Here is a 56,142-nt window from a genome sequence, read left to right on the forward strand (position 1 = left end):
CGACCTGACCGAGGGCGCAGATATGGTCATGATCAAGCCAGGGATGCCCTATTTGGATATTTGCCGCCGGGTAAAAGACAGCTTTGGCGCGCCGACCTACGCGTATCAGGTCTCGGGCGAATACGCGATGATACAGGCAGCAGCCCAAAACGGTTGGATCGACGGCGAAAAGGTGATGCTTGAAAGCCTGCTGGCTTTCAAACGCGCGGGATGTGATGGCATTCTGACGTATTTTGCGCCAGAGGCCGCGCGCATTTTGAACGGCTAACGCCTCAGATTGTCGCGACTTTTCGCCGATCTGCCGCGCATGCAGCGCAGCTTTCCCGTGACAGGCGGGCGCAATCGGCGTATTCTTGCAAACAAGATCGGGAAGACCCGACAAATCAGGCACATACACAGAGACAGAGAAACATGAGCAGCTCAAACTCCCTCCGACTAAGCCGTCGCGGCTTTGCATTTGGCATGGCCGGACTGACGCTAACAGCCGCCTGCGGCAATGGCGTCGGGAATTCCAATGCGGTGGCGCTTGATGCCCGTGTTGATGCGACGCTAAACGAAATGTACAGCAAGTACCCTAATACCGTTGATATCGCCAACAAGGCTAACGGGATGCTGGTCATGCCATTGATCACCGACGCTGGGTTAATCTTCTTCGGTGGTGCCTATGGTCAGGGTGCGCTGCGCATTCAGGGTGCTACGGTTGACTACTATTCGGCCATTTCCGGCACGGCGGGCCTACAGATCGGCGCACAACAATATGCACATGTTCTATTCTTCATGACCGAGGACGCGCTGAATGACTTCCGCCGATCCAGCGGTTGGACCGCAGGCGCCGATATCGGGTATGTCGTTGACGCAACCGGTGAGTCGCTTTCGACAGATACCAATCAATTGGGCAAACCCGTGCTAGCAGCGGTCTTTGGGCAGGCGGGTCTGAAATTCGGTGCAACCATAGAAGGCACCAAATACACGCGCATCATTCCCTGATTCACGAGCCCCCTTCCCCCTCAGAAAAGCCCTGCTACATCTTGTGGCAGGGCTTTTAGATTTTATGGATTTCACACATATTCCTGTGGCATTCCTCTTTCGGTCCGGATGGGCTTCCAGTAACCTCTGCGCAAACGAATATACAGAATTCTTGGGGGACAGATGGGTCTGGTCTTTCGCTGGCTGGTGAGAATTACGACGGGCCTGATCCTGCTTTTGGTCGCAGCAATCGGGCTGATCTATTTTCTGGCCAGCCAATCCCTGCCCGAATATGATCAAACTCTTGAAGTTGAAGGGATTACCGCCCCCGTCGAGATCGTCCGCGACACCGCGAACGTACCACATGTCATGGGCCAGTCCGACCCGGATGTATTCTTTGGCCTTGGATATGCCCATGCGCAGGACCGGCTTTGGCAAATGACCGTTCTGCGCCGGACCGTACAGGGCCGATTGTCCGAAATATTCGGCCAGCGAACAGTCCATATCGACAAGCTCTTGCGACGACTGGACCTTTATGGCCTTGCCCATCGATCTGTCGACGTACAAGACGATTACACGCTTGCCGCATTGCGCGCCTATTCTGCTGGAATTAACGCCCGGCTAACCGAAATAAACGATCAGGCGCTAGGTCGTGGCGCGCCCGAGATGTTCTTGTTCAACGCGCCTGTCCCGCCATGGCAGCCCGGCGACAGTCTGGCCATCATGAAACTGATGAGTTTGCAATTGTCCGGCCACCTTGCGGATGAGGTTCTGCGTGCCCGAACTTCTCTGATATTGGACGACCCAGCACGTTTGGCTGACATTCTGCCCGATGTCCCTGGCCCCGGGATCGCGGCGCTACCTGAATATGCCGCTCTGTTTCCGAACCTTCCGCGGTATGCGCAGGGAGCTTCGATGCCTGACACGCCGCTTTCACCTTTTCCCCAGCGCGGATTGGCAGGGGCGTCAAATGCCTGGACCGCCGCGCCGTCTCGTTCGGCCAGCGGTGGCACCTTATTGGCCAACGACCCCCATCTGGGCTTCACCGCACCCGGCATCTGGTATCTAGCCCGGCTGGAGCTTGCCAAAGGCGGAGTGATTGGCGCGACGATCCCCGGTATTCCTGCGATTTCAGCCGGGCGGAGCGAGCGCTTGGGCTGGGGTCTGACCTCATCTTATCTGGACGATCAGGACGTCCATATCGAACAGTTGAACCCAGACAACCCAGAAGAATACCTGACCCCAGACGGATATAAGCGCTTCCAAACCCGGCCTTCGATCATCGAGATCAAGGACGCGGCCCCGATCACTTTGACCCTGCGTTGGACCGAGAACGGCCCCGTTCTGCCGGGCACGCATTACGATCTGGAAACCATTACGCCTCCGGGGCATGTGGCCTCCCTGTCATGGAGTTCGCTCAGCCCCCGCGACACCTCCATGAGTGCATCTTTGGCACTGATGAATGCCGATACCGTTCGGCAGGCCATCAATATAGCTGAAGATTACATCGCGCCGTCACAGAACCTGTCATTGGTCGATCGAAACACGATCGGTTTGAAACTGATCGGTGCCATGCCCCGGCGAGACCTTAACAACCAAAGTCGTGGCCGTATTCCAACCCCCGGTTGGCTGGAACGAAACCGCTGGCAGGGCCGGTTGCCTTATGCGGACAACCCGGAATTTGTTTCCCCAGCGGGCGGTATACTGGGCAATACAAATAACAAGATCATTGATCGCCCCTTCCCAGATCATGTCTCATATGAGTGGGGTGACACCCAGCGCGTTCACCGTTGGGAACGCCTGATGCAATCGCGCGAAGTGCATACCCGCGATAGCTTTATCGAGGCGCAGCTGGATACCGTCAGCTTTACGGCTCGATCCTTGTTGCCGCTGATCGGTGCTGATCTCTGGTTCACCGGAGAGTCCGCGCCTGATGGCACACCGGAACGTCAGCGGCAAATCGCGCTGGATTTACTGGCCAACTGGAACGGTGAGATGAATGAGCATCTGCCCGAGCCATTGATTTACGCTGCCTGGCTGCGGGCACTGCAAATCCGTCTGATTTCGGATGAGCTTGGCCCCTTGGCGGTGGAATACAAACATGTCGAACCATTGTTCATCGAGCGTGTTTACCGTGACATCGATGGCGCTTCGGTCTGGTGCGACGTGCGTCAGAGCGCCCCGGCTGAGACTTGCACAGACATGGCTCGGCTGGCGCTGGATGACGCAATCATCTGGATTTCAGAACGATATGGCTCAGCGCTGGAATCTTTGCGTTGGGGTGATGCCCATCAGGCCACCCACGACCACCCCGTGCTGGGCGAAGTGCCGGTGTTGCGTTTCTTCGTAAACATCCGCCAGTCGACCAGCGGCGGCGACAATACCTTGTTGCGCGGCCGCACTTCGGGCGAAGGTTCAGATCCATTCCAGAATGTGCACGGTGCAGGATATCGTGGCGTATATGATTTCGCCGATCCGGACAGTTCAGTATTCATAACGGCCACTGGTCAGTCTGGCCATTTTTTGTCGCGCTACTACGATGATCAGGCCCAGTTGTGGCGCAGAGGAGAATACATTCCCATGTCGTTGGATATCGGTCTTGCCCGCGCCGCGGCAGTTGGTGTGACCGTGCTCAACCCACGCTGACAGTATCGGCAATTCCCCGCCCCTTTTTGCGCGCCGCGTGGACGTGGTTGATTGAATTCGCCTAAAATCAACGAGCCGTCGCATCGCACCAAAGGGGGAAATGCATGGGCAGCCTTCGCGATATTTTGAATAATCTGGCGCGCGACTATGCCGTTGCGTGGAGTTCAGGCGACCCAGACGCGGTTGCCAGCTTCTTTTCGCCGGATGGTCAAATCAGCATCAATCGTGGCGAACCTCTGCAAGGACATGCCGCAATCGCGGAAATGGCGCGTCGTCTTTATGCGGATTTTCCCGATCTGGAAGTACGTTGCGACATGATGCGGTGGGCTGGACCACATGCCCTGTTCGTCAGAACGCTCGAAGGGCATCATCACGCCACTGGTAACCGCGTTGTCACGCGTGGATGGGAGCAGTGGGAACTGACATCGGACAACAAGATCAAAACTTCGCTGGAATGGTTCGATGCACAAGAGCGGCAAAGCCAGATTGATGGTGTCTGAAACGCGTCCGCACGCCTTACTCTGAAGTCACAATGTATTCACGGGGAATGCCTTGCGTGATCCGATACCAGTCCGAGTTTATCGTCCTGTCCTGGTGCGCCTCAAAGGCCGCCCTGTTTGCAAACACCTCGGACACTTCAAACCGACCGGGCTGGTTGGCATCTTCGCAGACTTCGAATGAGATACACCCCGCCTCTGCACGGGTCAGTGAAATATGAGCAGGCAGCGCTTGTCGCACCTGTTCCAACCGGTCGTGAGGCACCGTTATATGACCACGCAAATGAACCTTCTTTTCAGCCTTTGTCATCGACAACCCTTTTTATTGAGTGGGTCCAAAGTTCAAAGCGCGGCAAAGCGGGCCGCTTGTTTGTCAGTCCAAAATACAGTGATTTCGAAACCATCCTCGGTCTGCTCTTCGGATCTCACGACTTCCTGACGGAACAACCATGCCCGCTTTTGACCTTCAGCGAACGTCAAAGAGAGTGTTGATTCATGCCGGGCGCCCTGCAGGATCGTGGCAATTTCAGACAAAAGAGGCGCAATCCCCTCGCCTGTTACCGCCGAAATCGCAAATATTGCCGGATCACGCTCGGCTCGAGCCAGCGTGGCGTGGCGATCCTCGGGGCTGAGAAGATCAATTTTGTTCCAGACTTCCAGCCGGGGCCGGTCATCCTCGACCCCAAGAGAGGTCAAAATCGTCTCGACATCCTGTGCCTGTGCTTCGGTTTCTTCGTGACTGATATCTCGAACATGAACCACAAGATCGGCACCCAACACCTCTTCCAGCGTGGCGCGGAATGCAGCGACCAGTTCTGTCGGCAGGTTCGAAATGAAACCCACGGTGTCCGAAAGGATCACTTCGGGACCATCCGGCAGTTCGACCCGCCGCATTGTGGGATCAAGTGTGGCAAAGAGCATATCTTTTGCCATTACCTTGGCGCCAGTCAGGCCATTGAATAGCGTGGACTTTCCGGCGTTGGTGTAGCCGACCAATGCAACGATTGGGTACGGAACCTTGGCCCGTGCGGCGCGGTGCAACGTGCGGGTCTTGACTACTTTCTGCAGCTGCCGCCGTAGACGCACCAATTGTTCATCGATCGCACGCCGGTCCGCTTCGATCTGGGTTTCACCCGGCCCGCCGACAAATCCCAATCCGCCACGCTGCCGTTCAAGGTGGGTCCAGGCCCGCACCAATCGCGTTCGTTGATAGCTGAGTGCCGCCATCTCGACTTGTAGCACCCCTTCGCGGGTACGCGCACGATCACTGAAAATCTCCAGGATCAGCCCGGTTCGATCGAGGATTTTGACCTTCCAGGCCTTTTCAAGATTTCGTTGCTGAACAGGCGTGACTGGCCCGTCGATCAGAACCAGTTCCACTTCGTTTTCATGGAAACGCTCACCCAACTCTTCGATCTTGCCGCTGCCGAACAGCAATCCCGCCTGAGCCCGCGGTAAACGCACAACTTCGGACCCGGCCACATCCAGATCGGGCAAAGCGGCAGCCAATGCCACCGCCTCTTCCAGCGCCGGTTCTGAAACGCGGCGCTGTTCATCTGATTTGATTTCCGGATGCAGCACCCAAGCGCGGGTGCGCGTCCTATCATGTTCCATCAAGAGGCGTCTTCGCCCTCATACAGGCTGATCGGCTGTGACGGCATGATGGTCGAAATCGCGTGTTTGTAGACCAGCTGCGACTGTCCGTCGCGGCGCAACAACACACAAAAATTATCGAACCAGGTGATTACACCCTGCAATTTCACGCCATTGATCAGGAATATCGTGACCGGGACTTTTGCTTTCCGTACATTATTCAGGAACGCGTCCTGCAGATTCTGTCTGTCCGAAGCCATATTGTTTTAATCTCGCCATTGTTCTTGCTACGCGCTGCGGACCAACGCGCTCCCTCCGGCGGAGTATGGAGTGGTGCGCGCAGATATTCCAGATGAAAAATCATGCAGTAACAGCAGACGCCTGCCGTAGGGTCAATCGCGCCACAGGGTTGGTGTAATCAGTGCGACGATCGCCAGGGTTTCCAAACGGCCAATAACCATTGCGGCGCAAACTGTCAGTTTGGCTGCACCTGACAGATCTATAAGTCGAATGGGGACATCAGTTGCCAATTCAATCAGCGGCCCCGTTGTGCTCAGCGCCGCAACGCTCAGCACCATCGCCTGCTCAAACCCGACCCCCATGGCGGCCAGCAGCAAATCGAACAGAGCCAACGTCAAAGCAAACATCATCAGGAAGATCCAGGCGATGAAGGCCCCGTCGCTTTGGATACGTCGGTTGCCTCCGCCTTCGCCGCTGACAGAAGACGGATAGATCAGTCGGTCAATTTCGCGCTTACCATTCAGATAAAGTGCAAAAACGCGCAGCAGTTTGACCCCTCCTGCGGTTGTTGCAACACCGCCGCCAATCAACGCCAAACCCATCAGGATCAAACCAGGTGTCCCGAGGCCCGATAGTTGCTGCGCATCGTTCCAATTCGCGCTTTCAAATCCGGCTGTTGTCAGGAAAGACATCCCAGTGAACACCATACCCCAAGCCACGTGCAACGCCTGCACAATCTCGATCTGAATACCAAGCTCGGCCGTTCCCGCCAGAACTCGGATAAACAACAATACCGCAACCGCCAGCACGATAAAGATACCGATCCGAAACTCAGGGTCTTTGTCCAGCCGCGAATAGCCCGAGGTCGCTGTATCGGTCGAAAAGGTCAGCCGCGACAACGCGAAGAAAAGGAACAGGAACATGATAGCTTCGCCGGTTATACCTGCTGTTGATCCTTCCAGCCCGCCCACAGGCGAAATACCCGAGGTCGCCATCACCGACATCGCGTGGCACACTGCGGTTAAGCCTTGTTCGCCTGCGATCAGCAAAAGAACCCAGATCACCGCTGTCAATCCGGCATAAATCGAAGCCAAAGCGCGCGACACGCGGATCAGATGGCCTCTTGGATCGGTCTTTTCGCTTTGGGCAACGCCCGAGACCGGTCGACCAGGTTGCCCTTTTGCAGTTACCTCGAATCCACCCAACGACAAAGGCGCGAGGATCGCCGCTGCAGAAATCCACATCAACAGCCCCCCCATCCATCCAACCAAAGCGCGCCACAAATGCAGCGGTGCAGACAGACGCTGGGGATCCGGGAACAGGTCAGCGCCGGTTGTGGTCAACGCACTGACCATATCAAAATAAGCATTTAGAAAACTGGTTGTTCCCAGCGCATCATGAAACGGTATGGCCAGAAAGATCGGCAACAAGGTGAACGCGGCAAGTAGAACCGCCAATTGGCCAAGCGTCCCGCGCCGGGGTTTTCGGTTCGACATCGCAAGCGCAATGATCAAGACAGCGAACACACCTAACAGCCCGGAATAAAAGAAAGATCGTGAGGTATCGTGATCATCCAGTGCCAGCGCGTAAGCAGCGGGAATCCACATCGACAGCGCGACAATTCCCCAGATCATCAGCAACAGCGGTAGTCGCCGCAATACTCCGATCCGTTGCTGTCCACGTGCCTGCAACATCAGAAGAAATCGATCGAGACCTGCATCAGACGTTCAACCTCGGGCACGTCTTTGGCCATAGCAAAGATTGCAACGACATCCTTCTCGTCAATGCGGAGGCTTCCAGTTGGGCGCAGCACCTCGTCGCCTTTGCGGACGGCACCGACCAATACGCCCTCGGGGAAATCAATATCACGCAGCTTTTGCCCCGCCATCGGAGAAGTCGACAGGACTTCGGCCTCAATAACTTCGGCTTCGGCGTCGCCAATAGAATAAACCTGACGCACCCGACCGTGACGGATGTGGCGCAGGATCGAACTTACTGTTGTCGCACGCGGATTGATATAAGCGTCGATTCCCAGCGGCCCCATCAGGGCGACCATACTGGGGTCATTGATCAAAGCGATGGCCAGCGGGCAGCCCTCGCCCTTGGCACGCACCGCAGCCAACATGTTGGTGCGATCGTCGTCTGTGACTGCCAGCATCGCATCGGCGCGTTCAATACCTGCCTCGCTCAGCAAAGACGAATCCAGACCGTCGCCATTCAATACGATGGTGCGCTCCAGCCCCTCGGCAGCGATTTCCGCGCATCGACGGTCACGCTCGATGATCTTGGCGCGGACGCGGCTTTCACGTTCTTCCAGCGTGCGCGCAACTTCCAACCCGACATTTCCGCCACCCACGATGACGACTCGATCTTGCTGACGTTGGGCTTTGCCGAACACCTCCATCGTGCGGTCCACATCCTTGACGCTGGTAAAGACATAGCATTCGTCGCCAACAAACAGCTGATCCTCGGATTCAGGCGCGAACAACGTCCCTTCACGACGAACACCAACAACGATTGAACTCAGCGTCGAGAACAAATCAGTCAGCTGGCGCAGCGGAGTGTTGACGATTGGACAGTCTTCTTCAACCCGAATACCCAGCAGCTGCGCCTTACCGTCCATGAAAATCTCGGTATCGAAAGCCGACGGAGCCGATAGACGGCGCATTGCAGCGGCAGCGACCTCGCGTTCAGGGCTGATTACCACGTCGATGGGCAGATGATCGCGGCGATAAAGATCGGAGTGAATCGCTTCGAGATAGGATTTAGACCTCAGACGTGCGATCTTGCGCTGGATCGAAAAAACCGAGTGCGCCATCTGGCAGGTGACCATGTTCACCTCGTCCGAATGAGTCGCAGCAATGATCATATCTGCGTCGCGGGCCCCTGCCCGATCCAGTACATCCGGATAACTTGCGAATCCAGCGATCCCCTGCACGTCCAGCGTCTCAGTCGCGCGACGCACCAGATCAGGGTTGTTGTCGACCACCGTTACATCGTTCAGTTCGCCCGAAAGGTGACGCGCAATCTGCCAGCCCACTTGGCCGGCACCGCATATGATGACCTTCATACTCTTGGCCTTTCTGCCTGAAATCTTTGAATGACAGATGCCCCCAAAGCGGTCAATTGAATTGTCATGGATGACAAGCTGAGCCAAAGTAACTGTATGAAATCAATTCTGCCCACTCTGATTTGCTTGCTGACACTATCTGCCTGTGGTCCGCTTTCGCTGTATTACCGCGAGGGCGAAAGCGTTGCGCGCATGCAGACCGAAACCACGAACTGTCAGGTGAAAGCTCTTAAAGACGCCCCTGTCGCCAATCAGGTCCGTCAGAGCCCACCGGTATACTGGCCCGGGCGCACCTATTGTGATGGCCGTGGGCGTTGCTATCGCAACCCTGGATGGTGGGAACCCGGACGAATCTATACCGTTGACGTGAATCAGGGGCTAAGAAACAAGGTCGAGGCACAGTGTATGGCACAGAAAGGGTACCGCCCGGTCAGCCTGCCGCCTTGCAAACAAGGTGTCAAATCGCGGGTTGCACCCGCACGTACCACAACTCTTCCACCGCTGAACACTGAGTCGTGTTTCGTGAAATTTGAAGACGGGTCATTTCAAATCATCACCCCGGGACAAGCCGGCTGATTTGCGACGCTTGGCCAGCGCGAGATGAACAAATATGGCAATGCCATAGAATGCAGCCACGGCCAAAAACATACCGACCTCTTTCGCGCCCAAAAGAATGGCCAGTAAAACTGGCGTCCCTAGCAGATTTCCAGCATTCCCCATCTGCGCCATTGCGCCGTAGCTTAACGCTTGGGTCTCGGCAGTGTCGTTCAACTCGGGCACAGCAGCGAAACTACCGCCCTGAACAAGCCCAAGAACCGCAAACAGTGCGATGCATCCGAATGCAATCGGAGCCCCAAGAAACAGCGAAATGATCGTCAGAATGCCCATGGCGAATCCCAGATTCACGACACTGACACAGGACAGCACGGACAAAAGCAGCGGGACCAGCAACCATGACAACACGATCCCCGCCAGTGGCATAAGTGCCGCAATCGAAGCACCCTGCCCTTCGGGCAAACGCCCCGGCAGAATTGCCAGAAGCGAGACGAAAGTCAGCGTGTAGAAGAACCATCCGATCGCCGGGGCCGAGATGAATGGCGAGCGATAGGTCCTTAAGTGCACACCAAGCAAAGAAGATAAACTCCACCTCGTGCTGGCTGGCTGATCTATGTCGATCTTCAATTTGCTGAACGCTATCAGCGCGGCAATCACCAACATCAATCCGCCATGCAGGGCAAAATACGCCGGCAATCCATAGCGGTCGACAATTGGCAACCCGAGCCAGGCATTCAACGCAAAGGCTACGCCGAAAAACGTACTCCATAGCACCATAGAGTTGTACCTAGCGCGACCGGTTGTGATCTGTGCAATCAAGGTCGGTGCCGCGACAACAATCGCAAGATGGGATAGCCCTTCGACCACCCGACTGAGCAACATCAATTGGAATCCTGGCAGACTTGCTTGAAATAGTGACAATGCACCCCCAAGAACCAAACCCGACAAAAGCAGACGGTTTGGCCCGATCTGCGCCGCAATCGCACCCGACATCGCACCCAGCGCTGCTCCCATCAGGCTGATAATCGATAGCAGCCAGCCAATCACCGCCGCATGATCGGGATAAAGCAATCCAATGTCAGCAAACGGAACTGCGATCTTGGCAAACTGGGTCGCAGCCCCGAGGCCTGCGAACCAAATCAGCATTACTTGCAGAAATGTGCGGAAAGAGTCGCTCATGAACTCGGTCTATCGCGACCTACACACCAGCGGAACGCATAAATTATGCGGCACCCGCTCGCCGACCGCTGACCAGACGAACCGGGGTGCCATCCGAAAGATACAATCGCTCCCAAACGATCCGTCCAGCGCTGATTCTGATTTGGTCATGCACGGCTTCCGAGGTCAGAAACGCCTTGGGCGCAGGCGAGTGCAAATCCCACCAACCATCGAGTTGCAGTTCCGCCTCGGCCTGTCGGATCTCATCCGTCGCAAATTGCCAGAGTGATACACCCAGCAACGCGTGCTGAGAGGTTTTCCAATCTCGTGCACGACTGGCCGAATAGGCAAGGCAAGTGTGTGTGGCTTCTTCAACAAGGTGTAGGCACTCGGACGAGTTTACCACCAGACGTTTAAGCGCGGAATCTTGTGCCTTTGCCGGACCAAGCGCCGCAAAAACAACCTGTTGAACATGGGCCGAAGGGGTTTGGCCACCATTTTCCCACCGAGAAATCGTGGCCTGATCAACCTCGATCAGATCAGCAAGGGCAGATTGCTTCAGGCCAACCACGCGACGCAGCCGTTTCAGCCGCTTTCCAAAGGCTGGAAAACCAATGGAAACGGCTGTGGTCTTCGAGCAATCTGCGGTCATTGAAGCAAATCACTCTGCGGGTTCGGGCTCATCAATCTGCGCCACCCGCGCACCTGACTTGTTTGAGGTCACGACCCCCAAGGACTTGAGTTTGCGGTGCAAGGCGCTGCGCTCCATGCCGACGAAGCTGGCAGTGCGGCTGATGTTACCACCAAACCGATTGATCTGAGTCAGCAGATACTCACGCTCGAATGCTTCGCGGGCCTCGCGAAGCGGCAGCGTTGCCAGAGCACCGGACAGGACCACCCGTCCGGTTTCATCTGCCTTCTCTTCTTCATTGGGCAGTTCGCGTGCCTCAATCGGGCCGGTACTATCCCCAAGGATCAGTACCCGTTCGATCAGGTTCTTGAGCTGACGCACATTGCCTGGCCATGTCATCGTTTGAAGCAGCGCGACGGCCTCATCGGAAAGTTCACGCACTGGCAGCCCCTGCGTGTCGTTGCACATCTCGATAAAATGCTGCGCCAAAACCGGAATGTCTTCGCGGCGCTCTTCCAGAGATGGAACTGAGATCGGTACAACGTTCAGACGATGATACAGTTCTTCGCGGAAACGCTCTGCTGCAATTTCCTGTTCCAGATCGCGGTTGGTCGAAGAGATGACGCGCAGATCAACCCTCACTTTGTCTGACCCGCCGACGCGCTGGAACTGCTGATCGACCAGCACACGCAAGATCTTGGACTGCGTTCCCAGCGGCATATCAGCGACTTCGTCGAAATAGACGACGCCGCCATGGGCCTCTTCCAGCAGGCCTGACTCGACACCACGCTCCGAGGATTCACGGCCGAACAGAACCTCTTCGACCCTCTCAGGCTCGATCCCGGCGCAGTTTACCGTGACGAATGGTGCATTGGCGCGATTGGAATGGGCATGGATATAACGTGCTGCGATCTCTTTGCCCGCGCCCGCCGGACCGCTGAGCATGACCCGACCATTGGACTTGGTCACCTTATCCAACTGCCCCTGCATCGCCCGGAACGAAGCCGATTTGCCGATCATATCGGAACAGCTGACTTCCTGCCGTTTCAACGAAGCATTCTCGCGGCGCAGGCGCGAAGTTTCCATCGCTCGGCGTATAACCACCATCAACTGATCAATATTAAAAGGCTTTTCGATAAAATCGTATGCCCCCTGTTTGATCGCCGCGACCGCAATCTCGATATTGCCGTGCCCGGAAATGATCACTACCGGCACATCCGGGTTGTCGCGTTTCACCGCCTTCAGGATGTCGATCCCATCCATACGACTATCTTTCAGCCAGATATCCAGGATCAACAGTCCGGGAGGTTCGGCATTGATCGACGACATGCACTCATCCGAGTTTGCCGCTAGCCGTGTGGAATAGCCTTCGTCCTCTAGAATATCGGACACCAATTCGCGAATATCGCGTTCGTCATCTACGATCAGAATGTCGCTCATCTTTGGCCTGCTTTCAGTTTGTTTGTTTTAATCGCCTGTTTTTCCGGCGCATCTGTCGGGCCGCCTGAGGCCCCGGGAAGACGAATGACAGCCATCGCGCCGTAATGGTCCTGTCCGTCAAATGTGGGCGCATCTTCTAATGTCAGCGCTCCGCCATGTTCTTCGATTATCTTTTTGACGATAGGCAGGCCCAAGCCCGTGCCTTCGTCACGCGTGGTTACATAAGGTTCAAACAGCCGCGCCCGATCTTCTGGCAGGCCGATGCCGTTATCGGCAATGGTGATCTGCGTTCCCGCATCGTCATTGCTGACCGCCACCTTAATCTGAGGTTCAAGATTGTCCGGGGCGCCTTTTTCTTTCAGCGTTTCAATAGCCTCGCCCGCGTTCTTGATCAGGTTCGTCAAGGCCTGGCTCAACATGGTCGAATCCACATCCGCCAGAATAGGCTGTTCGGGCAGATCCGCGTCGATCTGAACATCGGGTTGGCCCGCCTGCTGCAACAACACCGCCTCACGCACCAGCGTCACAATGTTCTCTTCGCGCCGCTCCGGCTCGGGCATCCGCGCGAACTTCGAGAACTCATCGACGATCCGTCGCAGATCATTGGTCTGACGCACGATCACATCTGTCATCGATTCAAGGCTACTGCAGTCTTCTTCATCCAGCTTGCGCGAAAACTTACGTTTGATCCGCTCGGCGCTCAGCTGGATCGGGGTCAGAGGATTCTTGATCTCATGCGCAATGCGACGGGCCACATCGCCCCAAGCCGCCATGCGCTGTGCGCTGACCAAATCGGTCACATCGTCAAAGGCCACAACGTAGCCTTCCAAGCCGCCATCTTCACCACGACGCGTCGCCATGCGTACCAGCAAGTTCTCTAACTGACCCTTTCGAGTCACTTTCACTTCGCCCTGAACAGCCTCTTGCCCGCTGTCCTTGAGCGTCTCGAACAATGGCAGGAATTCGGGCACGGCTATGCCTATCGCAAGATGATGCTCACCGCCCGACCAACCCAACAGTCGCTCTGCGGACCGGTTCACAAAAGTTACGCACCCTTCGGAATCAACGCCCACTACCCCCGACGTCACCGAACTGAGCACCGAGTCGAACAACCTTCGGCGGCGTTCGATCTGGCGTGTATTCTCCAGCAAGGTATCGCGCTGCCCCTTCAACTGGCGGGTCATTTGATTGAAGTATCGGCCCAGCATCGCGATTTCATCATCGCTAGCCTCTTCGATGACTTGTACGCTCAGATCACCTGCACCGACCCGTTGCGCAGCCGTTGTCAACCGCCCTACGGGACGTGAAAGGCGCTCGGCAAACCACATGCCCAGCGACATAGCCGCCAAAATCAGGATCACCGCGAAACCCAGATACAGAAGACCGAACTCGAACAGTACCCGACCACGCTCACTTTCGAGCTGACTGTAAAACTGCGCGGTTTCTTTGGTCTCATCCAGTAGAGTCAAAAGCTGTCCGTCAACCTCGCGGCTGACATATAAGTATCGGTCCAGATAGGCCTTCAATGGTACAAGAGCGCGGAACTCGCTGTTCTCCCAATCTGCGATAATCGCCACACCCTGATCATTGGCCTCAATCATCTCTTCGGGCGTCGGTGCCTCGTAGTCGAACAAGTAGGACCGATCACCACGCGACCGAATTTCAGCGCTGCCATCAATCACATAGGCCTCACGCAAACCGCGTTGAATCTGGGACTGCCCCTGCGCCAGAACCTCACGCAATTCGGCATCTGAGATGTAGTAATCTAGTGATCGAGCGTTATCGAGAAATCGCGCCAGAACGATCGCGTCCTGCGTCAGCCCTTCGCGGTGCTCTTGTTCGTAGGCTTCGGCGGCCGTAAGAGATGACCCAACAACCTGCCTAACCCGATCCGAGAACCAGCCTTCAAGGCCGATATTCACCGTAAGCCCTGCAAAAATAGCAACCGTAACGGTAGGAACCAGAGCCAGCAGCGTAAACGCGCCGATCAAGCGCAGGTGAAGCCGTGAACCCGCTGATTTCGCACGTCGGGCAGCGATCAAACTGAACAACTGCCCCAGCACCAACGCTGCGACGACCAGCACATAAACCAGATCGGCCAGCAGAATCAGCCTAAGCGTCGGCGCAGCCGCACCTAGATCAAAGGGACCAATGACCAGATAAGTTGCCAGCGCCAGAATGGGGCCCAACACGACCAGACCCAAGGTACTGAAATTGCGCATCCTCCGGGACTTGCGCCACCGGTTGATCGATAGGATCGGCCCGTTCTGTGCCCGGGTTGCCACCGTCTGCCCTCATTCTGATGTGCCGCTTGCACGGCTTACCGCCATATGTCGTGGTCGTTCCCGGGGCCGAACCCGAATGCCACGGTTTGTGTGGCGATATTACATCAGTTTGCGGCGGCGTGTCACCTGAATATCGAGGTCGGTAATCTTTTTCCGCAACGTATTTCGGTTAATCCCCAGAAGATCAGCACATTTTGCTTGATTTCCACCGGTCGCATCCAGCGCAATTTCGATCAGAGGCGCTTCGACTTCACGCAAAATACGCTGATAGAGCCCGGGCGGTGGTAGGATATTCCCGTGCAAATCGAAGTAACGCCGCAGGTGGCGCCCCACCGAAGCAGACAGTTTTTCACGCTCGCCATCCCCCAGAACCGGCTCAGCCTCGGGCTGACTGCCCAAAACCATCTCAACTTCGGTGCGCGAGATTTCTTCTGCACGGCTTGTCAGGCTGAGACGACGGATGGCATTTTCCAGCTGCCGGACATTCCCAGGCCAGGAATATCGGCGCACAAGTTCCACAGCTTCAGGGCTGAGGCGGCGTTTCGTTCCGCTTTCGCGCTCTTCCCTCGCAAGAAAATGGTCGGTGAGCAGTGTGATATCATCAACGCGTTCTCGCAGAGCAGGAACATGTACTGTCGCACCGCAGAGACGATAATAAAGGTCCTGCCGCACGCGACCGCTTTCCATTGCGTCAGTCAGGTCAGATTGGCTGGTGGCCATGAAACGCGGCACATGATCGCCCGGAGTGTCCATCATGCGCACGATACGGGCCTGAATCTCGTCATCGATATCGGCGATCTCATCGATCAACAGCGTGCCGCCCCGCACGCGCGCCATGACTCGTGCCGGGCCTTCCAGATCACTTAGATCAGCGGCAGTCGCGGTGACAAAAGGCAGAGTTCGACGGTCTGAAAAATCGTGAATAGCGCGCGCAATCAAAGATTTACCTGTACCACTTTCACCCGATATCATCACTGACAGATCTGTGTTCATCACCCGCGCCACGAGACGATAGAGCGCTTGCATAACTGGGGTTCGCCCAACAAGCGGCAACTCGTCCGGACGATCTTCGCTGGCTTCGACAGGCTCAACCTGAGCATGCTGTTTCTGATCAAGCGCCCGTGCGGTCCGCTTCATCAGATCAGGCAAATCGAAGGGCTTGGGCAGATAATCATAGGCATCCGCCTCGGCAGCCTGAATGGCCGTCATGATGGTGTTCTGGGCCGAGATCACGATGACCGGCAATCCAGGTCGATCCTGTGCGATCTTTGGCAACATCTCGAGCCCGTTTCCATCCGGCATCACTACATCCGAGATCACCACGTCGCCCTTGCCTTCGGCCACCCAGCGCATCAGCGTGGTCAGCGAAGATGTGGCATGCACCTTGCACCCCGCCCGCGTGAGGGCCTGTGTCAGAACCGTGCGGATCGTGCGGTCGTCATCGGCAACCAGAACTGTGCCATCCATCAGATGCTCTCCTTTTCATATGTGCCCTGCGGTGCGCGTCGCAGGGACAGACGGAATACTGTGCGCCCAGGCACCGATTCCGCTGATATCCATCCGTCGTGGTCGGATATGATCTTGCTGACCAGCGCCAGCCCCAGGCCGGTTCCGTTTTCTTTACCCGAAACAAACGGATCGAAAATCTCGCCCTGAATTTTCTCCGGCAATCCGGGACCGTCATCGATGATCTCGATTTGCAAAGGCAGCGAGTGACCGGAACCATCACTGCGACGCAGCCGGAAAGAATGTTCGAAATAGGTGCGAAGCCGGATTATGCCACTGCCATCAGCAGCCTCAGAGGCGTTCTTGAGCAAATTCAAAATCACCTGCAAAAACTGGTCCGGGTCTCCGTACGCCATTGGCAAAGATGGATCGTAATCCTCAACGATGGTCATATGAGCGCCAAACCCAAGCAGCGCCGATCTGCGCGCGCGGTCCAAAACGTCGTGTATATTGACTGGCTTGAAATCAGGCTGAGACAGGTTTCCGAACTGTTCCACCTGTTCCAGTAGCTTCACAATACGACGGCTTTCCTCGACAATAAGATCTGTTAATTCAAGATCTTGTTGTGAGATATTCATGCTGAGCAACTGTGCCGCACCGGTGATCCCGGCCAGAGGGTTTTTGATTTCATGCGCCAGCATCTCGGCCATGCCAATGGCCGATTGCGCCGCCGACTTCACGGTATTGCCTCGGGTCATCCGCCCAGACAATTCACGTGGTGAGATGATCATAATCATGGAACCGGGATGCCCCATTAATGGCGCGATCTGCAGGGCACATTGCAGCGGTGCACGATTACCCGAGCCCACATCCACATCATTCACAAACAGGGGCGTGCTCTGCTGACGGGCGCGAATGAAAGCCTCTTCCAAGGGCGCATCGACTGCGATCTGATCCCAGACTGGATGCCCGATTACAGCTTTGCGCGAAGCGTTCAGGAACCCCTCACCCGAAGAATTGACATCCGATATGCGGTCGTCAGGATCGATGATAAAGGCCGGAACCGGCAGCGAGGTCCAGATGCTCTGATCCGAGGTCATGCCGCCACCTCTGCTGAGCTGTTCAAAGCATCGCCCAGTAGTTGCAGAACTTCATCCGTATCGCGTGATGTAAGTACTGCGCGCCGTAAGGTGGCAGGCGTCCGGGCCTCATCCATGTACCATCCCAAATGCTTGCGTGCGACGCGCAAGCCCAGCTCAGTACCGTAGAATGAGAGCATCGCCTGATAGTGGGCGCGCACCATCTCGATCAGGTCGGCTCCCACCGGAATGTCCGGAGCTGCAGCTCCATATAGATCGTGACAGATCTGCGCCAGCAGCCATGGCTTACCCTGCGCGCCCCGGCCCACCATCACGCCATCCGCACCAGACTGCACCAGCGCGGTTTGCGCGGCCTCCGTATCAATAATATCCCCATTTGCGACGACCGGGATCGAGACCGCCTCTTTCACCGCCCGGATCGCCTGCCAATCTGCCCGACCTTTGTAGAACTGACAGCGCGTACGCCCATGGATGGTGACCATCCGGATGCCAGCATCCTGCGCCCGTCGCGCCACATCCGGCGCGTTCAGCAATTTGTCATCCCACCCCAGGCGCGTCTTCAACGTGACCGGTACGTCCACGGCATCCACCACGGCCTCTATCAGCGTCAACGCGTGATCCGGCGTCTTCAGCAGGGCTGAACCGGAATAGCCGTTGGTCACCTTCTTTGCTGGACATCCCATGTTAATGTCGATCACTTGGGCGCCCCGGTCGACGACCTGCCGGGCAGCCTCGGCCATCCAGTGCGCCTCGCGACCGGCCAATTGCACCGCCGTGTTTTCAACATCCGCCGACAGTTCTGCCCGTTCACGGACGCCAGGTTTGGCCTGCACCATCTCTTGGCTGGCAACCATTTCGCTGACCACCATGCCTGCACCGAAGCGCATCACAAGATCCCGAAAAGGCCGGTCGGTGATTCCGGCCATAGGTGCCAGCAGCACCGGCGGGGTCAGGTCCTTCTCAGCAAGACGCAGGGTCAATGTGCTTAATCCTTGAGCAGTTGCGCTTTTAATATCGAAATTGCAGCATATGAACAACAAATCGACGGCATTCAAGCCCGCTAAATCATCAGTTGCTTAATCTTTAGGCAGATTGACGTGGGTGATTGCCTCTGCATTCACCGCCCCCTAAACAATGCCCAATCAGGAGAACCCGCAGATGACCACAGCCGCCATCATCGTCGCCGCCGGGCGCGGCCAGCGCGCCGGAGGCGGAGTGCCTAAACAGTGGCGCGCTTTGGGTGAGCAGCGCGTGGCAGATTGGACCATTGATCGCTTCAAAGGGCTCGTCGATCATATCGTTCTTGTTCTGGCGGAAGACGATACATCTGCCTGGAAAGAATTCTCTGCAACAGACCTGATTCTTGCACCGGGTGGCAGCGACCGGGCCGGATCTGTGCATAGTGGCCTGCGGGCGTTGGAAGCACACGGCGTCGAAAAGGTCTTGATCCACGATGTCGCTCGTCCCTGTGTCAGCGCGAGGGTAATTCGGGAGGTGCTGGCTGCGCTCGATGCACATTCTGCAGCGGCTCCGGGTTTGGCCGTCACTGACGCACTCTGGACCGGAGATGGATCGGTGGTGACAGGAACACAGGATCGGTCTGCTCTTTACGCCGCGCAGACGCCGCAGGGGTTTCACTATGGCGCGATCACGACCGCCCACGCCTCCCATCCCGGAGGCGCGGCAGATGACGTCGAAGTTGCACGCGCTGCCGGGATTGATGTGGCGATCGTTCCGGGCGATGCGGATAACATAAAAATAACCCGGCCCGAAGATTTCGAACGGGCGGAACGCATAATGGGTATGAACATGGATGTAAGGCTGGGCAACGGCTACGACGTGCACCGATTTGGGGACGGAGATCACGTGATCCTGTGCGGTGTGAAAGTGCCACATAAGCGAGGACTTCAAGGCCATTCTGATGCCGACGTGGGCATGCATGCGGTGACCGACGCGATCTATGGCGCGCTGGCACGGGGCGATATCGGGCAGCATTTCCCGCCCTCCGACCCGCAGTGGAAAGGTGCGGCCAGTGAGATTTTCCTGCGCCACGCCGTCGAGCTTGCCGGGCAGATGGGTTATGCGATCTCGAATGTCGATTGCACGCTGGTCTGCGAATATCCCAAGATCGGCCCTCATGCCGACGCGATGCGTGCCGAGATGGCACAGATCATGGGCCTGCGGACCGACCAGGTCTCGATCAAGGCCACCACGTCCGAGCGGCTGGGCTTTACCGGTCGCAGCGAAGGGATTGCGTCGCTTGCGACTGCCTGTCTGGTGAAGTCATGACCGCGGCGCGCTTGATCGGAACCGTCGGCGGCGTCGGCTATCTGCGCCCTGCCCCCGGAACCTGGGGATCACTGGCTGCATTGCCACTGGCATGGGTTCTGCACACACTGGGCGGCTTTCCCCTACTGGTCATCGCGACGTTGGCGGCATTCTTCGGCGGCCTTTGGGCCACGCGTGTGATGACGGCAGGACAGGATGATCACGACCCGTCCGAGATCGTCATCGATGAAGTCGCAGGTCAGTTCATCGCAATCTGGGCGATCTCCTACCCGTCATGGGCCGATGGGATCGATATCACGGCGCTCTGGCCTGGCTGGATCGCAGGCTTCCTGCTGTTCCGGCTGTTCGACATCACCAAACCCGGCCCCATCGGTTGGGCCGACCGGCGCGGTGATCCGATGGGTGTCATGCTGGACGACGTGATCGCGGGCATCTTTGCAGCCGTCGGCATCGTGATCCTTGCTGGCATCGCGCATGGGGTGATGGGCCTATGACCGTGATCGACCTGTTGAACCGCGCCAAGACGCAGGGTGTGATGATCGCGACGGCCGAAAGCTGCACCGGCGGCATGGTCGCCGCCGCGCTGACTGATATCCCCGGCAGCTCAGCCGTAGTCGAGCGCGGCTTTGTCACCTACACCAACACCGCCAAACAAGAAATGCTTGGCGTACACGTCGACACGCTTGAGGCCCATGGTGCTGTCTCGGAAGAGGTTGCACAGGAAATGGCCGAGGGTGCGCTGCACCACTCACAGGCGCAACTGGCGGTCTCGATCACCGGTATTGCAGGCCCCGGCGGGTCCGAGCACAAACCCGAAGGCCGCGTTTGCTTTGGTTTAGCAGCAGATGGCCAACCGACCCGCACCGAGACTGTTGAATTCGGTGCTCTGGGGCGTGAAAACGTGCGCAAAGCCGCTCGCGATCATGCATTACTTATGCTGCTGAGCAGCGTTTCGTAGTCTGCCCAAATTTAGGGCAAATACGCCCGATAGGCGCAAAATTGATCACCAGTTGAAAAAAAGCCACCGAAACGGGCGGCTTTTTGTATTGCTGCCTCTTTTTTCCCCACCTCAGCTCGGCTTCAACCCGCTCCACACCACTCACGCGGTGTCGGAGGTAGATGTGGTTTGTCTATCCGACGCCCCAATAGGGAAAGGAGAGCGGCCCATGAACGGAGCCGATACAGCGTGGATCATTGTGGCAACAGCACTGGTCCTGTTCATGACATTGCCGGGTCTTGCCCTGTTCTATGGTGGGCTTGTGCGTGCCCGAAATGTACTCAGCGTTTTCATGCACTGCTTCTCGATTGCTTGTTTGATGAGCATTCTTTGGCTAGTCGCAGGGTATTCGATCGCCTTTGGACCGGGTGAAAGCGGCCTCTGGGGCGGTCTTGGCAAAGCCTTCCTGAACGGAGTGGACGCCGATAGCCTTGCGGGAACCTTACCCGAGATCCTGTTCTTTGCCTTCCAGATGACCTTTGCCATCATCACCCCTGCCCTGATCATCGGCGCATATGTGGAGCGTGTTGGCTTTGGCTTTGTTCTCACCTTTTCGGCGCTGTGGATGTTGCTGTGCTATGCGCCCGTTGTCCATTGGATCTGGGGCGGCGGCATGCTGGCGGATGGAGGCATTCTTGGCGAAATCGGCGTGCGCGACTTTGCGGGGGGCATTGTCGTCCACGAAACTGCCGGCCTGGCCGCGCTGATCATCGCAGTTATCCTCGGACCGCGGCGCAATCGCACGACACCTCCACATAACCCCGGCTATGTAATGGTGGGTGCTGCAATGCTGTGGGTCGGTTGGTTCGGTTTCAATGGCGGCTCACAACTGGCTGCCGACGGCGGCGCGGCGATGGCCATGACTGTCACCCATTTGTCTGCCGCAACTGCGTCGCTGACATGGGCGTTGTGGGAACGCATCCGTTTTGGCAAAGCCTCGATGGTCGGCCTTGTAACTGGCACCATTGCTGGTCTGGCGTCGATCACCCCGGCCTCGGGTTTTGTGGGTCCGGTTCAGGCTCTGATCATAGGAGCAGTCGCAGGTATCCTGTGTCAGGAGGCCGTCAATGTGATCCGTAACAAGCTGAACATCGACGACACGCTGGACGTTTTCGCCGTTCACGGTGTCGGGGGTATCTTTGGTACTCTGATGATTGCGCTTTTCGGTCTGGGAACTTGGACTGCGCAACTGGGCGGCTTGGTCATCGTGGGTGCCTTTACGGCAGTTGTCACGATTGTGTTGGTCAAGGTGGTTGCACTCATCACCCCGCTTCGCGTAGACGCCGAGACCGAAACAAACGGGCTCGACCTCTCGGTACATGGGGAACGCGCCTACGATATGAGCAGCTAAGCCCACCTTGGCGCTCTGCCGCCCGTAAGGGCAAAGCGGACCTCTTGGGGGGTCCGCTTTTCTTTTGGTCAGCCCCCTCGACTCTGGGCAAGAGGTCGGGCTATCAGCCTGCGACACCCTTCCAGCCCAGAGGTTTTCGCCATGATCCCCAGCTCTTTCCCCGACAGCACCGAAATCGCCCGCCTGACTGCACGGATGCTGCTAGAGATCAAGGCGGTTCATTTCAACTCGCGCGAGCCCTTCACGCTGGCATCCGGCCTGCCCAGCCCGACCTATATCGACTGCCGCAAGCTAATCTCCTACCCGCGCATCCGCTCAACCCTGATGGACTTCCTGACGGTCACAGTGATGCGCGACGCAGGGTTCGAGGCATTCGACAACATTGCAGGCGGTGAAACTGCGGGTATCCCCTTTGCCGCCATGGTTGCGGAACGCATGGCCCTGCCAATGACCTATGTGCGTAAGAAACCCAAAGGCTATGGCCGCAATGCCCGTATCGAGGGCGCGATGACCGAGGGCGAACGTGTACTGCTTGTTGAGGATCTGACCACCGATGGCGGCTCGAAACTGTCCTTTGTCGATGCGATCCGTGAGACGGGTGCGACCTGCGGCCATACCGCAGTAATCTTCTACTATGGCATTTTCCCCGAAACCGAGAAGACACTGGGCGATCATGGCGTAAAGCTGCACAGCCTTTGCACCTGGTGGGATGTGCTGGCAGAGGCTAAAGTGCAGAAAGCGTTCGACAATGAGACGCTGGACGGGGTCGAGGCCTTCCTCAACGATCCACGTGCATGGCAGGAAACCCACAAAAGCTAACGCAACGGCATCTGTGTGCGCCTTGGAAACAATGATCGCACAATGCGATCCAATCGCACAATATGTTGACGAACAACCTCATCATCCTTCAATATGATGGGGTCTGGAGATATGCACAGCCTATCCCCAAAAACATACAATTTGCCCCGACTCACGGGGCTCGGCTATGGAACATGCCCAAGGGGCATAGAGAGCAGCAATGAACGAGATCAGCAGTATCGAGCAGGCAGCCGCACAGATTCAGAATCCGGAAACAATGCCGCACTCCATCGAGGCCGAGCAGCAGCTTCTGGGTGCGATTCTGACGAACAACGATCTGTATGATCGCGTCGCATCGATTATTGGGGCTGAGCATTTCTTTGATCCGGTTCATGCGCGCATTTATGAGGTCGCCTCGACACGCATCGCCAAGAACGCGTTAGCCTCGCCCGTGACGCTAAAATCTTTCATGGCTGAAGATGAGGGTCTGAAAGAACTGGGTGGTCCGGCCTATCTGGTGAAACTGGCTGGCGCTTCAATCAGTGCCTTTGCGGTGCATGACTACGCCCAGATGATCTATGACCTTGCCATCCGACGCGAATTAATCCGCCTGGGCCGGGACATTTCGGACAAGGCAGCGCGGGTTGATGTGGCCAGCGAACCCAAGGAACAAATCGTCGAGGCCGAACAACAACTCTATCAGTTATCCGAGCAGGGCCAGACCGAACAAGGTTTTCAATCCTTCCTTAAGGCGGTCACAGAAGCCGTCAACGTCACCAACGAGGCTTACCAGCGCGGTGGCGGCATGGCGGGGATTTCCACCGGTCTGGCCGATCTCGACAAGCAATTAGGCGGGTTGCACCCGTCTGACCTGATCATTCTGGCCGGGCGTCCGTCGATGGGTAAAACCTCATTGGCGACCAACGTCGCCTTCAACGTGGCCAAGGCTTACAAGCGCGGGCAGAAACCCGATGGCAGCGAAGGCGCAGTTGACGGAGGTGTCGTCGGGTTCTTCTCGCTGGAGATGAGCGCCGAGCAACTCGCGGGACGTGTACTGGCCGAAGCCTCGGAGATTTCTTCGCACAAGATCCGCCAAGGCGACATGACAGAATCCGAGTTCCGCCGCTTTGTGGATGCGGCCAAGGAATTAGAAGCCTGCCCTCTGTTCATTGACGACACCCCCGCCCTTCCGATCTCTCAGCTTGCAGCGCGTGCACGGAGGTTGAAGCGTACGCATGGGTTGGATTTGCTGGTCATCGACTATCTGCAACTCTGCCGGGGCATGGCTGAGAACCGGGTCAACGAGATTGCCGAGATTTCGATGGGCATGAAGGCCATCGCCAAGGAACTGAACATTCCGGTCATTGCCCTGTCACAGCTCAGCCGTCAGGTGGAAAACCGCGACGACAAGCGCCCACAACTGTCAGACCTTCGGGAATCAGGATCGATCGAACAGGACGCTGACGTGGTCATGTTCGTATTCCGCGAGGAATACTACAAAGAACGCGAGAAACCCGGCGATCACGAGTTGGAAAAGATGGAAGAGTGGAAGCAAGCCATGGAGCGCCTGCATGGCAAAGCCGAAGTCATCGTCGGCAAGCAACGCCACGGCCCCATAGGCACGGTAGAGCTTTCGTTTGAAGCCCAGTTCACCCGCTTCGGAAATCTGGTCAAACCTTGGCAGCAGGAAGGTCAGATCGATGGATATTGACGTTTACCAAATCTCAATGAACTAATCCTGCCATGCGGTATTCTCTTCAACCTTTGCCACGTCGCGTCATACTCGCACGCCACTACGGACATCGGCGCAAACGCTTTGCGGGATAGACCGGGGGCACGCTTCGCCCCTGAAACCATCCCAACAAAGCGAGAGAGAAATTACAGAATTCACAGAAATCCCGGTCGTGCGACTGGGTGAACGATCTGACGAGGAAATCGCCGACCATTTCCGCGCTGCCTACGGAACAACCGGCTTTGGATATCTTGTTGATCACGGTATCGATCAGGCCCTGATTCAAACTGTCTTCGAAGCCTCCAGGCAATTTCACGCATTGCCATTGGCCAAAAAACAAGCAATCGCGGTCGATACAACCCATCGCGGCTATATTGCCATCAATGCGTCGACTGATGTGAACTCCTCTCTCGCTGATGTCACCAAACCAAATCAATCCGCCAGTTTCATGATGATGCGCGAGGACGCATCCGTTGACCCCAGTATCTATCTCTCTGGCCCCAATCGCTGGCCAGAATTGCCGCAGTTCCGTGAAACACTTGAGACCTATGTCGAGGTCATGTCCGGATTGGGCCGCCGACTGATGAGGATTGCACTTCTGGCGTGCGGGGCCACTGATTTCTCGATCCTATCGGCCTTTGACGAGCCTACTATCTGGTTGCGCCTTCTGCACTATCCACCGCAGCCCAAGGCCAGTCCGGACGACCTGTTCGGTTCTGCGCCGCATACGGATTTCGGATGTCTGACCTTGCTGGCCCAGGATCAGGTCGGCGGATTGCAGGTTCAGACACCAGCGGGAAACTGGGTCGATGTTCCGACAAACCCGGATGCGTTTGTCGTGAATGTGGGCGACATGTTGCACCGCATGAGCAACGGTCAGCTCATGTCAACACCTCACCGCGTTATCAATCGCTCAGGGCGTGAACGATACAGCGTTCCCTTCTTCTTTGATCCGCATGTGAATACAATCGTTCAACCTCTACCTGGCACTGGTCATCCCAGGTACAACCCCCTGATATTCGGAAATTTCCTGCGTTCTGAGCTAGAAGCAGCTTATGAGGCGCATAAACCAGGCAAAAATTAGATCAATCCCCCCTTGACGTCGGCCGCACAATGGCATGAACAGCTTTTATGAGTACCGCACATCTTACGATTAATCTGCACGCACTGACACATAACTGGCGTGCGCTCGACGCAAAAACCAACGTCGAAACCGGGGCTGTCGTAAAGGCCGACGCCTACGGATTGGGTGCCGAACCCGTCGCTTGGGCTTTGGCCGAAGAAGGGGTGCGCAAGTTTTTTGTCGCTGTCGCCGAAGAAGGTGCGGTCGTACGTGAGGCGGTTGGCCCCGGGCCACTTGTCGCGGTCTTTTCAGGCCATATGGAGGGCGACGCTGATCTGTTGCGCAATCATGCTCTGACACCTCTGCTCAACTCCCCCGAACAGTTCAAACGCCATCGCGAGGCCTTGCCCGACCACCGCTTCGGCATTCAACTTGACAGTGGAATGAACCGTCTGGGGCTTGAACCTGCTGATTGGGCAGAACTGCGCCATGAGGCCCTTGCGATGAATCCGTTGGTAGTTATGTCTCATCTGGCTTGCGGGGATGAACCGGAACATCCGATGAATCAGCAGCAGTTGCGGACTTTCAAACAAATGACTGATGGGGTGGATGCCCCGCGTTCGCTTGCAGCCACCGGTGGGACATTGATGGGACCCGAATTTCACTTTGATTTCTGTCGTCCGGGGATCGGCCTGTATGGCGGGCTGCCCTTTGCCGGGGCAAAACCGGTTGTGACCGTCGATCTGCCGATCATTCAGGTGCGCGATGTCTCTGTCGGCGAAACCGTAGGGTACGGAAACAGTTGGACCGCGCGCAGACCGTCCAAGATCGCAACCGTGGCAGCAGGTTATGCCGATGGGCTACATCGTGCCATTGGCGGCGGCATTGACGCATTCGCTGGTGATCAGCCCTGCCCGGTGGTAGGACGTATCTCGATGGACTTGATCACCGTGGATGTTACCGACTTGCCATACACTCCTGAACGCCTGCGTATCCTTAACGGGCACCAAACCGTCGATGATCTGGCTGAAGCCGCCGGAACCATCGGTTATGAGATACTTACCTCACTCGGCAGCCGCTATTCCCGAGGCTATGTGGAATGAGCCCCATCTCATTGCTGGGTGAGCTGGGACGCGCCATTCTGAACATGCTGGCCGCATTTGGCCGCGTCGCGCTGTTTGCGCTTGATGCGGTTTCGCATATTTTCCGGCCGCCGTTTTATCCACGCGAGTTCGGCATCGCCTTGCTGAATATCGGCTGGCTGTCCCTGCCCGTGGTCGGTCTGACCGCCATCTTCACTGGCGGCGCACTCGCGCTGCAGATCTACGCTGGTGGCGCGCGTTTCAATGCCGAAGCTGTGGTGCCCCAGATCGTCGCCATTGGCATGGTGCGAGAGCTTGGACCGGTGCTGGTCGGCCTGATGATCGCCGCCCGCGTGACGTCTTCGATCGCCGCCGAGATTGCGACGATGAAAGTGACCGAGCAGATTGATGCTTTGGTCACGCTCTCCACCCACCCGATGAAATACCTCACCGCCCCGCGCGTGCTGGCCGCCCTGATCACGGTTCCAGCGCTGGTCGGGGTCGGAGATATCATCGGCATTGCAGGCGGTTACACTGTCGCCACGCAAAATCTGGGCTTCAACCCGGCGGCCTATCTGAAAAACACTGTCGATTTCCTTGAACTACGCGACATTGTCTCGTCGCTGGTCAAAGGCGCGGCCTTCGGCGTGATCGCCGCCATCATGGGCTGCTACTACGGCATGTCCTCGGGCCGCGGCGCGCAGGGCGTGGGCCGCGCCACCAAAGGCTCGGTCGAGGCCGCCGCCGTCCTTATCCTCGCCGCCAATTTTGTCCTCACAGGGGTGTTCTTCTCGCTATGATCCGGATGGAGAACGTACATAAAGCCTTTGACGACAACCACGTCTTACAAGGCATGAACCTTGAGATTCCCAAAGGCACCTCAATGGTCATCATCGGTGGTTCGGGTACCGGCAAATCCGTAGCGCTGAAATGTATCCTCGGCCTGATCAAGCCTGACAGCGGCATGGTCTATGTCGACGGCAAGGACGCCACCAAAGGCGACCGCGACGCGTTTCTGGCCCGTTTCGGGATGCTGTTTCAGGGGGCCGCATTGTTTGACTCGCTACCCGTCTGGCAAAACGTCGCCTTCCGCCTGCTGCGTGGTTCGCTGAAGCGTCCGGTAGAGGAAGCCCGCGAAATCGCCATCGAGAAACTGCGCCGTGTGGGCCTGAAAGCCAACGTCGCCGACCGCTTCCCGGCCGAGCTGTCCGGTGGCATGCAAAAACGCGTCGGCCTCGCCCGCGCCATCGCCGCCGAACCCGAGATCATCTTTTTCGACGAGCCCACCACAGGGTTGGACCCGATCATGTCAGGCGTCATCAACGACCTGATCCGAGAGATCGTGACCGAGATGGGCGCCACCGCGATGACCATCACCCACGACATGAGCTCGGTCCGCGCGATTGCTGACAACGTCGCGATGCTGCACGGAGGCGTGATCCAGTGGGCCGGCCCGGTCGGCCAGATGGACGCCTCGGGTGATCCCTATGTGGAGCAGTTCATCAGCGGCAGTGCTGAGGGGCCGATTGAGGCGGTACGCTAACTCTTAGATTAACAGTTGAACTGGCGACTAGAACCGAGTCGAAACGATGTTTTTCTTGCTTGCAGTGCTCTTATTTCTTCCAATTTCAGCTGCATGGGTCGCTGTAACGCTAGGAATGAAAATCAGGGATAACTCCACGCACAGAAACGTTGGTCTGATCCTGATTTGGACGCCGTTTTTTTGCTGTGCTTGGATATTGCTATCGATAGTCGTGATATTTAACGCAGCAAGCTACCCAGAAAGCTTTCTAGAAACGATGTTGAGCGGAAATTGGCTGGAAGCGGTAGTGATCGGACCGGTCTTTTTCAGCGCTGTCGCGACAATTGGTGCCGCTGCATTCGCCATCTCTGAGAGGCTTTACTCAGTTCATGCCTTCATGACCATTCTCTTGTGCATACCGGTTATTCGATTGTTTTTTGTGTGGTCAGCAGAATTATTTGGCTGATCGGTCCTGGTCATTCAAGGTTGCACCAATCAGACATGACATTGAGTTTTTACTTGGATTCCTGACATCTCTAACCAATCTAAGCATATGCTCCGCCTCGCCACCCTCTCCCTCCTGATCCTCTACCCCATCGCGTGGTTCGCCCCGCTGATGCGTGCAGGGCTCCTGCCGATCTTCGGCCTCAGCGAGATCAGCGTCATCACCGGCCTCCAGTCCTTGTGGAAATCCGACATCTTCCTCGCGCTGGTCGTCACCGTCTTCGCCCTCTTCGCGCCCTACATCAAAACCATCGGCACTGCGCTTGTCCAATGGGATATGTTAGACCCACGGGTCCAACCCGCGCTCAACATCCTGGGCAAATTGGCGATGGCCGATATCTTCCTCATCGCGCTTTACATCACACTGGCCAAGGGCATCTCCTACGCGACCATCGAAACCGCGTGGGGTCTCTACCTGTTCACCGGCTGCATTCTCGCTTCGCTTGCCTTGGGCCACATTACAGAGATGACATCCGGATCACGAAAACCTCAGACCTAATTGATTGAAAACAGATTTATGAGTATCATCTTCATATTTCGAGCAGTAAATTTTGTAGTTTTCGGGTCCGTAGCGGATCACTTTACGTCTGTTTAACCTTCCGCTTCGGCCCGGTTTTTGTACCGGTTGAAGAAGGAGAACGACGATCATGGCCGCCCTCCACACAATAACATTACAATTTCAGAATGCATTATTAAGACTAACCTTTTTCCTGATCTGCGCCGCAGCATTGTTCGCGGTGACGACCACCATTTTATCCGCGTTTGGCATCCTCCCCTGGCTCTCGTTGCAGGCCGGTCTCAGCACCGGTGCAACGATTGAAGCAGGTCTATATGTTCAGGCGGGATTGACCGCCCTGATCCTGATGCTGGTCTTCTATCTGCCATCAAACGCGCGCATGATGGCGCTTGAAAACACCCATCGTAAGTTCACGATGAACATGCAGGACGTGGCCGGGGCCTATCAGGTCGCCCATGCCGCCGACCGCAGCGGCGCCTTTGCACTGTCTTCTGAATTTGACGCTGTGAAAGAGCGTATGGCCTTTCTGCGTGATCACCCCGATCTGCAATCGCTTGAACCGCAGGTTTTGGAACTGGCCGCTCAGATGAGCCAGATCAGTCAGGAACTTGCCGATACCTATTCCGAGGCAAAGGTCTCGCGCGCCCGAACCTTCCTGCAGCAAAGGCAGGAAGAGATCGAGCAGTTTCAGCATCGCATTGAAGAGGCCCAGATTATCCAACACGAACTGCGCCAATGGACCCGAGATATCGAGATCGAAGAATCCATCACCAAATCCCAACTGGCGCGGCTAAGGGACGAGTTGTTCGACCTGCTGCCCGAACTCTCGGCACAACTGCAATCGCCTAACGACGATAAATCCCCCGCCAGCGTGGTTGCCATGACCCCGCCGCGGGCTGCGGAATAGGCGCGATCAGCGCCTGTCGCGAACGATGGTCCGCAGGGCCTGAGGACGCGCCACGCTATCGGCGGTGAGGAAAGCCCGCGAGGGCTTGAAGAACCGCCCTTCCTCGGGCACGAAGGGCGACATGGCAAAGACACAATCCTTCACCTGCTCCGCCTGCGGTGCCTCACATACAAGATGGTCCGGCCGCTGCGATGGCTGCGGCGAATGGAACACTATCATTCAGGAACCGCCCCTCTCCGCTGGACCGGCCAAGAAATCGCTGGGCGGCAAGCGTGGCCAGTCGATCACGCTCTCCGATCTTTCGACCGAGGAGACACCCCCGCCCCGCACCTTGTGTGGAGTTGAAGAACTCGATCGTGTCCTCGGTGGCGGCCTCGTCCCCGCCTCGGCCCTATTGGTGGGTGGCGATCCTGGCATCGGCAAATCAACCCTCCTGCTGCAGGCTGCCGCGCGCTTCGCGCGCAATGGTATCAAAACAATCTATGTCTCAGGTGAAGAGGCCAGCGCGCAGGTCAGGATGCGTGCACGTCGGTTGGGTTTGGAAGAATCTCCCGTTCAACTGGCAGCCGAAACCAATTTGCGGGATATCCTCACTACGCTAGAGGCCGAAAAACCCGGCCTCGCCATCATCGACTCGATCCAGACCATGTGGGCAGACAATGTAGACAGCGCACCAGGCTCAGTTTCACAGGTTCGTGCCGCCGCGCATGAACTGACCACTTTTGCCAAACGCCACGGCGTTTCGATCATCATGGTCGGCCATGTCACCAAAGAAGGCCAGATCGCAGGTCCGCGTGTGGTCGAACATATGGTCGACACAGTGCTCTATTTCGAAGGCGAACGCGGCCATCAATTTCGTATTCTGCGCGCGGTAAAGAACCGCTTTGGCCCTGCAGATGAGATTGGCGTTTTTGAGATGACCGGCAAGGGCTTGGCGCAGGTCACCAACCCCTCGGCCCTCTTCCTATCCGAACGCGGCACACCGAGCCCCGGTTCGGCGGTGTTCGCAGGCATCGAAGGTACCCGCCCCGTGCTGGTCGAGTTGCAAGCGCTGGTTGCTCCATCGCCTCATTCGCAGCCTCGCCGTACCGTTGTGGGCTGGGATAGCGGACGTCTTGCGATGATCCTTGCGGTGCTCGAGGCCCGCTGCGGCATCCCCTTTGCTGGGCTCGATGTCTATCTAAACGTCGCCGGCGGACTAAAAGTCAGCGAACCTGCCGCAGACCTCGCCGTGGCAGCTGCACTGCTAAGTGCCCGTGAAGATACTGCCCTACCCGCCGATACCGTCGTTTTCGGAGAAATCTCGCTATCTGGGGCACTTAGACCGGCCCCTCAGACGGAAAATAGGTTGAAAGAAGCGCAAAAACTTGGTTTCACAGCGGCAATTGCTCCGGCGGGTGGCAAAACTGGCACTGTGGCAGGTCTGACACTCACCCGACCCTCTGATTTGGTGGGGTTTGTTGGCGAAACGTTCGGAGCAGGTTAAAGTTGCGCCTTGAGAGGCAGAAAACGAACAGGCGAGGGCCATGGAAGGTTTTACAATAATTGACGGGGTTGTGGCCCTGATCATCGTGCTGTCGGGCTTGTTGGCCTATTCGCGTGGTTTCATGCGCGAGGTTCTCGCCATCGCTGGCTGGGTTGCCGCTGCCGTACTGGCCTTCATCTTCGCGCCGCAGGCCGTGCCGCTGGTCAAAGAAGTGCCCGTCGTCGGAGAATTCCTGCGCGACAGTTGTGAGCTTTCGGTTATCACCGGCTTTGCCGCTGTTTTTGCTGTTGCCTTGATCGTGGTCAGTATCTTTACACCGCTGTTCTCTTCTCTGGTGCAGCGTTCGGCGATCGGTGGTCTGGATCAGGCACTTGGGTTCTTCTTCGGCATCGCACGCGGCATCCTGCTGGTTGCGATTGCCTTTTTTGTCTATGACACCGTAATGACCGGCCAGTCTTACACGATGGTCGACGAAAGCCGCTCGGCAAAGGTCTTTGAACAGTTCAGCGGCAAGATCGAAGAACAAAACCCCGAAGCCGCGCTGGGCTGGGTCACCGCTCAGTACGAGGAGCTGGTCGCAAGCTGCACTGCAGATAATTCGACGGACGCTTCCGACGGCTGATCACGCCCTTTAGGCCTGTAATAAGGAACGAGGTGATCAATCCACCCCGTTCCGGCTCTTGTCGAAGACCATGTTAGCTGGTCTACGACAAGTGCGCAGTGTAGCTGTGAGCTCAATTGGACCAGTGTAGCGGTTGGTATTAGCGACTGCTGCACGTAATAAAGCGGATTTTTGAACGTTGAAGAAATAAGCCAAACAGTTCAAAGCCAACAGTTTGCGTTTTGGTTGCGATTGTTTTGCCCTTCATTCGAAGGAAGAAACGGGTGATTTGTGAATTTCTACTGCCCCGTAGTTTTTCAACAAGCGCTAACTTTCAAGAAGTTCACGAATATTGGCATCTAGCTGCGTCGTGAAGTCCTTGTCACTTCCTGGGTTTGCAGCGCAATGGCCCCAGGGCGAATGATACGGGCGGAAGATGGCGTTGGGCATGAAGCTGGCTTCATTTTCATTGTCTTCTGGTGGAAAGTATAAATCCTGCGTGCAAGGCATCAGGATGGCACGAGCTTTGATGGCACTCAGTGCCAGTTTGTAATCCCCATTGTAAAGCGGTCCGGCAGAGATATCGCCTGCCTGCCAAGTTGCAAGCTTTGCCAACAGGTCGTTGGCATCCCAGCCCTGCACATGATCACGCTCCCAATCCTGCAACAACTCCTCGATAGTTTCGAAACCCATCTGCCGATAAAGTCCCTCGCGATAAAAGGTCTGAGAGAAAGCCCAGCCTGCGTAAACTCGACCAAAGGCCTTCAGCCCTGCTTCGGGTTGGCTAGCATAGTTGCCACCATTCCAATTTTGATCCGCGCAAAGGGCCGCCTTAACCCCTTCGAGGAAGACGAAATTGTGTGGAGAAGTTCTGGCTGAGGCACAGAATGGCAGGATCGCCTGAACCATGTCTGGGTATTGCGCTGCCCACTGGTAGGACTGACAGCCCGCCATAGACCAACCCGCAACAAGGGCGATTTTTTCGATCCCCAGATGTTCGTGGACCAACCGGTGCTGGGCAGCAATGTTGTCCCACATTTGTACCAGCGGGAAACGCGGCCCGTCCTGCGGTGCAGGCGTATTCGATGGTGATGACGAACGTCCATTGCCAAACAGGTTGGGGCTGACGATGAAATGCCGCACCGGATCAATCGCGCGACCCGGACCAAAGAAGCCTTCGTTGCGGGTATTTGTGCCGGTGTAAAATGTCGGCAGAACGATGACATTGTCACCTGCCGCAGACAATGTGCCGTAGGTCTGATAGGCGAGCTTGGCATCCTTGAGCATCTCACCCGACAAGAGCGGAAGGTCACCCAGCTCGTAGATCTGATAGTCCGCCATTGTCTGGCCCTTCCCGCTTTTAGTAGAGCCGAAGGTATTCCTGCACTTCCCAATCGGTGACCGATTGGTGGTATCGCTCCCATTCATCATTCTTGTATTCTAGATAGGACTTACGCATCACGGGTCCCATCACATGTTCTGCCATGGTGTCGCCCCGTAAAGCCTCGATCGCATTGAACAGAGTGCGAGGCAATCGACGGATCCCCAGTTCAGCAAGTTCAGCTTCGGTTTTTGAGTAGAGATCAAAATCCGTTGGTTTGCCCGGGTCGATCTTGTGTTTGATCCCCTTAACACTGCAACTCAGATGCATCGCCATTGCCAGATAGACATTCATGGTCATATCGCAGGCGCGGTTTTCGATGCAATGGCGGCTTTGCGGCAGGCGGAACTGGGCAGAGCGATTGTTGAAACCATAGGTGATATTGGTCGGGGCCCAAGTGACAGTGCCACCCTCAAATCCACCTACGCGAGGCACGAGACCATTATAGGAATTCACGGTCGGACAGGTGATCGCGGTGATCGCTTCGGCGTGCTGCATCAATCCGCCAACGGCCCAGCGGCTTTCGTCGCTCCATTCCCCGTCGGGGGTTTCAAAGATGTTTTCACCGGGACGGCTTTCATGTTGCATCGACATGTTGATATGCGCACCCGATCGCCAGTCGCCCACTGTCGGTTTTGGCATAAAGGTTACGAACATCCCGTGCTTTTTTGCCACCTCTTTCAAGGTAATCCGCAGAAACGCCAGACGGTCGGACATCTCCAGCATGTTAGTATAGTGAAAATCCAGTTCGAATTGTGAATACGCACCCTCAGCGACTACATCATGCAGGTTCCAACCCAGCCCTTCGATGATGTCGATCATGTCTTTCAAAAATGCCATCGAGTCGATCGAGTATTCAACGTCATAGCCAAATGCCTGACGGCGTGGACGGACCCCGATAGCAGGGTCGTCGTCAAAGGCCTTCACTGGTTGGCCGGCATCGTCATATTTCATCACGATGAACTCGGGTTCGACACCGGCATAGCCTGTGTATCCTTCCAGCGCAGCCTCGTGCATGGCGCGTTTCAGGGCCTGACGCGGGCAGACATTGTAAGGTGCGTCTTCCCAATACAGATCGGAGAAGATGATTGCCATCGATGTGTCCCACGGACAGACGTAGACGGCGTCAAGATCCGGCACCACCACCTGATCGCTGTCAGCGGGGCTGAGTTCGGGCACGTAAGAAATCGAATGCACCGCAAATTGCGGTCCTTTTCCAAGGCAAAGCGGTTCAAAATCGCTCATCGGGACGGGCTTGGTTTTTGGAATGCCGTGCAGGTCGATCCAGGCAGCCATCACATATTTGACGCCGGCCTCTTCCAAACGTTGTTGAACTTCTGGGATACGCGGGCGGTTCCGCTCTACTGCGTCGTGAAATGTCTCGTAGTAAATACGGGCGTTGGCATTGTCCTTGGGCATTCGGCGTCCTCCCATCGAATAGCAATTGGATTTGCTTCACCGAGGTGACACCTCGGTGTTGGTTCAGGTTTCGTTTGCTCGGTCACACGGCGGGAAAATGTTCAGCCGGGAACAAAATCGTCAGGGTCAATGCCGGGAACTTGTGTGATCCCCGCCAGTTGTTTCCAGTTGTGTGGGTAGGCGGCATAGAAGATCACGCATTTGCCGTCCGCCTCGTAGGAAATGTGATTGTCCTTGGGGACAAACAGCACGTCACCACGATTGCAGACATAGCTTTTGCCGTCACAGACCAATCGGAACGTCCCCTCGAGGCAATAAATGATCTCGTCGCAGGTCAGATCCCACGGCACCTTGATGTTGTTCAGAACGTTGATGCCACCGCACATCGACTTGCTGAACTCGCTGGTCACCATCGGTTTAATGTACGTATCGCTGTCGCCCATCGTGTCGTAGCGTTTCTGAACCAGGTCGAATTTGAAAAGTTGAGGTGTATCACCCATTGGGTCAGCCTTCCTGCGCCAAGTGTTTCAGTATGGATTCGTTCAATTCGACCTTGTAACCATCAGGATCCTCGCAGAAGGCGATGACCCTTGTACCGTTTTTCATTGGCCCCGGCGGGCGGGTGATGTTTACACCGGCTGCTGCCAGTTGCTCGCAGGCGGCGTAAACGTCTGGAGTTTCAATGCAGATATGACCCCAACCGTCGCCCTTGTCATAAGGCGTGTCCTGATCCCAATTGGCGGTCAGCTCCAGCGTGGGAAACTCAGCCTCAGGCCCATAACCGATAAACGTATTGGTGAATTTCCCTTCGGGATAATCCGTGCGCCGCAGCACCTCCATGCCCAAGATTCCGCAATAGAAATCCAGCGACTTCTCCATGTCTGTGACCCGCATCATCGTATGGGCCAGACGAAACCCTTTGGATATGGAGTTGCTCATTGATCTTGTTCCTTCTTACTTAGGCGCCGGCCACGTCACGCTCGATCAAATCCTGAAAGGCGCGCACGCTATCTTCCCAGGCAGGCGACAACAGGCCCCCATCTTCGGCGACCGGGGATTTGCGGCCCTCAAACATGCGTTCAACCATCTCGTGATCTTCCTTGTGGACGTCCCACCAGAGGTTTCTGAGGGCCTCAATTTCCTCAGCGCTCAACTTTTGGCCTTCAGTGGTGTAAAGCGCTCGGTACTGGCGCATCTTTCCGGGACCGATGGGCACGTTAAGATAGACGCCCAGCTGATCCGGGAAATACCGGCCCAGGATAAAGTTGGGATACAGCGTCAGATAGCGCGAGCTCACACCCAAGCTGCCGGATGTGCCTAATTCTTCCTCAAGGTCCACTGCGCTACCGATGCAGGTGCCATCAATGATAGTATAGTGATCCTCCAACGGCTGATCTGTCGTCGAGGAATGTACAAACTGGACGTGGTAAGGCTCGATAAAGTTCTCCATTATCAGCTTCCAGTTGGTGTCGATCTCACCAAAATCGAGCAGACCAATGGGTTCCAATTTGCTGTAATCCATCCCCGACAACTGGTTGATCAATGGCGCGGCATAGTCTTCGAATTCAGGCGCGTTCCCATCCAGATTGACGAAAATCCAGTCATGCCAGACATAAGTGCGTACGGGTTTCAGCCGATGCTCTTTGATGTCAAATCCGTCGAATTCTTGCTTGCCGGTGCCTGCAAAATGTGGAGCAGCCCGCAGGCGGCCATCCAGATCATAGGCCCAGGCATGATAGGGGCAGCGGATCAGTTTGCCGACATTCTTGGGCCTATCAACCAGCGTCATGCAGCGGTGCAGACAAACATTGTGAAACACCAGAATGTCGCCCTCACGACCACGCACCGCCAGCAGGGGCAAGCCGGCACAGGTGATAGGTTGTGCATCGCCTGGGTTGCTCATCTGATGGGCAAATCCGACAAACACCCAGTTCTTGGCTAAAACCGTCTGGCATTCCCGTTGCCAGAACTCCTCGCTGCGATATGCGTCGGCGGTCAGACCGTGCTGAGGCCCGCAAGACGCCTGTGCTTTTCGCTCGGCAATTGTCATTTGTCCTCCCTTCGACACTGACACCAGCATCCGCCGATCCAACGGCATGCGCATGGGTTCACCGTTTCTCGCGGATGGCCTGTTTGCAGGCTCTGTACCGCCGCGACGGGTTTAGATTCTAACTCTACGAATATCGCATTATTTCGGGCTATTCCCCTTCGATATTCGCTTATGGAATGAATTATCGGGTAAGAATCGGAGGCGATCTGGTCAAAAAGCGGCATTTCGATACGAATTTCGAATAATTTAGTTGCGCTGGCTGTTAGATCCACAAATCCAGCATTAAATAATAGAAATTTCGGCAATCTGGCCTTCGGAAACTGTGGCGAGAAGATCAAAGCATGTCGTTTTCCGCACTTCCTTCCAGAGGATCCCCAAGAGTTAATTGCGGATTTCGATGCGCTCTCTTAACCTTGGCTGCGAATACAGCAATCGAGCATCAGGCCTATGTCAGTCAAAAAGCAACCGAACGCGCGCGCCGCCCAGAGCATTCGATCCCCCAAGGATGATTTAAACCAGCAGATCATCCGGCTCTTACAGCAGGATGGTCGGATGGCATTTTCTGAAATTGCGCAGCAACTGGATGTGTCGGAGGGAACCATTCGCAACAGGGTGAGCGGACTGCGAGACAACAACATGCTGCGGATTGTTGCGATGTCGGATCCGGTGGCAACGGAATACACCACTGACGCGATGATTGGCTTGAACGTGGCGACCGGCGTGACCCCAAGACAGGTGGCCGAGCGACTTGAAAGAAACCCACGTGTTGTATTCATCCTGTGGGTCGCAGGTCGTTATGATCTGATTATCGAGTTGGTGAGCGACGATAGCGACGCATTAAAGGATTTTCTGGAACATGAAATCCACGCGAGTAACGATATTGCCAACGCCGACGTCATGCCGGGGCTGAAGAATTTCAAGAACCAGTTCCTCCTAAAGCAGGGTGCAAAGGAGTGATTAGGAAGAAGTCGACCGCTAAACGTGATAGCGCGAGAGGACTTCAACAAAATTCTTTTGCTAGATACTCAGCGCCGATCATGGTGCCGGCCCCGACAATAGCCGGTATTTTGAATGCCGAAGCCAGCAGCAAGCGACTGTTTCGCGTTGGCGATTGGTCATCGAGCTCAAGCAAGCGAACGGCCGGTAATTCTCACAATGCGGATATCAATTGCTGAACTTGGATCACCAGATATCCCAAAGATCATCCCAGCCTTGAGTTTGGACTCATTTGTAAGAAAAACCTGTCGGAAACGGAAAAACAGTGCGCCTTACAACATTCTCAGCATTATAATTCGGCGCTCGCATATTCTGTATCAGATTCATCCAAAATCAAATGAACCCTTCACCGCCGCAGATATTGCAGCGAATGGCCTTTAATCCAAAGCACCCGTCGCAGCGGCTTGAGATTGGTTTGCCATACTGGTCACGGCTTTTGACGACCGTTCCAGATCCTTTGCAGATCTCACAGGGTGCACGGCCTGATCCTCGGCATCGGTGACACCGACGCTTGACGGGCTTTTCCTTGGGATTGTTTTGCTTGTGCTGCCACATGGCTATTTTCCATCCCAAACTATCGGGCATCTGGAGCAGACACCTGACCTAAAGCACAGCACAGGTCGGCTCATTTGTCATCTTAAACCCGCGAGCGGCGCATTTCAGACCTGCGGCAAATCGCGAATGTGATCCTTTGGTGACACGCGCGGCAATAGGCAGTATGTCGGAGCCGAACCGACATGGAATCGGAGCTGCCGATCTTGCTGTATTTGTTCTATTCTGCATTGGCCGCTTTGGCGCTTGTGCATGCATGCCATACATTCCGGCTGCAACAACCCAATCAGATACGCAGTAGCAGTCGATCCGACCTGAACACCAGCCAGATCAAGTCATAGAAATTGGAGCCCGTGTATGTGTGGGATTTTGGGGATCGCAAGCCGGACACATGATGTCTTTGCGGAAATCTATGACGGGTTGCTGATGCTGCAGCACCGGGGTCAGGACGCCTCGGGGATCGTCACCTACAACGGCGAATTCTTCCGCGAGAAAAAAGCCAATGGTCTGGTCAAGGACGTCTTCAACGCCAGCGATGCGGAAACCCTACTGGGCAAGATCGGCATGGGTCACGTCCGCTATCCCACTGCAGGATCGCTAAGCGCCACCGAGGCCCAGCCTTTCTTTGTGAACGCGCCCTACGGAATTTACCTTGTCCACAACGGCAATATCACCAACACCGAAGAACAGCGCGAAAAAGTGACTGCGAAATACAGCCGTCACCTGCGCACCACCTCGGATTCCGAAGTGTTGCTAAACGTGTTGGCCGACAAGGTAGCGGACGCCATCAAAGTCAATGGCAATGCCGACCCGATCCGCAACTTGTTTGCAGGTGTAAAGATGACCATGGAGCGGGTACAGGGTGCTTATTCTGTGATCTGTCTGGTCGCCGGTGTTGGTATGCTCGCCTTCCGCGATCCGTATGGTATCCGGCCCCTGTCGGTCGCCAAGCGAGAAGCGCCCGGTGACGGTGATGATTTCGCCTTTGCCTCGGAGGACGTAGCGTTTGGCATCAATGGTTTCGACAAATTGCGCGATCTGCGACCCGGTGAGGCGATCCTGATCGATCTCGACGGGAATATGCATGAGTTCCAGGCCGTCGAAGGCAAGCTGACGCCCTGCATTTTCGAGTATGTCTATCTGGCACGTCCGGATTCGCTGCTTGATGGCGTGTCGGTATACAAAACCCAGATGCGCATGGGCCAAACACTTGCCAAGCAGATTCAGGATTCGGGGCTAGAGATCGACCGGATCATCCCTGTGCCAGATAGCGCCCGCCCCGTCGCACTTGAAGCCGCCAAGATTACCGGCATTCCCTATCGTGAGGGACTAGTCAAGAACCGCTATGTAGGCCGAACCTTTATCATGCCAGGTCAGGCCGAGCGCCAAAAATCCGTGCGCCGTAAGCTGAACGCCGTGCCGTTGGAATTCGACGGACATAATGTGCTGCTGATCGATGACTCGATCGTGCGCGGCAATACGATCAAGAAGATCGTCCAGATGTGCCGCGAGGCTGGAGCAAAGAAGGTGTACATCGCCAGCGCTTCTCCACCCGTAAAATACCCCAATGTCTACGGAATCGACATGCCCACCAAGGCCGAACTGGTTGCCAATGGTAAAGAGATCGAAGAAATCCGTGAAGAGCTGGGTGCGGACGCGCTGTTCTACCAGAATCTAGACGATCTGATCTGGGCCGCCAAGGAAGGCAATCCCGAGATCGAATCCTTTGACTGTTCGTGCTTTGATGGAAACTACATCACCGGGGTAGATGAGGACTATCTGGACAGTCTTGAAAACAGCAGCCGAGTCAGCAAGAAACGCGAGGATATGCAGGTCGTTGGCGGTTCGTGGAACGCGGCCAAACTGGCGTCGGGCTGATCCGGCGAATCGAATGATAGCGACAGGTCATTTCCCTGAGGTGGGGTGGCACTCATAGGTCAGAATCCGCCGACAACTCTCTGTTGAACGAGATGCGTTTGCAAAGGGTTGGGCGACCTGGGTTAGCGACCTTTTGGAAATGGGATTGCAACCCTTTTGGTTCGAACGGCCGCATGATACCCGATCGCCGAAAACCACTCACAATGCAGGGCCCGGGCACACGATCCGGCCACAGATCATGGCAAATTCAACGGTCAAAAGCGCCGCAACGCAAGCGGGTGCGCTAAAGAAAAACTCGGTTTCTGTGCTGGGCATTTTTGGCCCTAAGTCCGAGTTGCGCGCTCTGGTTCGTCTGTCCTCGGGGCGGGTAAAGAAAGTAAAGCCAGGCAGCCGTGTCGCCTCGGGCAAGGTGATCGCCATTGATGAGGAAGGTGTCGTGCTGCGACAAAGCGGCCAGAACCGCAGGATCGACATACCTGGCAGTTGATCCAGACTTGACGCCTTGTGCGCACGGGTTCAAACCCCACCTATGACCGATCAGACCAAAATCGCCCTGATTACCGGGGCCTCACGCGGGCTGGGCGCGGCACTGGCCGAAGCCCTTTCCCCCGAGTATCACATCGTTGCCGTCGCCCGCACCCAAGGCGGGCTGGAAGAGCTGGACGATCGCATTCAAGCCAAGGGTGGCTCGGCCACGTTGGCCCCGATGGACATCACCGATCCCAATGCAATGGCGACACTTTGCCGTGGCATTCACGACCGCTGGGGTAAGGTTGACCTTTGGCTGCATACAGCTGTCCATACCTCGGCCCTGACACCAGCAAACTTTGTTGACCCCAAGGAATGGACCAAAGCGGTCAGCACTAACGCGACAGCCACCTCGGTTCTGATTCCCTATGTGTCGCCCCTTTTGGGCGATGCAGGTCACGCGGTGTTCTTTGATGATCCCAAGGCAGGTGAAAAGTTCTATGGCATCTACGGTGCCACCAAAGCCGCGCAAATGGCTTTGGCCCGTAGTTGGGCAGCCGAGACAGTTCGCACAGGTCCACGGGTTACGATCCTTGAACCCGCGCCGATGCCTACAGCGGTGCGTGCACGATTCCATCCCGGTGAAGACCGCGAGGCGCTGACCAGTCCCGCGGATGAGGCGGCGCGGATTGTGGCCGGGCTTTGATTGGCCCTGACGGGCCATGCCTCCGGCGGGGATATTTGTGGCCAGATGAAGCAGGCAGTTTACGCGATGTGGACACCGTTGCGCCCGGCGAGATCGACAAAGAACTGCCAGGCCACGCGACCGGATCGAGCCCCTCGCGTGGCTTGCCATTCGATGGCCTCGGCGCGCAGGATTTCCTGGTCGATCGTGACGCCATGGGCGGCACAGTAGCGGTCGATCATGGCGAGATATTCGTCCTGATCGCAGGGGTGAAAGCCTAACCACAGGCCGAAGCGGTCCGACAAGGATACCTTTTCTTCAACAGCCTCAGATGGATTAATAGCGCTGGAGCGTTCGTTTTCGATCATGTCGCGTGGCATCAGGTGGCGGCGATTTGAAGTGGCATAGAACACCACGTTTTCCGGACGACCTTCGATGCCGCCATCCAGAACAGCTTTGAGTGACTTATAGTGTTGATCATCGTGGCTGAACGAAAGGTCATCGCAAAACAGAATGAACCGGTGCGGCGCTAACCTCAGGTGGTTCAGCAGACGCGCGACTGAGGACATGTCTTCCCGCTGCAGTTCGACGAGTTTCAAGTCCGGGTGTTCTGCTTGCAAAGTGCCGTGCACTGCCTTGACAAGGCTGGATTTTCCCATACCTCGCGCGCCCCAGAGCAGCGCGTTGTTGGCCTTGTACCCAGCCGCGAACCGGCGGGTGTTGTCCAGCAGCGTATCGCGGGATCGGTTGATGCCGACCAACAGATCCAGATCGACGCGGTTAACCTCAGAGACGGGCACCAGCCGGTCCGGATCCACATGCCAGACAAATGCAGGGGCCGTGTTGAAATCGGGTGCGTCCAGCGGCGCGGGCGCCATGCGTTCCAACGCGTCGGCGATACGGTTCAGGGCTTGATCGTCCATCGGCTCCTCCGGGTATTCCGGCTGAGTTGAACCATGTTACGAACTACACAACAAGGCCCGCGCATGAAAAAGGCGCGCCGAATGTGGACGCGCCTTTTGAAATCAGGATACAGGCTACTTTGTCTCGTCGTAATCCTGCATCATTTCCGCATCCGCCTCGGCCTCTTCATCGTCATAGTAGCCGTCGGCGCGCAGTTGTTCTTCACGTTTTTTCTCGACGCGGGCGACAAGGAAGATCGACACTTCGTATAATCCATAGACCACGGTGAACAGGATCAGCTGCGTGATCACATCTGGTGGTGTCACCAAAGCAGCCAGAACCAGAATACCAACCATCGCGTATTTGCGAACGGCACCCAGACCCTCGGCCGAGACCAGCCCAGCCTTGCCCATCAGTGTCAGCAGAACCGGCAACTGGAAGCACAGGCCAAAGGCAAGAATAAACTTTAGCGTAATATCCAGAGATTCATTGACCTTCCCGAAAAAGGTGATTTTCACGCCTTCTGTTGTTTCGGGAACAACAATGATCTCTTCCGGGACATCATCGGCCGCCGGGGCCAGCAGGTTTGCAAAGATCGAACTGACATCTGCAAACCCAAGGAAAAACTGCATCGCCAAAGGTGTCACAACAAACTGCGCAAAAGCCGCCCCCAACAGGAACATAAACGGTGATGCGATCAGAAACGGCAGGAAAGCTCCCTTCTCGGACTTGTAAAGCCCCGGAGCTACAAACCGCCACAGCTGATATGAGATCACGGGGAATGCCAGTGCAAACCCGAAGACCATCGATATCCGAAACAGTGTGAACAGGTATTCCTGTGGAGAGGTGTATTGCAGTGTTGGTGACGGATCACCAAGCTCACGCAGGGTCGCCTCGATCGGACGCACTAAGAACTGCAGGATCGGTTCGGCCACTATGAAGGCAAGAACAATCCCCACGATAAAGGCAAGCACCGACCGGATCAGCCGGGTACGAAGCTCGGCTAGATGCTCGATCAGAGGCGCCGAGCTGTCCTCGATCTCGTCGGTTTTAGTCATGACTTGCTTTCAGTTTTCAACGCGGCTTCGGCCTCTTCCGCCTTTGCAAGCGCATCTGCGGCTTCCTTAGCCTTGCGTTCAGCGGCCGCACGGGCCGTGGAGGCTTGGATCTTCTTTGCCTGCTCTGCCCGTTCAGCAGCCAGTTTGCCGGTCTCGCTATCAGGGTCGAACTTGGTCGGGTCAATGGATTTGGCCACGTCACGCGCGGCCTCGTTGATCCCGTCCATCGCGGTACTAACCGGATTAGTCGCCGCGTTCAGGCCCTTCTTGATATCATTGACGCCAGCTTCATCCGCCGCTTCGTTCATCGCAGTGCTGAACTCACGCGCCATACCGCGTGCCTTGCCGACGAACCGCCCGACATTGCGAAACAGCACTGGCAGGTCCTTCGGCCCCACCACGATCAGCGCAACGATGCCGATGACCAGAAGCTCGGTCCAGCCCAGATCAAACATCTAAGCTCAGACCTTGTCTTTGTCGGTCTCAGGGGTGACGTCTTTAGCCAGCTCGGAGGCGTCCTGTTCCAGCTCTTCCGAACCTTCCTTGATGCCTTTCTTGAACGAGGTGATGCCTTTACCCACTTCACCCATCAACGAGCTGATCTTGCCACGTCCAAATAGGACGAGAACCACAACAGCAATGAGCAGGATACCCGGAAGGCCAATATTGTTGAGCATGTCTTGTCTCCTTCTACGTCGGCGCATCGCGCCGGGAATACGATCTGGCCCTGTGTCTACGCCCGTACGGGCCATTGCAAAAGTGCGCCAGATCAATTCCGCGCGCGAATTTGAACGGATCGCACAATTTTTGCGGGCTGGCATTTCCCAACTGACAGGTTTATGTCAGTTGTAGTGGCCTAGAAGGACGATATCGAAACCTGGTCAACGGAGAACCACATGACCCATGTCGCAGAAATCGTCACTTTCACACTCGCCGAAGGCACAAAACCCGAACAGTTCGTGAAACTGAGCCAAGCATCCGAGGCATTTGTCCGCGCCGCCCCCGGCTTTGCCCATCGCCAACTGAGTCAGGGCGAAGATGGTCGCTGGACGGATTATGTTGTCTGGGCAGATATGAAATCCGCCAAAGATGCTGCGGCTGCTTTCATGCAACAAGATTTTGCACCCGCTCTGATGGCGGCAATCAATCCCGAAAGCGCTCAGATGCGCCACGAGACCGTGCTATGGAACATGACCGCCTAACCGCGGCTCAGACGGCGTGTCATGCGCCGTACTGACCGCCTGTTCGATATCATCCAGATCCTGCGCGACGGCAAGCTGCACCGCGCGCAGGACATAGCGGACCGGCTCGAAGTGTCGGTCCGTACGATCTATCGCGACATGGATACGCTGGTAGCCTCGGGCGTTCCGGTCGAAGGCGAACGCGGCGTGGGTTACATGGTGCGTGAACAGATCACACTGCCCCCGCTGAACCTGACACCCGCCGAGCTTGAGGCTCTGAACCTCGGCATGGCCATCGTGGCTGAAGCCGCCGATCCCGATCTCAAGTCCGCCGCTGAATCTCTGGCCGACAAGATTGACGCCGTACTGCCCACTCAAGTCGTGGCAGAGGCCGACACCTGGAAATTCGCCGTCTACCCGTTTGCCGATGCCGCGCGCGGATTGGCCCACATGGCCCCGATCCGCGCTGCGATCAAATCGCACCAGAAATTACAACTGAGTTACCGCCGCATTGACGGGATCCTGACCGACCGCACCATCCGCCCGTTGCACATGGAATACTGGGGCCGCGTCTGGACCCTCACCGCATGGTGCGAACTTCGCAATAGCTTCCGCGTCTTCCGCATCGACCTGATCGAGGCCATCACACCCTTGCCAGAGCTCTTTTCAGACGAACCCGGAAAACGGCTTAGCGACTATGACCCCTATGGGTGAACCGACCTTCATCTGGCCACAAATATCCCCGCCGGAGGCATGGCCCGGAACGGGCCATTCAGGTCACTTCAGATAGGGCTCAGGATCAACCGACTCGAACCCCTGACGCACCTCAAAATGCACATAGGCATTGTCGCCACCACGCAGCGCGGCGATTTTCTGACCCCGTCGCACCCTGTCACCCTTCTTCACGGTGATATTGTCGACATTGGCGTAGACGGTCAGTAAATCATTGTTGTGCTTGACCACAATGATCGGAACCTGATCGGCGTCTTCCGTGATCGCTGCAACTGTGCCCGCCTCGGCCGCCGTTACAGAAGCACCTGGAGACGCCGCAATGTCGATCCCTTCGTTCTTGCCTTTGGCATAAGTGCGAATGATCCTCCCGTTCACAGGCGCTGCCAATGCTGAACTGCCTGAATTCGTCGGGGCTTCGGCAGTTACATCTGGTGCAGGTGTTGCAGCAGCAACCTTCTCATCCGGCAATGGCTGTGTCGCGCTTGGCGGTGTTGGCGTCGGAGAGCCCTCTCCCGGCTGTGTCACAGCCGTCGCGGTTGCTGCTGGTGCGGCGGCGCGCGGCGCTGCCTGATCCTTGACGGGGATCAGCAGATACTGGTCCTCACGCACGGTGAAATCCGATCCTAACCCGTTCCATTCAGCAAGCGATTCTACAGACACCTGATAGAGACGCGAAATCGTATAGGCGGTTTCGCCGCGTTTTACCTTATGCCGAATGGGCTCTGGCCCGGATGCAGCAGGCGCAGGGGTCGCGGCGGGTTGCGCAGGTTGCAGGGTGGATGTCTGAACCGAACCGGTATCGGGTGCGTCATCAATCGCAGTCCCGGCTATGGTTGCAATATCAACACCACTCGAAGCACCGACTGAACGCGGCAGTGCAAGCACTTCGCCGTCCCGTAGAGAGTCATTCGGCTGCAAACCATTAAATCGCGCCAGTTCGGCCACTGGCATGCCGATACGGGCAGCGACATCACCAACCGTATCCCCCCTGCGAGCCACTGCCACTTGATAGTTTGGATAGGTTATCACTCCCCGTGCATCCGGCAACGGTCGGCTGGCGGTGGCTGCCAGAGCGGCATCTGTCGTAGAAAACCCGCCAACATTCCCGCGCAAGTCATAGTCGAACGGTCCTTCGCACCCGGCCAGAATTGCCAGCGCGGCCACGCCCGTTACACAACGGCGCATTGCTGAATTGGAAACTGCTCTCATTTTTTTGTCCTCAACACCTGCCCCTGTTCTCCGGGGTTCCGGCGCCTTTTAATATACCTTTACGCTCCGTCTTTTCCCAGCCCCTCAAGCAGAGGCACAAAACGGACCGGCAACAATTCGTCGTAATCCAGACCGGTCTCGGTACGCGTGACCCGGATCAGGGTCTGCACCGCATCCGACTGGCCCACGGGTAACACCATGATACCGCCGATTTTCAACTGCGCCAAGAGTGGCCCCGGAGGATCTTCGGCGGCAGCGGTTACAATGATACGGTCGAACGGTGCCTGTTCGGACAATCCAAAAGAACCATCTGACAGCATCGCCGTCACATTTGTCAGCCCCAACTCACGGAACAGCTCACCAGTTTCACGCACCAGCCGTTTATGGCGTTCGACAGTATAAACCCGGCGCGCCAGTTTGGACAGAATCGCCGCCTGATAACCCGATCCAGTGCCCACCTCCAGAACCGTGTCCCGCGGGCGCACTTGCAAAGCTTGCGTCATCAGACCCACAACCGACGGTTGGCTGATGGTCTGACCACAGGCAATCGGCAATGGTGTGTCCTCATAAGCCCGCTGGGCAAACAGGCCCCTCACAAACTGCCCCCTGTCGATTTGCTCCATTGCGGCCAGAACGCGCGCATCAGTGACCCCGCGCGAACGCAGCGCAAATAGGAACTGCATGATGGTTTCAGCGCTTGGTCCTGTCATTCGATGACCTTCAACGCCTCAAGCGTGTCGTGGGCGGTCAGATCGGCTCGCATCGGCGTCACCGAGATATACCCTTCAAGGTTAACGGCGGCATCCGTGCCCGGAGCAGTCGGGTTATGCTGATATCCGCCCTTGATCCACAGGAACCGCCTCCCCGACGGCGAGCTGTGGGGTTCGACCGAGAAATGCGTATCCCGGCGGAATCCCTGCGGTGCTACCCGGGCACCCAGCACTTCATCGGCGGGGACCGGTGGAAAATTTACGTTGTAGAACAGTCGGTAATCACCCGATTCTGGCGGGGTGGCATCCAAAATGCGCCGAACAAGCCCCGCTCCGTAACGGGCTGCTGCCTCAAACGGATCTTCCAGCCCCAAATTGCGCGGGCCAAAATACTGTGACAAGGCAATCGCAGGGAGACCCTGCAGGGCCGCCTCCATCGCCCCACCGATCGTACCGGAATACAAGGTGTTTTCAGCCGAGTTATTACCACGGTTCACGCCAGACAACACCAGATCCGGCGGAGCCTCCTTCATCACGTCATGCAAACCTGCCAATACACAGTCTGCGGGCGACCCTTCGGCGGCAAAGCGACGCTCACCCAGTTTGGCCACCATCATCGGGTGGGTATAGCTGATGCAATGACCGACGCCCGATTGCTCAAAAGCAGGTGCGACCACCCAAACCTCGCCTTCGGGGCCAGCCAGTTCAGCTGCAATCGCTTCCAGCACGATCAGTCCCGGCGCGTTGATGCCGTCATCATTGGTCAGAAGAATTCGCATGCCCGGTCCACCCCTCGTTTTGCCCTTGATAGACCCGCCTCTGCGCTGCGACAAGCAATGCGCATACGCAATCTGAGGCTTTCACGCACCACTTGGGTGAAAATGCAGGGTCTGAGCGTCAGGCCGGGAACACAAAACACCGGTCGCGGCGAATTGTCAGCCACATGACCCGGCCCTCTTTAGGCACAAACACGTTCGGAACCGTGGCCTTCAGGATCGAGCCATCGTAGTCCATGCGAAACTCGACAAGGCTTTCATTTCCCAGAAATCGAGCACGCTCAACAACGCCTCGGGCTGCAACACCGTCTGTAGGTGTCGGCGCAGGCCCTTTGCCATTGCGGTCGAAATCCAGTTTGACATGCTGGGGTCGGAACACGATTTCAACATCGGTTGCGTCCGGCACACCTGGCGCGAGAAAACGGCCAAACGGAGTATGCGCCAAAGCACCATTAACTTGGGACTTCAACACATTGACATCACTAAAGAATGCAACTGCAGCCTTGTCTGCAGGACGGGTATAGACATTGTACGGCGCCCCTTGCTGCACAATCTTGCCGCGCCGCATCAGCGCGATCTCATCGGCCATCCGCATCGCCTCGTCTGGCTCATGCGTGACCAACAGAACGGCAGCATCCTCTTCCTTAAGGACTGCCAGCGTCTCATCCCGAATACCGTCTCGTAGGCGGTTATCGAGGCCCGAGAACGGCTCATCCATCAGCATGATCCGTGGACGTGGTGCAAGCGCCCGCGCCAGAGCCACACGCTGTTGCTCCCCTCCCGACAACTGATGCGGAAATCCATCAATAAACCGCATCAAATCGACTTTGGTCAGCAACTCTTCGACCCGTGCGCGTTTCTGCTCTTTGCTGCCCTTCAGGCCAAACGCGACGTTGTCTGCCACGCTGAGGTGCGGAAACAGGGCAAAATCCTGAAACATCAGGCCAATCTCGCGCCGCTCAGGGGGCACTCGAAACACAGTGTCGCAGATCAATTTGCCATCGACATAAATCTCGCCCGAGGTCTGCATCTCGACGCCAGCGATCATGCGCAAGGTGGTTGACTTGCCACAACCCGACGGCCCCAGCAGACAGGTCACCTGCCCTGCCTGTACGGTCAAGGACACATCATCCACAACCGTCCGCCCAGCAAAGCGCGCAACCAGATTGCGGATTTCCAATCGAGGAGGAGTTGTCGTCACTGTCACCGATGGACCCCGTTGCCTTTCCCGATCAATTCCATCGGGCTTAGGCGGGGATAGCAACCCCGCCCTTCAGGCGCAAGGGATCAGCAACACCCAGTTGAAGTAGCTTCGCCCTGTACAACAAACGGGCTATCACCGCCGCATCCTTCGAAGATCCCATAGTGGGTTGAGAAATCGCCGATGAACTCGAAATGTCGTGCAAAACGAGTGTCTTGCAACATCATCCATGTATTGCCACAGACCGGGAACACTTTGCCGGTCTCAATCTTGTGGTGGTCATCCAACACAAACTCATGTGGCGCATGCGGCACTGTGCCCTTGTAGATCACAGCCTGACCGTAGTCTTCGCAAGCCGGCTCAAGCTCGGGCAGCTTGAACAGACGGTATGTGGCCGAAATAAAGCTGAGCGGTGCCACCCTTTCCTCCAGAGCAGAGTTCTCGATCGTCAAAGGACGATGCGTGACCCTACGCGGATCACCAAACCCGGCAGCGCGCGACATCGACAGGAAGTCATTCCAATAGAGCGCCCCCGACAAGCACTCACCGTACAGCACCTCGTCTTCGGCCATGGCTTTGGGCACCCGGCGGTCGGCATAGACGTCCGAGAAATACATCTCACCGCCTTTTTTCAGCAAACGATGGGCCCCGCGCAGTACAGCAGCCTTGTCAGTCGCCAGATTGATTACGCAGTTCGAGACAATGATATCGAACGATCCCGGATCTAGGTCCAGCTCATCCAGCTTTTCGATAAAACCGTGATGAAACTCTACATTGCTTTTGGAATGCCCAAATGCCTCAGCGTGATAATCCTGTTGAGCGAGCGCAACATCCAACTGTTCCGGCGTCATGTCGACGCCGACAACACGGCCATTCTCACCAACCATCGCCGACAGAGCATACACATCACGCCCCGCGCCACAGCCCAGATCAAGGATGTGCATTCCTTCCAGATCAAGCGGAGCAATTAGCCCACATCCATAGTAACGTGTCAGTACATCATCATGAATTTGCGATAGAATTTTCTTGACGTGATCCGGCATGTCATCCGGAGTACAGCACGCATTGGTTTGCAAATCTGCACTGCCTCGCAGCACTTCGCCATAGTAGTTCTGCACAGCTTCATGCTTCATCGCGGCATTCCTTTCATCACTGGTTGAACTGCAGTTAATGCAGCATGCCGAACCGTGCAATCCACCACCGTCCGAATTGACGATACCGTGACTGCGCTCAGCCCAGCAATTCGAAATCCACGCTAGTACGCACCCGCCCGTTCACCTGAACCTCTAACCGATGTGGCCCGGGCACCAGTTTGAATGTGGTCGCGTTGCCCTTGAGCTTGTGGCGCTTTGTGACGACCAATTGTCCTTCTTCCAAACTGGTTTGTTTCAACTTGTGAACTTTAGGTGAAACCTTCCCCCCAGGCCTTTGAAAATGTACGATATAATCGATCAACACAGGCTGTCCGCTCGCACCCTTCAATCGCGCTTCGAAATTAAGCGCCTCACCAATCCGAGCCGGACCATTCACCTGAACTTCGACCGCGATGTCAGCTTCGGGATCATACCCAAGAGCTCTCATCGCACCCGGGTGCCCAGACTTTACCAGACCCCGCAAAGCGTGCGCTGTCATCCACTGCAACTCTTCCGGATCCTGTTGCTGTTCCTCCTCCCACTTACGCAGTCGTTCCAGCACCAGACCGGGGTCTTTCTTGGTGATATCATTCAGATGGTTGGCGACTGATCGTGTCACATATCGCGTCTGATCCCCATGCAGCTGGTCAAGCAACGGCAAGGGATCAGAGACGTCCAAGCCAACAGCCTGCCCCCAAGGCAGGCGTGGCCTTGTCCCTTCGCTGACCAGACGGCGCACGTGATAGCTGGGATGGCAGCACCAGTTCTGCATACGCTCAAAAACTTTCTCGGGATGGTGGTTCAGGAAAGGGCGGATCGCCCATTCCATCGAAAAGCGTTGCGTAATCTCTTCCAAGACGTCCAGCGACAATTCAGGGTAATCCAGCCCGATCGCGCAGACCCAATCGCCCAGAGGCGCAAAAATGAAATCGCCGAAGTCATCATCACTCTTGCCGGGATCAAGCGGCGGCGGCAACGCATCCAGAATGACCGGGGCAACCGCTGGAAGATCACCCGGAACGGCTTCTTGCAAACATTCTGCAATCCAGGCCATCCGCTCTTTCAATTCCAGCTCAAGCAATCGCGACATTATTTGTGCTTCGAGTGCACCTCCGTCGAAATGAAGGTCAGCTTCCGCGAACAAACCCGCAAGATAGCTTACTTTTTCAGCGTTGAAGAGTTGATCTTTCAGAGAAAAGTTTTGCGCCATGCTTACATCGTCAGATTAGTGCCCCCACCATCCAGCAAAATATTCTGCCCGACGATGAAACCGGCATGTTGTGAACATAAAAACGCGCAAGTCGCCCCGAATTCTTCCCGCGTTCCATAGCGGCGTGCTGGAATGGTCGCGGCGCGCTCTGCCCGTGCATCATCGATCGAGATACCTTTCTGCGCCGACACGCCGCCATCCAGTGCGTCCGCCCGATCGGTTGCATGGATTCCCGGCAGCAAATTGTTAATTGTCACCCCGTGCGGCGCCACCTGCCGCGAAGTGCCCGCCACATATCCGGTCAGACCAGTACGCGCCGCATTTGACAAACCTAAAACAGCGATCGGTGCACGTACGGATTGTGAGGTGATATTCACCACACGCCCCCAGCCTTTATCCATCATTCCCGGAAGTAGAGCCTTCATGAACGCAATCGGTGTCAGCATGTTTGCATCCAGCGCTTTGATAAAGTCGTCGCGTTCCCAATCAGACCACATCCCCGGAGGCGGTCCACCTGCGTTTGTAACAAGGATATCAACACCCTGCGCGGCGTTTATCACCTCAGCCTGACCTTCAGATATAGTAACGTCACAAGCGACGGTCTGTACGGCAACGCCATATGACGACCGCAAACGTGTTGCCTCGGCTTCCAGCGCCTCAGACCCGCGTGCGTTCATCACCAGGTCGACACCGGCTTCGGCCAGCGCCTCAGCGCAGCCCAGACCCAAACCTTTACTGCTGGCGCAAACCAACGCACGTTTTCCACGAATTCCAAGATCCATTCTGACCCTCCCTATCTTTGCCCTCATTTAGCATCGGCCCGACAAGGAAGGCCAGAAACGGATCAGTGGCTCAATAGAAGAACTCTTCCCGCACGATCTTGCCGTCGGCGACGTGATAAACAGCTACTTCGCGCATATCAAAGCTCTCACCAGACTCCTTCACCTTGCCCTGAACTTCGAAGATGACGGCAAAGCGGTCTTCGCCATGCGGGAACGGATCACTCACCGACGCGCCTGAAACCTCGTGCGCGCCTTCCCACCACTCATGTTTGCCTCGTATTGCGTCACGGCCATGAGTTTCGCGGCCCGTGCCCATTGCATCCGCAGCCTCGACTGAGACAGCATCCGCTGCGTAAAGCTTGTCCAGATTTTCTTTGGCTCGGTTTTCTCTGCAACCCGCAACCAATTCGTCTGCGATTTCTTTCAAATTCATTGGTCCACTCCATATTTTGTTCACTATATGTTCCTATTGCCATACCCCCACGATTCGAACCACCCCCCTTTGTCTTGCCTCGGCAGGATTCCCCGCCTATACGCGCGTTTATGCTTGATACCTCGAACCAACCCACTCTGCCGCCCGAGATTGCCCGTCGCCGGACATTCGCCATTATCTCGCACCCGGATGCGGGCAAGACAACGCTGACGGAAAAGTTCCTGCTTTACGGGGGTGCCATTCAAATGGCCGGTCAGGTGCGCGCCAAGGGTGAGGCACGGCGCACGCGGTCGGACTTTATGCAGATGGAGAAAGATCGCGGTATCTCGGTCTCGGCCTCGGCGATGTCCTTCGACTACGGGAGTTTCCGGTTCAATCTGGTGGACACCCCCGGCCACTCGGATTTCTCGGAAGATACCTATCGCACCCTGACGGCTGTAGACGCCGCCGTCATGGTCATTGACGGTGCGAAAGGTGTGGAAAGCCAGACGCAGAAGTTGTTCGAGGTCTGCCGCCTGCGCGATCTGCCGATCCTGACCTTCTGTAACAAGATGGACCGCGAAAGCCGCGATACGTTCGAGATCATCGACGAAATTCAGGAGATGCTGGCCATAGACGTCACTCCCGCCGCGTGGCCGATTGGCGTGGGTCGCGATTTTATTGGTTGCTACGACATGCTGCGCGACCGGCTGGAGCTGATGGACCGCGCCGACCGAAACAAGGTGGCCGAGAGCATTCAGATCAACGGGCTGGATGACCCCAAGCTGGCCGAGCATGTGCCGGCTGAACTGCTCGACAAGCTTCTGGAAGAGGTTGAGATGGCGCGCGAATTGCTGCCAAAGCTCGACCCGCAGGCGGTGCTGGAAGGGCACATGACCCCGATCTGGTTCGGCTCGGCGATCAACTCATTTGGTGTGAAAGAGTTGATGGAGGGCATCGGCGCCTATGGCCCGCAGCCTCAGGTTCAGTCGGCAGAACCGCGTCAGATCGCACCCGATGAGAAGAAGGTCGCCGGTTTTGTTTTCAAGGTGCAGGCCAACATGGACCCCAAGCACCGCGACCGGGTGGCCTTTGTTCGCATGGCGTCGGGCCATTTCAAACGTGGCATGAAGCTGACCCATGTGCGATCAAAGAAGCCGATGGCAATCTCGAACCCTGTGCTGTTCCTCGCTTCTGACCGCGAATTGGCCGAAGAGGCTTGGGCCGGTGATATCATCGGCATTCCCAACCATGGCCAGTTGCGCATCGGTGACACGCTTACCGAAGGCGAAGCGATCCGCGTGACCGGCATCCCCTCCTTCGCGCCGGAACTGCTTCAAACCGTCCGCGCGGGCGATCCAATGAAAGCCAAGCATCTGGAAAAAGCCCTGATGCAGTTTGCCGAGGAAGGCGCGGCCAAGGTCTTTAAACCCTCGATCGGCTCAGGCTTTATCGTCGGGGTTGTCGGTGCGCTGCAATTCGAAGTGCTCGCCAGTAGGATCGAGATGGAATACGGTCTCCCTGTGCGGTTTGAGGCGTCTCAATTCACCTCGGCCCGCTGGGTCAGCGGTGACAAGCCCGAGGTCGACAAATTCGTTAACGCCAACAAACAGCACATCGCGCATGACCATGACGGCGACATCGTCTATCTGACGCGTCTGCAATGGGATATTGACCGGGTGGTTCGTGACTATCCAGCGCTGAACCTGACCGCGACGAAGGAAATGATGACCTGACGGATTCCGCGGATAAGCCAGACAAGACAACATGGGGCATCGTATCCACCATCCGTGCCCCGCGTGAGGACATCCTGCGCTTTGCCGCACACCATCTGGATATCGGGGTGGACCGGATTCACATCTTTCTGGACGAGCCAGTCCAAGGCGACATCACCGGCCTGCGCGAACACCCTCGGATCCGGGTGCGCACGTGCGATGCGGCGTTCTGGAAGCGTCGCGGTCGTGAGAGGCCGGACAAACATCAGGTCCGGCAATCGTCGAATGCCAATTTGATCTATAATCGGACCGATCTGGACTGGGTCGCGCATATCGACGTCGACGAGTTCCTTTGGCCGATGTCCCCGATCCCAGATCTGCTGAGCCAAATTCCGGATGACGCCCCCGCCGTCCGCGTCCGCCCGATAGAGGCTCTGGCGGGGGGCGAGGACCTCTACAAAGCCTTCATTCCCGAAGGAAAGAATAGACAGGCGCTGGTCGAATCGCTCTACCCCAAATTCGGCGCTTATGTTCTGGCCGGTTTCATGAGCCACACTCAGGGCAAACTGTTCGTGCGCAGTGGCCTCAAGAAACTGAGCGACCGCATCCACAATCTTTATCAGCACGGCGAATTTCTACCGGTCAGAATAGAACTGCCGCAGATCGATCTCTGCCACCGCCACGCCCCGGATTGGGAGCATTGGCTGGCGCATTACCGCTTCCGCCTTGAACGCGGCTCGTACCAGGCCAGCCCGGATCGCCCGCGAAAGATCGGCGCGCTCGACAGGTTCGAATTGTTCACACTTCTGGAAGCCGAATACGGGTTAGATGGTCTTAAGGAATTCTATGATGAAATCAGTGCCGCTGACCCTGAGGTTCTAGAACGGCTTGAAGATAATGACATGATGCGCCACCGCCCGCTGGATCTGGACCGGAAAGTCGCGAAACACTTTCCCGGAAGCATCTGAATTGTTGCGGAAATCCCTGTTATCAGCGGATATGGAACAGGTTAAGCCGACTTCATTTGACCCTGCCCCACGTTTTTGTTATGCCCGCGCCACAGCCGAAACGCGCATGAGGCGCATGGCCATCCGGGCCCGGCATATTCTGACGCGCGGGCCAGGTCGAGTGTCCGCATGAACCGGACATACATGACAAAATTTAACGAACTGAACCTGAACCCGAAGGTCCTCAAAGCCATTGAGGAAGCTGGAT

At 56.5% G+C, this 56,142-nt stretch carries 59 protein-coding genes (2 of these 59 running past the window's edge); 30 read left to right on the plus strand and 29 right to left on the minus strand.

Annotated elements, in window-relative coordinates:
* From hemB to ACR0JR_RS03400, 4 genes are all read left to right on the plus strand, one after another.
* On the plus strand, positions 1-268 hold the final stretch of the coding sequence (gene hemB / locus ACR0JR_RS03385) for a porphobilinogen synthase (protein ID WP_480454999.1). Its footprint begins 731 nt before the window's first position; 268 of the gene's 999 nt are visible here — the last part of the coding sequence; the start codon falls outside the window, past its left edge; its stop codon occupies positions 266-268.
* A 143-nt stretch (positions 269-411) separates the two neighbouring features.
* Positions 412-987 (plus strand): lipid-binding SYLF domain-containing protein, encoded by a 576-nt coding sequence (locus ACR0JR_RS03390; RefSeq protein WP_010440335.1) that lies wholly within the window; start codon positions 412-414, stop codon positions 985-987.
* 162 nt (positions 988-1,149) lie between these two features.
* Positions 1,150-3,612 (plus strand): penicillin acylase family protein, encoded by a 2,463-nt coding sequence (locus tag ACR0JR_RS03395; protein ID WP_480455000.1) that lies wholly within the window; start codon positions 1,150-1,152, stop codon positions 3,610-3,612.
* Between the two features lie 104 nt (positions 3,613-3,716).
* On the plus strand, positions 3,717-4,112 hold the full coding sequence (locus ACR0JR_RS03400; protein ID WP_170540042.1) for a nuclear transport factor 2 family protein: 396 nt from the start codon (positions 3,717-3,719) through the stop codon (positions 4,110-4,112).
* 16 nt (positions 4,113-4,128) lie between these two features.
* On the opposite strand, the gene ACR0JR_RS03405 is transcribed toward ACR0JR_RS03400, so the two are convergent.
* The 5 genes from ACR0JR_RS03405 to trkA form a co-directional block, all read right to left on the minus strand.
* Positions 4,129-4,419: a putative quinol monooxygenase gene (locus ACR0JR_RS03405; RefSeq protein WP_480455002.1), complete on the minus strand. Its 291-nt coding sequence runs from the start codon at positions 4,417-4,419 to the stop codon at positions 4,129-4,131.
* A 32-nt stretch (positions 4,420-4,451) separates the two neighbouring features.
* Positions 4,452-5,723, minus strand: a complete 1,272-nt coding sequence (gene hflX / locus ACR0JR_RS03410; RefSeq protein WP_480455003.1) for a GTPase HflX — start codon at positions 5,721-5,723, stop codon at positions 4,452-4,454.
* Positions 5,723-5,962 (minus strand): RNA chaperone Hfq, encoded by a 240-nt coding sequence (gene hfq / locus ACR0JR_RS03415; RefSeq protein ID WP_010440340.1) that lies wholly within the window; start codon positions 5,960-5,962, stop codon positions 5,723-5,725. The genes hflX and hfq overlap by 1 nt, the downstream gene beginning before the upstream one ends.
* Before the next feature lie 132 nt (positions 5,963-6,094).
* Positions 6,095-7,636, minus strand: coding sequence for a TrkH family potassium uptake protein (locus ACR0JR_RS03420; RefSeq protein WP_480455004.1), 1,542 nt, complete (start codon positions 7,634-7,636; stop codon positions 6,095-6,097).
* Positions 7,636-9,012, minus strand: coding sequence for a Trk system potassium transporter TrkA (trkA, locus tag ACR0JR_RS03425; RefSeq protein ID WP_010440342.1), 1,377 nt, complete (start codon positions 9,010-9,012; stop codon positions 7,636-7,638). The genes ACR0JR_RS03420 and trkA overlap by 1 nt, the downstream gene beginning before the upstream one ends.
* 66 nt (positions 9,013-9,078) lie before the next feature.
* On the opposite strand from trkA, the gene ACR0JR_RS03430 reads away from it, so the two are divergent.
* Positions 9,079-9,588, plus strand: a complete 510-nt coding sequence (locus tag ACR0JR_RS03430; protein ID WP_480455005.1) for a hypothetical protein — start codon at positions 9,079-9,081, stop codon at positions 9,586-9,588.
* On the opposite strand, the gene ACR0JR_RS03435 is transcribed toward ACR0JR_RS03430, so the two are convergent.
* The 7 genes from ACR0JR_RS03435 to dusB form a co-directional block, all read right to left on the minus strand.
* Positions 9,553-10,746, minus strand: coding sequence for an MFS transporter (locus ACR0JR_RS03435; RefSeq protein WP_480455006.1), 1,194 nt, complete (start codon positions 10,744-10,746; stop codon positions 9,553-9,555). The two genes, ACR0JR_RS03430 and ACR0JR_RS03435, sit on opposite strands and share 36 nt — an antisense overlap.
* A 43-nt stretch (positions 10,747-10,789) precedes the next feature.
* Positions 10,790-11,377, minus strand: coding sequence for a helix-turn-helix domain-containing protein (locus ACR0JR_RS03440; protein WP_480455007.1), 588 nt, complete (start codon positions 11,375-11,377; stop codon positions 10,790-10,792).
* A gap of 9 nt (positions 11,378-11,386) precedes the next feature.
* A complete protein-coding gene (ntrX, locus tag ACR0JR_RS03445) occupies positions 11,387-12,796 on the minus strand; it encodes a nitrogen assimilation response regulator NtrX (protein WP_480455008.1) in 1,410 nt (469 codons plus the stop codon).
* A complete protein-coding gene (locus ACR0JR_RS03450) occupies positions 12,793-15,018 on the minus strand; it encodes a sensor histidine kinase NtrY-like (protein WP_480455183.1) in 2,226 nt (741 codons plus the stop codon). Before ACR0JR_RS03450 ends, ntrX begins: the two co-directional genes overlap by 4 nt.
* 162 nt (positions 15,019-15,180) lie before the next feature.
* Positions 15,181-16,548 (minus strand): response regulator, encoded by a 1,368-nt coding sequence (locus ACR0JR_RS03455; protein WP_170773989.1) that lies wholly within the window; start codon positions 16,546-16,548, stop codon positions 15,181-15,183.
* The gene (locus ACR0JR_RS03460; RefSeq protein ID WP_480455009.1) at positions 16,548-17,627 is read right to left on the minus strand and encodes a two-component system sensor histidine kinase NtrB; all 1,080 of its coding nucleotides are present in this window, start codon (positions 17,625-17,627) and stop codon (positions 16,548-16,550) included. The genes ACR0JR_RS03455 and ACR0JR_RS03460 overlap by 1 nt, the downstream gene beginning before the upstream one ends.
* Positions 17,624-18,607 carry a tRNA dihydrouridine synthase DusB gene (gene dusB, locus ACR0JR_RS03465; RefSeq protein ID WP_480455010.1) on the minus strand — a complete coding sequence of 328 codons (984 nt, stop codon included), beginning with the start codon at positions 18,605-18,607 and terminating at the stop codon, positions 17,624-17,626. The genes ACR0JR_RS03460 and dusB overlap by 4 nt, the downstream gene beginning before the upstream one ends.
* 178 nt (positions 18,608-18,785) lie before the next feature.
* On the opposite strand from dusB, the gene ACR0JR_RS03470 reads away from it, so the two are divergent.
* From ACR0JR_RS03470 to ACR0JR_RS03540, 15 genes are all read left to right on the plus strand, one after another.
* Entirely contained in the window at positions 18,786-19,916 is a 1,131-nt protein-coding gene (locus ACR0JR_RS03470; protein ID WP_480455011.1) for a bifunctional 2-C-methyl-D-erythritol 4-phosphate cytidylyltransferase/2-C-methyl-D-erythritol 2,4-cyclodiphosphate synthase, read from the plus strand.
* Positions 19,913-20,410 carry a phosphatidylglycerophosphatase A family protein gene (locus ACR0JR_RS03475; protein WP_480455013.1) on the plus strand — a complete coding sequence of 166 codons (498 nt, stop codon included), beginning with the start codon at positions 19,913-19,915 and terminating at the stop codon, positions 20,408-20,410. The genes ACR0JR_RS03470 and ACR0JR_RS03475 overlap by 4 nt, the downstream gene beginning before the upstream one ends.
* The gene (locus ACR0JR_RS03480; RefSeq protein WP_480455014.1) at positions 20,407-20,874 is read left to right on the plus strand and encodes a CinA family protein; all 468 of its coding nucleotides are present in this window, start codon (positions 20,407-20,409) and stop codon (positions 20,872-20,874) included. Before ACR0JR_RS03475 ends, ACR0JR_RS03480 begins: the two co-directional genes overlap by 4 nt.
* Before the next feature lie 208 nt (positions 20,875-21,082).
* Entirely contained in the window at positions 21,083-22,264 is a 1,182-nt protein-coding gene (locus tag ACR0JR_RS03485; protein WP_010440354.1) for an ammonium transporter, read from the plus strand.
* Between the two features lie 141 nt (positions 22,265-22,405).
* Positions 22,406-23,083, plus strand: a complete 678-nt coding sequence (locus tag ACR0JR_RS03490) for an orotate phosphoribosyltransferase (protein WP_480455015.1) — start codon at positions 22,406-22,408, stop codon at positions 23,081-23,083.
* A gap of 199 nt (positions 23,084-23,282) precedes the next feature.
* Positions 23,283-24,773, plus strand: a complete 1,491-nt coding sequence (locus ACR0JR_RS03495) for a replicative DNA helicase (RefSeq protein ID WP_480455016.1) — start codon at positions 23,283-23,285, stop codon at positions 24,771-24,773.
* Positions 24,774-24,939: 166 nt separating this feature from the next.
* Complete coding sequence (locus tag ACR0JR_RS03500) at positions 24,940-25,878, plus strand: isopenicillin N synthase family dioxygenase (protein ID WP_480455184.1); 939 nt, start codon at positions 24,940-24,942, stop codon at positions 25,876-25,878.
* Positions 25,879-25,925: 47 nt separating this feature from the next.
* Complete coding sequence (gene alr, locus ACR0JR_RS03505; RefSeq protein WP_480455017.1) at positions 25,926-26,960, plus strand: alanine racemase; 1,035 nt, start codon at positions 25,926-25,928, stop codon at positions 26,958-26,960.
* Complete coding sequence (locus tag ACR0JR_RS03510) at positions 26,957-27,739, plus strand: ABC transporter permease (protein WP_170470691.1); 783 nt, start codon at positions 26,957-26,959, stop codon at positions 27,737-27,739. The genes alr and ACR0JR_RS03510 overlap by 4 nt, the downstream gene beginning before the upstream one ends.
* Positions 27,736-28,482 carry an ABC transporter ATP-binding protein gene (locus tag ACR0JR_RS03515; RefSeq protein ID WP_480455019.1) on the plus strand — a complete coding sequence of 249 codons (747 nt, stop codon included), beginning with the start codon at positions 27,736-27,738 and terminating at the stop codon, positions 28,480-28,482. Before ACR0JR_RS03510 ends, ACR0JR_RS03515 begins: the two co-directional genes overlap by 4 nt.
* A 46-nt stretch (positions 28,483-28,528) precedes the next feature.
* Positions 28,529-28,927, plus strand: a complete 399-nt coding sequence (locus ACR0JR_RS03520) for a hypothetical protein (RefSeq protein WP_480455020.1) — start codon at positions 28,529-28,531, stop codon at positions 28,925-28,927.
* An 87-nt stretch (positions 28,928-29,014) separates the two neighbouring features.
* On the plus strand, positions 29,015-29,464 hold the full coding sequence (locus ACR0JR_RS03525; RefSeq protein WP_480455021.1) for a paraquat-inducible protein A: 450 nt from the start codon (positions 29,015-29,017) through the stop codon (positions 29,462-29,464).
* Between the two features lie 148 nt (positions 29,465-29,612).
* Entirely contained in the window at positions 29,613-30,389 is a 777-nt protein-coding gene (locus ACR0JR_RS03530) for a DNA repair protein (protein ID WP_480455022.1), read from the plus strand.
* A gap of 121 nt (positions 30,390-30,510) precedes the next feature.
* Positions 30,511-31,875: a DNA repair protein RadA gene (radA, locus tag ACR0JR_RS03535; protein WP_319544698.1), complete on the plus strand. Its 1,365-nt coding sequence runs from the start codon at positions 30,511-30,513 to the stop codon at positions 31,873-31,875.
* A 40-nt stretch (positions 31,876-31,915) separates the two neighbouring features.
* On the plus strand, positions 31,916-32,497 hold the full coding sequence (locus ACR0JR_RS03540) for a CvpA family protein (protein WP_010440366.1): 582 nt from the start codon (positions 31,916-31,918) through the stop codon (positions 32,495-32,497).
* Between the two features lie 306 nt (positions 32,498-32,803).
* Here ACR0JR_RS03540 and ACR0JR_RS03545 read toward each other — a convergent pair whose 3' ends face one another.
* The 5 genes from ACR0JR_RS03545 to ACR0JR_RS03565 all read right to left on the minus strand — a co-directional run bounded on the left by ACR0JR_RS03545 (position 32,804) and on the right by ACR0JR_RS03565 (position 37,326).
* Positions 32,804-33,817, minus strand: coding sequence for an alpha/beta fold hydrolase (locus ACR0JR_RS03545; protein WP_480455023.1), 1,014 nt, complete (start codon positions 33,815-33,817; stop codon positions 32,804-32,806).
* Positions 33,818-33,836: 19 nt separating this feature from the next.
* A complete protein-coding gene (locus tag ACR0JR_RS03550; protein WP_170540120.1) occupies positions 33,837-35,276 on the minus strand; it encodes a glutamine synthetase family protein in 1,440 nt (479 codons plus the stop codon).
* A gap of 101 nt (positions 35,277-35,377) precedes the next feature.
* Complete coding sequence (locus ACR0JR_RS03555) at positions 35,378-35,776, minus strand: cupin domain-containing protein (protein ID WP_010440369.1); 399 nt, start codon at positions 35,774-35,776, stop codon at positions 35,378-35,380.
* Positions 35,777-35,780: 4 nt separating this feature from the next.
* Entirely contained in the window at positions 35,781-36,215 is a 435-nt protein-coding gene (gene gloA / locus ACR0JR_RS03560; RefSeq protein ID WP_010440370.1) for a lactoylglutathione lyase, read from the minus strand.
* A gap of 19 nt (positions 36,216-36,234) precedes the next feature.
* Complete coding sequence (locus ACR0JR_RS03565; RefSeq protein ID WP_480455024.1) at positions 36,235-37,326, minus strand: aromatic ring-hydroxylating oxygenase subunit alpha; 1,092 nt, start codon at positions 37,324-37,326, stop codon at positions 36,235-36,237.
* Between the two features lie 489 nt (positions 37,327-37,815).
* Between ACR0JR_RS03565 and ACR0JR_RS03570 the strand changes: the two genes are divergently transcribed.
* The 5 genes from ACR0JR_RS03570 to ACR0JR_RS03590 all read left to right on the plus strand — a co-directional run bounded on the left by ACR0JR_RS03570 (position 37,816) and on the right by ACR0JR_RS03590 (position 41,926).
* Positions 37,816-38,283 (plus strand): Lrp/AsnC family transcriptional regulator, encoded by a 468-nt coding sequence (locus tag ACR0JR_RS03570; protein ID WP_480455185.1) that lies wholly within the window; start codon positions 37,816-37,818, stop codon positions 38,281-38,283.
* Between the two features lie 776 nt (positions 38,284-39,059).
* On the plus strand, positions 39,060-39,215 hold the full coding sequence (locus ACR0JR_RS03575) for a hypothetical protein (RefSeq protein WP_010440374.1): 156 nt from the start codon (positions 39,060-39,062) through the stop codon (positions 39,213-39,215).
* Positions 39,216-39,231: 16 nt separating this feature from the next.
* Positions 39,232-40,752 (plus strand): amidophosphoribosyltransferase, encoded by a 1,521-nt coding sequence (gene purF, locus ACR0JR_RS03580; protein ID WP_170540129.1) that lies wholly within the window; start codon positions 39,232-39,234, stop codon positions 40,750-40,752.
* A 238-nt stretch (positions 40,753-40,990) separates the two neighbouring features.
* A complete protein-coding gene (locus ACR0JR_RS03585; RefSeq protein WP_029621843.1) occupies positions 40,991-41,239 on the plus strand; it encodes a hypothetical protein in 249 nt (82 codons plus the stop codon).
* Positions 41,240-41,281: 42 nt separating this feature from the next.
* On the plus strand, positions 41,282-41,926 hold the full coding sequence (locus tag ACR0JR_RS03590) for an SDR family NAD(P)-dependent oxidoreductase (protein ID WP_480455025.1): 645 nt from the start codon (positions 41,282-41,284) through the stop codon (positions 41,924-41,926).
* A gap of 59 nt (positions 41,927-41,985) precedes the next feature.
* Here the strand turns inward: ACR0JR_RS03590 and ACR0JR_RS03595 are convergent, their stop codons facing one another.
* The 4 genes from ACR0JR_RS03595 to ACR0JR_RS03610 form a co-directional block, all read right to left on the minus strand.
* Complete coding sequence (locus tag ACR0JR_RS03595; protein WP_480455026.1) at positions 41,986-42,828, minus strand: ATP-binding protein; 843 nt, start codon at positions 42,826-42,828, stop codon at positions 41,986-41,988.
* Between the two features lie 114 nt (positions 42,829-42,942).
* On the minus strand, positions 42,943-43,866 hold the full coding sequence (gene tatC / locus ACR0JR_RS03600; RefSeq protein ID WP_010440379.1) for a twin-arginine translocase subunit TatC: 924 nt from the start codon (positions 43,864-43,866) through the stop codon (positions 42,943-42,945).
* Entirely contained in the window at positions 43,863-44,321 is a 459-nt protein-coding gene (gene tatB / locus ACR0JR_RS03605; protein ID WP_170470712.1) for a Sec-independent protein translocase protein TatB, read from the minus strand. Before tatB ends, tatC begins: the two co-directional genes overlap by 4 nt.
* A gap of 6 nt (positions 44,322-44,327) precedes the next feature.
* Entirely contained in the window at positions 44,328-44,543 is a 216-nt protein-coding gene (locus tag ACR0JR_RS03610) for a twin-arginine translocase TatA/TatE family subunit (protein ID WP_010440381.1), read from the minus strand.
* Between the two features lie 219 nt (positions 44,544-44,762).
* Between ACR0JR_RS03610 and ACR0JR_RS03615 the strand changes: the two genes are divergently transcribed.
* Positions 44,763-45,068 carry a hypothetical protein gene (locus ACR0JR_RS03615; RefSeq protein ID WP_010440382.1) on the plus strand — a complete coding sequence of 102 codons (306 nt, stop codon included), beginning with the start codon at positions 44,763-44,765 and terminating at the stop codon, positions 45,066-45,068.
* A gap of 21 nt (positions 45,069-45,089) precedes the next feature.
* Positions 45,090-45,761, plus strand: a complete 672-nt coding sequence (locus ACR0JR_RS03620) for a helix-turn-helix transcriptional regulator (RefSeq protein ID WP_480455027.1) — start codon at positions 45,090-45,092, stop codon at positions 45,759-45,761.
* A gap of 63 nt (positions 45,762-45,824) precedes the next feature.
* On the opposite strand, the gene ACR0JR_RS03625 is transcribed toward ACR0JR_RS03620, so the two are convergent.
* The 8 genes from ACR0JR_RS03625 to ACR0JR_RS03660 all read right to left on the minus strand — a co-directional run bounded on the left by ACR0JR_RS03625 (position 45,825) and on the right by ACR0JR_RS03660 (position 53,233).
* Positions 45,825-46,988: a peptidoglycan DD-metalloendopeptidase family protein gene (locus tag ACR0JR_RS03625; protein WP_480455028.1), complete on the minus strand. Its 1,164-nt coding sequence runs from the start codon at positions 46,986-46,988 to the stop codon at positions 45,825-45,827.
* A gap of 59 nt (positions 46,989-47,047) precedes the next feature.
* Positions 47,048-47,698: a protein-L-isoaspartate(D-aspartate) O-methyltransferase gene (locus ACR0JR_RS03630; RefSeq protein WP_010440386.1), complete on the minus strand. Its 651-nt coding sequence runs from the start codon at positions 47,696-47,698 to the stop codon at positions 47,048-47,050.
* On the minus strand, positions 47,695-48,477 hold the full coding sequence (gene surE / locus ACR0JR_RS03635; RefSeq protein ID WP_480455029.1) for a 5'/3'-nucleotidase SurE: 783 nt from the start codon (positions 48,475-48,477) through the stop codon (positions 47,695-47,697). The genes ACR0JR_RS03630 and surE overlap by 4 nt, the downstream gene beginning before the upstream one ends.
* A gap of 118 nt (positions 48,478-48,595) precedes the next feature.
* The gene (locus tag ACR0JR_RS03640; RefSeq protein WP_029621845.1) at positions 48,596-49,681 is read right to left on the minus strand and encodes an ABC transporter ATP-binding protein; all 1,086 of its coding nucleotides are present in this window, start codon (positions 49,679-49,681) and stop codon (positions 48,596-48,598) included.
* 80 nt (positions 49,682-49,761) lie between these two features.
* A complete protein-coding gene (locus ACR0JR_RS03645) occupies positions 49,762-50,808 on the minus strand; it encodes a methyltransferase domain-containing protein (protein WP_480455030.1) in 1,047 nt (348 codons plus the stop codon).
* Positions 50,809-50,905: 97 nt separating this feature from the next.
* Positions 50,906-52,018, minus strand: coding sequence for a hypothetical protein (locus ACR0JR_RS03650; protein ID WP_480455031.1), 1,113 nt, complete (start codon positions 52,016-52,018; stop codon positions 50,906-50,908).
* Positions 52,019-52,020: 2 nt separating this feature from the next.
* Positions 52,021-52,800 carry an SDR family oxidoreductase gene (locus tag ACR0JR_RS03655; RefSeq protein WP_480455032.1) on the minus strand — a complete coding sequence of 260 codons (780 nt, stop codon included), beginning with the start codon at positions 52,798-52,800 and terminating at the stop codon, positions 52,021-52,023.
* Between the two features lie 70 nt (positions 52,801-52,870).
* On the minus strand, positions 52,871-53,233 hold the full coding sequence (locus ACR0JR_RS03660) for a SnoaL-like domain-containing protein (protein WP_480455033.1): 363 nt from the start codon (positions 53,231-53,233) through the stop codon (positions 52,871-52,873).
* Positions 53,234-53,343: 110 nt separating this feature from the next.
* Between ACR0JR_RS03660 and ACR0JR_RS03665 the strand changes: the two genes are divergently transcribed.
* The 3 genes from ACR0JR_RS03665 to ACR0JR_RS03675 form a co-directional block, all read left to right on the plus strand.
* Positions 53,344-54,948: a peptide chain release factor 3 gene (locus tag ACR0JR_RS03665; protein WP_480455034.1), complete on the plus strand. Its 1,605-nt coding sequence runs from the start codon at positions 53,344-53,346 to the stop codon at positions 54,946-54,948.
* 74 nt (positions 54,949-55,022) lie between these two features.
* Entirely contained in the window at positions 55,023-55,895 is an 873-nt protein-coding gene (locus ACR0JR_RS03670) for a glycosyltransferase family 2 protein (RefSeq protein ID WP_480455187.1), read from the plus strand.
* Between the two features lie 183 nt (positions 55,896-56,078).
* Positions 56,079-56,142: the start of a DEAD/DEAH box helicase gene (locus tag ACR0JR_RS03675; RefSeq protein WP_480455036.1), read on the plus strand. It continues 1,289 nt past the right edge of the window; only the first 64 of its 1,353 coding nucleotides appear in the window; its start codon is at positions 56,079-56,081; its stop codon lies off the right edge, out of view.

Source organism: Ruegeria sp. AA3 (assembly GCF_056542905.1).

Excerpts from the sequence above, each read along its gene's own strand:
- ntrX (WP_480455008.1), bottom strand. The coding sequence starts at position 12,796 with ATGAGCGACATTCTGATCGTAGATGACGAACGCGATATTCGCGAATTG.
- ACR0JR_RS03455 (WP_170773989.1), bottom strand. The coding sequence starts at position 16,548 with ATGGATGGCACAGTTCTGGTTGCCGATGACGACCGCACGATCCGCACG.
- ACR0JR_RS03550 (WP_170540120.1), bottom strand. The coding sequence starts at position 35,276 with ATGCCCAAGGACAATGCCAACGCCCGTATTTACTACGAGACATTTCAC.
- ACR0JR_RS03480 (WP_480455014.1), top strand. The coding sequence starts at position 20,407 with ATGACCGTGATCGACCTGTTGAACCGCGCCAAGACGCAGGGTGTGATG.
- ACR0JR_RS03435 (WP_480455006.1), bottom strand. The coding sequence starts at position 10,746 with ATGAGCGACTCTTTCCGCACATTTCTGCAAGTAATGCTGATTTGGTTC.
- ACR0JR_RS03525 (WP_480455021.1), top strand. The coding sequence starts at position 29,015 with ATGCTCCGCCTCGCCACCCTCTCCCTCCTGATCCTCTACCCCATCGCG.
- ACR0JR_RS03590 (WP_480455025.1), top strand. The coding sequence starts at position 41,282 with ATGACCGATCAGACCAAAATCGCCCTGATTACCGGGGCCTCACGCGGG.
- ACR0JR_RS03460 (WP_480455009.1), bottom strand. The coding sequence starts at position 17,627 with ATGACCTCGGATCAGAGCATCTGGACCTCGCTGCCGGTTCCGGCCTTT.
- ACR0JR_RS03575 (WP_010440374.1), top strand. The coding sequence starts at position 39,060 with ATGGAATCGGAGCTGCCGATCTTGCTGTATTTGTTCTATTCTGCATTG.
- ACR0JR_RS03530 (WP_480455022.1), top strand. The coding sequence starts at position 29,613 with ATGGCCGCCCTCCACACAATAACATTACAATTTCAGAATGCATTATTA.
- ACR0JR_RS03555 (WP_010440369.1), bottom strand. The coding sequence starts at position 35,776 with ATGGGTGATACACCTCAACTTTTCAAATTCGACCTGGTTCAGAAACGC.
- ACR0JR_RS03660 (WP_480455033.1), bottom strand. The coding sequence starts at position 53,233 with ATGAATTTGAAAGAAATCGCAGACGAATTGGTTGCGGGTTGCAGAGAA.
- ACR0JR_RS03485 (WP_010440354.1), top strand. The coding sequence starts at position 21,083 with ATGAACGGAGCCGATACAGCGTGGATCATTGTGGCAACAGCACTGGTC.
- ACR0JR_RS03520 (WP_480455020.1), top strand. The coding sequence starts at position 28,529 with ATGTTTTTCTTGCTTGCAGTGCTCTTATTTCTTCCAATTTCAGCTGCA.
- hflX (WP_480455003.1), bottom strand. The coding sequence starts at position 5,723 with ATGGAACATGATAGGACGCGCACCCGCGCTTGGGTGCTGCATCCGGAA.
- ACR0JR_RS03400 (WP_170540042.1), top strand. The coding sequence starts at position 3,717 with ATGGGCAGCCTTCGCGATATTTTGAATAATCTGGCGCGCGACTATGCC.
- tatB (WP_170470712.1), bottom strand. The coding sequence starts at position 44,321 with ATGTTTGATCTGGGCTGGACCGAGCTTCTGGTCATCGGCATCGTTGCG.
- ACR0JR_RS03615 (WP_010440382.1), top strand. The coding sequence starts at position 44,763 with ATGACCCATGTCGCAGAAATCGTCACTTTCACACTCGCCGAAGGCACA.
- ACR0JR_RS03450 (WP_480455183.1), bottom strand. The coding sequence starts at position 15,018 with ATGCGCAATTTCAGTACCTTGGGTCTGGTCGTGTTGGGCCCCATTCTG.
- ACR0JR_RS03650 (WP_480455031.1), bottom strand. The coding sequence starts at position 52,018 with ATGGCGCAAAACTTTTCTCTGAAAGATCAACTCTTCAACGCTGAAAAA.
- hfq (WP_010440340.1), bottom strand. The coding sequence starts at position 5,962 with ATGGCTTCGGACAGACAGAATCTGCAGGACGCGTTCCTGAATAATGTA.
- ACR0JR_RS03440 (WP_480455007.1), bottom strand. The coding sequence starts at position 11,377 with ATGACCGCAGATTGCTCGAAGACCACAGCCGTTTCCATTGGTTTTCCA.
- gloA (WP_010440370.1), bottom strand. The coding sequence starts at position 36,215 with ATGAGCAACTCCATATCCAAAGGGTTTCGTCTGGCCCATACGATGATG.
- surE (WP_480455029.1), bottom strand. The coding sequence starts at position 48,477 with ATGCGAATTCTTCTGACCAATGATGACGGCATCAACGCGCCGGGACTG.
- ACR0JR_RS03540 (WP_010440366.1), top strand. The coding sequence starts at position 31,916 with ATGGAAGGTTTTACAATAATTGACGGGGTTGTGGCCCTGATCATCGTG.
- ACR0JR_RS03430 (WP_480455005.1), top strand. The coding sequence starts at position 9,079 with ATGGATGACAAGCTGAGCCAAAGTAACTGTATGAAATCAATTCTGCCC.
- ACR0JR_RS03405 (WP_480455002.1), bottom strand. The coding sequence starts at position 4,419 with ATGACAAAGGCTGAAAAGAAGGTTCATTTGCGTGGTCATATAACGGTG.
- ACR0JR_RS03655 (WP_480455032.1), bottom strand. The coding sequence starts at position 52,800 with ATGGATCTTGGAATTCGTGGAAAACGTGCGTTGGTTTGCGCCAGCAGT.
- alr (WP_480455017.1), top strand. The coding sequence starts at position 25,926 with ATGAGTACCGCACATCTTACGATTAATCTGCACGCACTGACACATAAC.
- tatC (WP_010440379.1), bottom strand. The coding sequence starts at position 43,866 with ATGACTAAAACCGACGAGATCGAGGACAGCTCGGCGCCTCTGATCGAG.
- ACR0JR_RS03630 (WP_010440386.1), bottom strand. The coding sequence starts at position 47,698 with ATGACAGGACCAAGCGCTGAAACCATCATGCAGTTCCTATTTGCGCTG.
- trkA (WP_010440342.1), bottom strand. The coding sequence starts at position 9,012 with ATGAAGGTCATCATATGCGGTGCCGGCCAAGTGGGCTGGCAGATTGCG.
- ACR0JR_RS03420 (WP_480455004.1), bottom strand. The coding sequence starts at position 7,636 with ATGTTGCAGGCACGTGGACAGCAACGGATCGGAGTATTGCGGCGACTA.
- ACR0JR_RS03665 (WP_480455034.1), top strand. The coding sequence starts at position 53,344 with ATGCTTGATACCTCGAACCAACCCACTCTGCCGCCCGAGATTGCCCGT.
- ACR0JR_RS03595 (WP_480455026.1), bottom strand. The coding sequence starts at position 42,828 with ATGGACGATCAAGCCCTGAACCGTATCGCCGACGCGTTGGAACGCATG.
- ACR0JR_RS03495 (WP_480455016.1), top strand. The coding sequence starts at position 23,283 with ATGAACGAGATCAGCAGTATCGAGCAGGCAGCCGCACAGATTCAGAAT.
- ACR0JR_RS03565 (WP_480455024.1), bottom strand. The coding sequence starts at position 37,326 with ATGACAATTGCCGAGCGAAAAGCACAGGCGTCTTGCGGGCCTCAGCAC.
- ACR0JR_RS03620 (WP_480455027.1), top strand. The coding sequence starts at position 45,090 with ATGCGCCGTACTGACCGCCTGTTCGATATCATCCAGATCCTGCGCGAC.
- radA (WP_319544698.1), top strand. The coding sequence starts at position 30,511 with ATGGCAAAGACACAATCCTTCACCTGCTCCGCCTGCGGTGCCTCACAT.
- ACR0JR_RS03490 (WP_480455015.1), top strand. The coding sequence starts at position 22,406 with ATGATCCCCAGCTCTTTCCCCGACAGCACCGAAATCGCCCGCCTGACT.
- ACR0JR_RS03585 (WP_029621843.1), top strand. The coding sequence starts at position 40,991 with ATGGCAAATTCAACGGTCAAAAGCGCCGCAACGCAAGCGGGTGCGCTA.
- ACR0JR_RS03545 (WP_480455023.1), bottom strand. The coding sequence starts at position 33,817 with ATGGCGGACTATCAGATCTACGAGCTGGGTGACCTTCCGCTCTTGTCG.
- purF (WP_170540129.1), top strand. The coding sequence starts at position 39,232 with ATGTGTGGGATTTTGGGGATCGCAAGCCGGACACATGATGTCTTTGCG.
- ACR0JR_RS03625 (WP_480455028.1), bottom strand. The coding sequence starts at position 46,988 with ATGAGAGCAGTTTCCAATTCAGCAATGCGCCGTTGTGTAACGGGCGTG.
- ACR0JR_RS03610 (WP_010440381.1), bottom strand. The coding sequence starts at position 44,543 with ATGCTCAACAATATTGGCCTTCCGGGTATCCTGCTCATTGCTGTTGTG.
- ACR0JR_RS03645 (WP_480455030.1), bottom strand. The coding sequence starts at position 50,808 with ATGAAGCATGAAGCTGTGCAGAACTACTATGGCGAAGTGCTGCGAGGC.
- ACR0JR_RS03390 (WP_010440335.1), top strand. The coding sequence starts at position 412 with ATGAGCAGCTCAAACTCCCTCCGACTAAGCCGTCGCGGCTTTGCATTT.
- ACR0JR_RS03515 (WP_480455019.1), top strand. The coding sequence starts at position 27,736 with ATGATCCGGATGGAGAACGTACATAAAGCCTTTGACGACAACCACGTC.
- ACR0JR_RS03510 (WP_170470691.1), top strand. The coding sequence starts at position 26,957 with ATGAGCCCCATCTCATTGCTGGGTGAGCTGGGACGCGCCATTCTGAAC.
- ACR0JR_RS03470 (WP_480455011.1), top strand. The coding sequence starts at position 18,786 with ATGACCACAGCCGCCATCATCGTCGCCGCCGGGCGCGGCCAGCGCGCC.
- ACR0JR_RS03475 (WP_480455013.1), top strand. The coding sequence starts at position 19,913 with ATGACCGCGGCGCGCTTGATCGGAACCGTCGGCGGCGTCGGCTATCTG.
- ACR0JR_RS03395 (WP_480455000.1), top strand. The coding sequence starts at position 1,150 with ATGGGTCTGGTCTTTCGCTGGCTGGTGAGAATTACGACGGGCCTGATC.